The organism is Roseovarius roseus (assembly GCF_043355935.2).
In the GTDB taxonomy this organism is placed as follows: Bacteria; Pseudomonadota; Alphaproteobacteria; order Rhodobacterales; family Rhodobacteraceae; genus Roseovarius; species Roseovarius roseus.
Genome location: NZ_JBHFPE020000016.1, coordinates 1 through 54,725, shown reverse-complemented (window position 1 = coordinate 54,725; position 54,725 = coordinate 1). Strand labels below are relative to the sequence as shown.

General features: G+C 65.4%; 43 protein-coding genes. 23 read left to right on the top strand and 20 right to left on the bottom strand.

Annotation, left to right across the window (positions count from 1 at the left end; genetic code table 11):
• The coding region (gene cysC, locus ACEWPL_RS17080; RefSeq protein WP_420744366.1) for an adenylyl-sulfate kinase at positions 1 to 675 on the top strand (675 nt) is incomplete at its 5' end.
• A 32-nt stretch (positions 676 to 707) separates the two neighbouring features.
• On the top strand, positions 708 to 1,484 hold the full coding sequence (locus tag ACEWPL_RS17075) for an SDR family NAD(P)-dependent oxidoreductase (protein ID WP_393929604.1): 777 nt from the start codon (positions 708 to 710) through the stop codon (positions 1,482 to 1,484).
• An 18-nt stretch (positions 1,485 to 1,502) separates the two neighbouring features.
• On the opposite strand, the gene ACEWPL_RS17070 is transcribed toward ACEWPL_RS17075, so the two are convergent.
• The 4 genes from ACEWPL_RS17070 to ACEWPL_RS17055 are packed head-to-tail and all read right to left on the bottom strand — an operon-like array spanning position 1,503 to position 9,176.
• Complete coding sequence (locus ACEWPL_RS17070; protein WP_393929602.1) at positions 1,503 to 2,816, bottom strand: aspartate aminotransferase family protein; 1,314 nt, start codon at positions 2,814 to 2,816, stop codon at positions 1,503 to 1,505.
• Between the two features lie 3 nt (positions 2,817 to 2,819).
• Positions 2,820 to 5,225: a GcvT family protein gene (locus ACEWPL_RS17065; RefSeq protein WP_393929600.1), complete on the bottom strand. Its 2,406-nt coding sequence runs from the start codon at positions 5,223 to 5,225 to the stop codon at positions 2,820 to 2,822.
• Complete coding sequence (locus ACEWPL_RS17060; protein ID WP_393929598.1) at positions 5,222 to 7,621, bottom strand: GcvT family protein; 2,400 nt, start codon at positions 7,619 to 7,621, stop codon at positions 5,222 to 5,224. Before ACEWPL_RS17060 ends, ACEWPL_RS17065 begins: the two co-directional genes overlap by 4 nt.
• A 1-nt stretch (position 7,622) precedes the next feature.
• On the bottom strand, positions 7,623 to 9,176 hold the full coding sequence (locus ACEWPL_RS17055) for a trimethylamine methyltransferase family protein (protein ID WP_393929596.1): 1,554 nt from the start codon (positions 9,174 to 9,176) through the stop codon (positions 7,623 to 7,625).
• A 126-nt stretch (positions 9,177 to 9,302) separates the two neighbouring features.
• On the opposite strand from ACEWPL_RS17055, the gene ACEWPL_RS17050 reads away from it, so the two are divergent.
• Positions 9,303 to 10,265 (top strand): LysR family transcriptional regulator, encoded by a 963-nt coding sequence (locus tag ACEWPL_RS17050; protein WP_393929594.1) that lies wholly within the window; start codon positions 9,303 to 9,305, stop codon positions 10,263 to 10,265.
• A gap of 51 nt (positions 10,266 to 10,316) precedes the next feature.
• Here ACEWPL_RS17050 and ACEWPL_RS17045 read toward each other — a convergent pair whose 3' ends face one another.
• The gene (locus tag ACEWPL_RS17045) at positions 10,317 to 11,468 is read right to left on the bottom strand and encodes an amidohydrolase (RefSeq protein ID WP_393929592.1); all 1,152 of its coding nucleotides are present in this window, start codon (positions 11,466 to 11,468) and stop codon (positions 10,317 to 10,319) included.
• A gap of 160 nt (positions 11,469 to 11,628) precedes the next feature.
• On the opposite strand from ACEWPL_RS17045, the gene ACEWPL_RS17040 reads away from it, so the two are divergent.
• On the top strand, positions 11,629 to 11,943 hold the full coding sequence (locus ACEWPL_RS17040; protein ID WP_393929590.1) for an SH3 domain-containing protein: 315 nt from the start codon (positions 11,629 to 11,631) through the stop codon (positions 11,941 to 11,943).
• A 74-nt stretch (positions 11,944 to 12,017) separates the two neighbouring features.
• Here ACEWPL_RS17040 and ACEWPL_RS17035 read toward each other — a convergent pair whose 3' ends face one another.
• The gene (locus ACEWPL_RS17035; protein ID WP_393929588.1) at positions 12,018 to 12,593 is read right to left on the bottom strand and encodes an EF-hand domain-containing protein; all 576 of its coding nucleotides are present in this window, start codon (positions 12,591 to 12,593) and stop codon (positions 12,018 to 12,020) included.
• 210 nt (positions 12,594 to 12,803) lie between these two features.
• Here ACEWPL_RS17035 and ACEWPL_RS17030 point away from each other — a divergent pair, with 210 nt between their 5' ends.
• Positions 12,804 to 13,520 (top strand): response regulator, encoded by a 717-nt coding sequence (locus ACEWPL_RS17030; protein ID WP_393929586.1) that lies wholly within the window; start codon positions 12,804 to 12,806, stop codon positions 13,518 to 13,520.
• Positions 13,517 to 14,878: a sensor histidine kinase gene (locus ACEWPL_RS17025; RefSeq protein ID WP_393929584.1), complete on the top strand. Its 1,362-nt coding sequence runs from the start codon at positions 13,517 to 13,519 to the stop codon at positions 14,876 to 14,878. The genes ACEWPL_RS17030 and ACEWPL_RS17025 overlap by 4 nt, the downstream gene beginning before the upstream one ends.
• Here ACEWPL_RS17025 and ACEWPL_RS17020 read toward each other — a convergent pair.
• Positions 14,875 to 15,669: an AAC(3) family N-acetyltransferase gene (locus tag ACEWPL_RS17020; RefSeq protein ID WP_393929582.1), complete on the bottom strand. Its 795-nt coding sequence runs from the start codon at positions 15,667 to 15,669 to the stop codon at positions 14,875 to 14,877. The genes ACEWPL_RS17025 and ACEWPL_RS17020 overlap by 4 nt on opposite strands.
• 156 nt (positions 15,670 to 15,825) lie before the next feature.
• Here ACEWPL_RS17020 and ACEWPL_RS17015 point away from each other — a divergent pair, with 156 nt between their 5' ends.
• The 9 genes from ACEWPL_RS17015 (at position 15,826) to ACEWPL_RS16975 (ending at position 26,119) form a co-directional block, all read left to right on the top strand.
• Positions 15,826 to 16,743, top strand: a complete 918-nt coding sequence (locus ACEWPL_RS17015) for a LysR family transcriptional regulator (RefSeq protein WP_393929580.1) — start codon at positions 15,826 to 15,828, stop codon at positions 16,741 to 16,743.
• Between the two features lie 101 nt (positions 16,744 to 16,844).
• Complete coding sequence (locus tag ACEWPL_RS17010) at positions 16,845 to 18,425, top strand: ABC transporter substrate-binding protein (protein WP_393929578.1); 1,581 nt, start codon at positions 16,845 to 16,847, stop codon at positions 18,423 to 18,425.
• A gap of 69 nt (positions 18,426 to 18,494) precedes the next feature.
• The gene (locus tag ACEWPL_RS17005; RefSeq protein ID WP_393929576.1) at positions 18,495 to 19,463 is read left to right on the top strand and encodes an ABC transporter permease; all 969 of its coding nucleotides are present in this window, start codon (positions 18,495 to 18,497) and stop codon (positions 19,461 to 19,463) included.
• On the top strand, positions 19,463 to 20,365 hold the full coding sequence (locus tag ACEWPL_RS17000) for an ABC transporter permease (RefSeq protein ID WP_393929573.1): 903 nt from the start codon (positions 19,463 to 19,465) through the stop codon (positions 20,363 to 20,365). The genes ACEWPL_RS17005 and ACEWPL_RS17000 overlap by 1 nt, the downstream gene beginning before the upstream one ends.
• The gene (locus tag ACEWPL_RS16995) at positions 20,362 to 22,059 is read left to right on the top strand and encodes a dipeptide ABC transporter ATP-binding protein (protein ID WP_393929571.1); all 1,698 of its coding nucleotides are present in this window, start codon (positions 20,362 to 20,364) and stop codon (positions 22,057 to 22,059) included. The genes ACEWPL_RS17000 and ACEWPL_RS16995 overlap by 4 nt, the downstream gene beginning before the upstream one ends.
• A complete protein-coding gene (locus tag ACEWPL_RS16990) occupies positions 22,056 to 22,934 on the top strand; it encodes an NAD(P)-dependent oxidoreductase (protein ID WP_393929569.1) in 879 nt (292 codons plus the stop codon). Before ACEWPL_RS16995 ends, ACEWPL_RS16990 begins: the two co-directional genes overlap by 4 nt.
• Entirely contained in the window at positions 22,927 to 24,435 is a 1,509-nt protein-coding gene (locus tag ACEWPL_RS16985; protein WP_393929567.1) for an aldehyde dehydrogenase family protein, read from the top strand. Before ACEWPL_RS16990 ends, ACEWPL_RS16985 begins: the two co-directional genes overlap by 8 nt.
• Before the next feature lie 65 nt (positions 24,436 to 24,500).
• The gene (locus ACEWPL_RS16980) at positions 24,501 to 25,226 is read left to right on the top strand and encodes a serine O-acetyltransferase (protein WP_393929565.1); all 726 of its coding nucleotides are present in this window, start codon (positions 24,501 to 24,503) and stop codon (positions 25,224 to 25,226) included.
• A complete protein-coding gene (locus tag ACEWPL_RS16975) occupies positions 25,223 to 26,119 on the top strand; it encodes a VOC family protein (RefSeq protein ID WP_393929563.1) in 897 nt (298 codons plus the stop codon). The genes ACEWPL_RS16980 and ACEWPL_RS16975 overlap by 4 nt, the downstream gene beginning before the upstream one ends.
• Here the strand turns inward: ACEWPL_RS16975 and ACEWPL_RS16970 are convergent.
• From ACEWPL_RS16970 to ACEWPL_RS16940, 7 genes are all read right to left on the bottom strand, one after another.
• Positions 26,116 to 29,847 carry an AAA family ATPase gene (locus tag ACEWPL_RS16970; RefSeq protein WP_393929561.1) on the bottom strand — a complete coding sequence of 1,244 codons (3,732 nt, stop codon included), beginning with the start codon at positions 29,845 to 29,847 and terminating at the stop codon, positions 26,116 to 26,118. The genes ACEWPL_RS16975 and ACEWPL_RS16970 overlap by 4 nt on opposite strands.
• A gap of 4 nt (positions 29,848 to 29,851) precedes the next feature.
• On the bottom strand, positions 29,852 to 31,066 hold the full coding sequence (gene sbcD / locus ACEWPL_RS16965) for an exonuclease subunit SbcD (RefSeq protein WP_393929559.1): 1,215 nt from the start codon (positions 31,064 to 31,066) through the stop codon (positions 29,852 to 29,854).
• A 91-nt stretch (positions 31,067 to 31,157) separates the two neighbouring features.
• Positions 31,158 to 32,513, bottom strand: coding sequence for a serine hydrolase domain-containing protein (locus ACEWPL_RS16960; protein WP_393929557.1), 1,356 nt, complete (start codon positions 32,511 to 32,513; stop codon positions 31,158 to 31,160).
• Between the two features lie 80 nt (positions 32,514 to 32,593).
• Positions 32,594 to 33,628: an extracellular solute-binding protein gene (locus ACEWPL_RS16955; RefSeq protein ID WP_393929555.1), complete on the bottom strand. Its 1,035-nt coding sequence runs from the start codon at positions 33,626 to 33,628 to the stop codon at positions 32,594 to 32,596.
• A gap of 38 nt (positions 33,629 to 33,666) precedes the next feature.
• A complete protein-coding gene (locus tag ACEWPL_RS16950) occupies positions 33,667 to 34,461 on the bottom strand; it encodes an ABC transporter permease (protein WP_393929608.1) in 795 nt (264 codons plus the stop codon).
• Positions 34,462 to 34,522: 61 nt separating this feature from the next.
• Complete coding sequence (locus tag ACEWPL_RS16945) at positions 34,523 to 35,482, bottom strand: ABC transporter permease (protein ID WP_393929553.1); 960 nt, start codon at positions 35,480 to 35,482, stop codon at positions 34,523 to 34,525.
• Positions 35,482 to 36,534: an ABC transporter ATP-binding protein gene (locus tag ACEWPL_RS16940; protein WP_393929606.1), complete on the bottom strand. Its 1,053-nt coding sequence runs from the start codon at positions 36,532 to 36,534 to the stop codon at positions 35,482 to 35,484. Before ACEWPL_RS16940 ends, ACEWPL_RS16945 begins: the two co-directional genes overlap by 1 nt.
• A gap of 281 nt (positions 36,535 to 36,815) precedes the next feature.
• Between ACEWPL_RS16940 and ACEWPL_RS16935 the strand changes: the two genes are divergently transcribed.
• Positions 36,816 to 38,480: an amidohydrolase gene (locus tag ACEWPL_RS16935; protein ID WP_393929551.1), complete on the top strand. Its 1,665-nt coding sequence runs from the start codon at positions 36,816 to 36,818 to the stop codon at positions 38,478 to 38,480.
• A 3-nt stretch (positions 38,481 to 38,483) separates the two neighbouring features.
• On the opposite strand, the gene ACEWPL_RS16930 is transcribed toward ACEWPL_RS16935, so the two are convergent.
• On the bottom strand, positions 38,484 to 39,137 hold the full coding sequence (locus ACEWPL_RS16930) for a DUF938 domain-containing protein (RefSeq protein ID WP_393929549.1): 654 nt from the start codon (positions 39,135 to 39,137) through the stop codon (positions 38,484 to 38,486).
• 138 nt (positions 39,138 to 39,275) lie between these two features.
• Between ACEWPL_RS16930 and dnaE the strand changes: the two genes are divergently transcribed.
• Together dnaE and ACEWPL_RS16920 are read left to right on the top strand one after the other, a co-directional pair.
• The gene (gene dnaE, locus ACEWPL_RS16925; RefSeq protein WP_393929547.1) at positions 39,276 to 42,776 is read left to right on the top strand and encodes a DNA polymerase III subunit alpha; all 3,501 of its coding nucleotides are present in this window, start codon (positions 39,276 to 39,278) and stop codon (positions 42,774 to 42,776) included.
• 3 nt (positions 42,777 to 42,779) lie between these two features.
• Positions 42,780 to 43,571, top strand: coding sequence for an alpha/beta hydrolase (locus ACEWPL_RS16920; RefSeq protein WP_393929545.1), 792 nt, complete (start codon positions 42,780 to 42,782; stop codon positions 43,569 to 43,571).
• 27 nt (positions 43,572 to 43,598) lie between these two features.
• On the opposite strand, the gene ACEWPL_RS16915 is transcribed toward ACEWPL_RS16920, so the two are convergent.
• Positions 43,599 to 43,883: a SlyX family protein gene (locus ACEWPL_RS16915; RefSeq protein ID WP_393929543.1), complete on the bottom strand. Its 285-nt coding sequence runs from the start codon at positions 43,881 to 43,883 to the stop codon at positions 43,599 to 43,601.
• 82 nt (positions 43,884 to 43,965) lie between these two features.
• Between ACEWPL_RS16915 and hisS the strand changes: the two genes are divergently transcribed.
• Genes hisS through hisG form a run of 3 tightly spaced genes read left to right on the top strand, consistent with a single transcriptional unit; the run spans position 43,966 to position 47,257 of the window.
• Positions 43,966 to 45,453, top strand: coding sequence for a histidine--tRNA ligase (hisS, locus tag ACEWPL_RS16910; protein WP_393929541.1), 1,488 nt, complete (start codon positions 43,966 to 43,968; stop codon positions 45,451 to 45,453).
• Positions 45,450 to 46,565: an ATP phosphoribosyltransferase regulatory subunit gene (locus tag ACEWPL_RS16905; protein WP_393929539.1), complete on the top strand. Its 1,116-nt coding sequence runs from the start codon at positions 45,450 to 45,452 to the stop codon at positions 46,563 to 46,565. Before hisS ends, ACEWPL_RS16905 begins: the two co-directional genes overlap by 4 nt.
• On the top strand, positions 46,562 to 47,257 hold the full coding sequence (gene hisG / locus ACEWPL_RS16900; protein ID WP_393929537.1) for an ATP phosphoribosyltransferase: 696 nt from the start codon (positions 46,562 to 46,564) through the stop codon (positions 47,255 to 47,257). The genes ACEWPL_RS16905 and hisG overlap by 4 nt, the downstream gene beginning before the upstream one ends.
• A 119-nt stretch (positions 47,258 to 47,376) precedes the next feature.
• Here hisG and ACEWPL_RS16895 read toward each other — a convergent pair whose 3' ends face one another.
• Both ACEWPL_RS16895 and ACEWPL_RS16890 read right to left on the bottom strand, forming a co-directional pair.
• Entirely contained in the window at positions 47,377 to 47,967 is a 591-nt protein-coding gene (locus ACEWPL_RS16895; RefSeq protein WP_393929535.1) for an outer membrane protein, read from the bottom strand.
• A 301-nt stretch (positions 47,968 to 48,268) separates the two neighbouring features.
• Complete coding sequence (locus ACEWPL_RS16890) at positions 48,269 to 48,703, bottom strand: DUF1489 family protein (protein ID WP_393929533.1); 435 nt, start codon at positions 48,701 to 48,703, stop codon at positions 48,269 to 48,271.
• 254 nt (positions 48,704 to 48,957) lie between these two features.
• Here ACEWPL_RS16890 and ACEWPL_RS16885 point away from each other — a divergent pair, with 254 nt between their 5' ends.
• Positions 48,958 to 51,243, top strand: coding sequence for an adenosylcobalamin-dependent ribonucleoside-diphosphate reductase (locus tag ACEWPL_RS16885; protein WP_393929531.1), 2,286 nt, complete (start codon positions 48,958 to 48,960; stop codon positions 51,241 to 51,243).
• An 895-nt stretch (positions 51,244 to 52,138) separates the two neighbouring features.
• On the opposite strand, the gene ACEWPL_RS16880 is transcribed toward ACEWPL_RS16885, so the two are convergent.
• Together ACEWPL_RS16880 and ACEWPL_RS16875 are read right to left on the bottom strand one after the other, a co-directional pair.
• A complete protein-coding gene (locus ACEWPL_RS16880; RefSeq protein WP_393929527.1) occupies positions 52,139 to 52,489 on the bottom strand; it encodes a hypothetical protein in 351 nt (116 codons plus the stop codon).
• A gap of 259 nt (positions 52,490 to 52,748) precedes the next feature.
• On the bottom strand, positions 52,749 to 53,144 hold the full coding sequence (locus tag ACEWPL_RS16875) for a hypothetical protein (RefSeq protein ID WP_393929525.1): 396 nt from the start codon (positions 53,142 to 53,144) through the stop codon (positions 52,749 to 52,751).
• 400 nt (positions 53,145 to 53,544) lie between these two features.
• On the opposite strand from ACEWPL_RS16875, the gene ACEWPL_RS16870 reads away from it, so the two are divergent.
• Positions 53,545 to 54,564: an IS110 family RNA-guided transposase gene (locus ACEWPL_RS16870; protein WP_393929523.1), complete on the top strand. Its 1,020-nt coding sequence runs from the start codon at positions 53,545 to 53,547 to the stop codon at positions 54,562 to 54,564.
• Positions 54,565 to 54,725 lie beyond the last annotated feature (161 nt).

Below are 54,725 nucleotides of genomic sequence, written 5' to 3'. Positions count from 1 at the left end.
AAGGACGACGTGACGATCCTCAACATCTCGGGCACCGAGCTGCGCCGCCGCCTGCAGGAGGGGCTGGAGATCCCCGAATGGTTCAGCTTCCCCGAAGTGGTGGCCGAGCTGCGCCGCACCCGCCCACCGCGCGCGCAGCAGGGGTTCACCGTCTTCTTCACCGGCTTTTCCGGCAGCGGCAAGTCGACCATCGCCAACGCGCTGATGGTCAAGCTGATGGAGATGGGCGGGCGTCCGGTGACGCTGCTGGATGGCGATATCGTGCGGAAGAACCTCTCCTCCGAGCTGGGCTTTTCCAAGGAGCATCGCGATCTCAACATCCGCCGCATCGGCTATGTCGCCTCCGAGATCACCAAGAATGGCGGCATCGCCATCTGCGCCCCCATCGCGCCCTATAGCGCCACCCGCCGCGCCGTGCGCGAGGATGTCGAGGCCTTCGGCGCCTTCGTCGAGGTGCATGTCGCCACGAGCCTCGAGGAATGCGAGCGCCGCGACCGCAAGGGCCTCTACAAGCTGGCGCGCGAGGGCAAGATCAAGGAGTTCACCGGCATCTCCGACCCCTATGACGTGCCTCAGGATCCCGAACTCAGCGTCGAGACCGAAAATGTCGATGTCGACAACTGCGCCCACCAGGTCGTCCTCAAACTCGAACAGATGGGTTTGATCGCGGGATAACCTGCATATCGCTTGCAAAGGAGACGGCCCGGATGTCCGACACCCAGCCGCATGACATTTTCCTCACAGGGCGCACCGCTTTTGTCAGCGGTGGCCTTTCGGGCATGGGGCTGGCCATTGCGGCGCGGTTGGCGGCGCATGGTGCGCGCGTGGCCGTCGGCTCGCGCCGCGCGGCGTTGGATGAGGCGCGACCCTTCATGGCCGTGCCGCTTGACGTTCAGGACAGCGCGCAGGTAAGCCGCGCCATCGCCGCCGTCGAGGCGGACCTCGGCCCTGTCGATATCCTGATCAACGCGGCGGGCATCACCGCCGAGCAGGGGGTGGTCGGCCATTCGGACGATCTGTGGCGCCGGATCATCGACACCAACCTTACCGGTGCGTTTCTCCTGACGCGGGCCGTTCTGCCCGACATGATGGACCGCGGCTGGGGGCGCATCATCAATATCGGCTCTACCGCCGCGACGGTGGGCTGGGCGGATAACCCGGCCTATTGCGCGTCCAAGGCGGGGCTTCTGGGCCTGACGCGCTGCGTCGCGCTGGAAGGGGCGGCGCATGGGGTGGGCTGCACGATGATCAGCCCGACATGGGTCGAGACGGACATGCTGCATAGTGATACTGCCGAGATCGCCGCGCGCGAGGGCCAAGGCCGCAGCAGCGCCGATATCGTGCGGGAGATCCGCGAGGCCAACCCGCAAAAGCGCATCATCCAGCCGGACGAGGTGGCCGGGCTGGCCGCCTATCTCTGCCGCGACGAGGCGCTGGGGCTGACGATGGACAATATCCAGATCACCGGCGGCGCGCTCTGGTAGCTGCTGATCGGCCCACGCCTAGCGCTTCAGGCTGGCAAAGGCCGTGTCCAGCCCCTCGGCCACGGCCTCCACGTCCTCCATCCCCAGGCAGAGCGGCGGCACCATGCGCAGCACCGACTGGTGCGGCCCCGATTTTGACAGGATCAGCCCGGCATCGCGGCAGGCCTCGAAAACGGCCGCCGTCGTCTCGCGGTCCGGCTCCTTCGTCTTGCGATCCTTGACGATCTCGATCGCCATCATCAGGCCGCGCCCGCGCACATCGCCGATGGCCGTGTGCCGCTCTTTCAGATCGCGCAGCCGCTCCAGCAGGGCCGTGCCAACACGCTTGGCGTTTTCCTGCACCTTGTCCTCGGCGATCACCTCCAGCACGGCGCGCCCGGCGGCGCAGCAGGTGGGGTTCGCGCCGTAGGTGTGGAACATGAACTTCTCGGCCATCGGCGCCGCCACCTCGCGCCGCGCCACTACCGCGCCAAGCGGAAAGCCGTTGCCGATGCCCTTGGCCATGACCACGATATCGGGGATCACATCATCCGCCTCGAATCCCCACATGTGATCGCCTGTGCGGCCAAAGCCGGACTGTACCTCATCCGCGATATAAAGCCCGCACGCCGCGCGCACCCGCTCGGCCGCGCCCTTCAGATAGCCGGGGGGCATTTCGATGATGCCGCCATAGCCCTGGATGGATTCGATGAAGATGCCCGCGACCCGGCCCGTCGTGGCAGAGGCGATGGTGCGGTCAATCTCGTCCAGATAGGGCTGCGTGCCAGGGCCGAAGATGCCGCGATACTGGTTCGGCTCGGGCAGGAAGGCGACATTGCCGGGCATGCCGGGATGGCGCCAGCCCGCGATGCCGGTGATCGACTGCGCCGCCGCCGTCGGCCCGTGATAGGCCGTGCGCAGAGACAGAAGATCGAGATTGCCGGTATAGGTGCGCGCCATGGTCATCGCGAGGTCGATCGCCTCGGAGCCTGAATTGGTGAAATGCACCACCCACTCGATATCGCCTTTCGGCCCCTTGGGCAGAGTCGCCGCCAGTTCCTCGGCGAAATGGGCGGGAACGGGGTGGTAGAACATCGTCGTGCAGTGGGTCAGCTCTCGCGCCTGATCCATCGCGGCGGCGACGACGCGGGGATGAGAATGGCCTACGGAAATGCACAGATTCATGCCCAGAAGATCGGTGTATTTGCGCCCCTCGGTGTCCCACAGGTATTGCATCTGGCCCTTTTTGAAGACCAGCGGCTCGCGGAAAGAAATGAATTTCGTCAGCGAGGCCGCGTAATAGGTATCCCGGCGCGCGGCGGTGGCGCTTTGGCTCCAGTCGGTCTTGGTCATGGCTTAGCCTTTCAATCTGAGGTTGTCCGGGTCATAAGGCGCGCATTCCAGCACCTTGGCGGGGCAGGGGCGCCCCAGAATTTCGACGCTGAGGCCGTCGCGCAGACCACGCTCGCGCAGATAGGCCAGCGCCAGAGTGTGGCGCGTGCGGTGACCATACGCGCCCGAGGTCACGATACCGACGACGCGGCCATCGCAATGTACGGAATGGGCGTAGAAGGGAACGATGCCTTGCGTGTCGATATCCAGCAGCACCATCTCCCAGCGGGCGGGATCGGCGCTGCGCCGGGCCAGCGCGGCGTCGCCAGTGAAATCGTGACCGGGTTTTATCATTGTGGCAAGGCCGCTCTCGGCAGGTGTGCGCTCGGTGGTCAGGTCGCTGCCCCAGCCGCGATAGCCCTTTTCCAGCCGCATGGAGTTGGCGGCAAAGGCGCCGTAATAGCCGATGCCGTGGGGCTCGCCCGCCTCTTCCAGCGCGAGGAAGACGGCGCGGGTATCTGCGGCGGCGAGATGAAGCTCCCACCCAAGCTCGCCGATATAGGAGACACGCAGGGCGCGGGCGGGTTTGCCCGCGACCAGAATGCTCTGCGCGCTGAGCCAGGGGAAGGCGCCGAGGTCCGCATCTGTCACCTTGGCCAGGATTTCGCGCGCTTTCGGACCCATCAGGCCGATCACGCCGAAGTTTTCGGTGACGTTGGTCACTGTCACGTCATGGCCCGCCGCATGGGCGCGCAGCAGGTCCAGATCCATCTGCTCGGCGGCAGCGGCCGAGGTGAGATAGGCGTGATTTTCGGCCAGCATCGTGACGGTGAATTCCGCCTGCGTGCCACCCGCCGGGGTCAGCGCCTGGGTCAGCGCGATGCGGCCCAGCTTCGGCGCGCGGTTGGCGCCCAGCGTGTCGACAAAGGCGCGCGTGTCCGGCCCGGTTACGTCGAATTTCGAGAAGACAGACAGATCGGACAGCGCCGCGCGGGTGCTGGCCGCCTCGACCTCGGCCGCGACGGCGGGAAACCAGTTGGGGCGGCGAAAGCTGTGCGTCGTCACGTCGCCGGGCCTGTCCGAGAACCAATTGGGCCGCTCCCACCCGTAGGCCGCGCCCATGACCGCGCCGCGCGCCAACATGTCGTCATGCAGGGGTGACAAACGCTTGCCGCGGGCAGCGGGACGTTCCTCGTAGGGGTAGTGCACGCCGAATTGCAGGCCAAAGCATTCGACCGCCTTTTCAACGCGGTAGGCGCGGTCGGCCCAGGCGCCGAAGCGGCGGCTGTCTATCGCCAGCGCATCCATCGGCGGCGCGCCATGCGTCATCCAATGCGCCAGGAACCAGCCCGCGCCACCGCCTTCCATCACCCCCATGGAAGAGCCTGTCAGCAGCCATGCATTTGCCAGCCCATGCGCCGGGCCGACCAGCGGGTTTGCATCCGGTGTAAACGTGATGGGCCCATTCACCACGGATTTGATCCCGCCGGTGCCGAGGGCCGGGACGCGCGCCATCGCGGCCTCAATGATATGCTCGACCCGGTCCACATCGGGGGGCATGAGATCGGCGCCAAATTCGGGCGGCACGCCGTCGATGGACCAAGGCTGTGCCGCCGCCTCATAGGGGCCAAGGATCAGCCCGTCCCGCTCCTGCCGGACATACCAGCTTTCCTCGGGGTCGCGGATGATGGGCAGCTCGGGCAGGCCGGCGGCGATGCGGGCGGCGACATCCGGGATCGTGTCCGTCACCAGATACTGGTGCAGCATCGGCACGGAGGGGATGTTCAGCCCCATCATATGCCCGATCTCCCAGCCCCATGTGCCCGCGGCGTTCACGATATGGCGGGCGCGGATGGTATCCTTGGAGGTCTCGACGATCCACGTCTCGCCCTCGCGGCGAATCGCTCGCACCGGCTCATACCGGCGGAAGGTGGCTCCGCCTTTCGCGGCCACCTGCGCCATCGCATGCGTCGCCATCGTGGGGTCGACATGGCCGTCATCCGGCTCGTAGATGCCGCCCAGAAGGCCATCGAGCCGGGCCAGCGGATGCAATTCGGCAATGCGCTCGGGCGTCATGATCTCGAGCGGATAGCCGGTGAATTTCGACAGGCCCGCGACATGGGCAAACTCGTCCATCCGGTCGGGATTGCGCGTGATACGCATCGCGCCCGAGGCGTGAAAGCCCACGTCTCGCCCAGTTTCGGCAGGCAGGATATCGCGGTAGAGCCGCACCGAGGTCGCGCGCAACTCCTGCACAGTGGCGTTATGCGCGAAATGCGTGCAAAGCCCCGCCGCATGCCAGGTGGAGCCATGGGTGAGATCGTTTTTCTCGACCAGCACGACGTCACTCCAGCCCGCCTTGGTCAGATGGTAGGCCAGCGACACGCCCATCACGCCGCCGCCGATGATCAGAACCTCGGCCTCGCTCATCCGCGCATCCTTTCGCCTTTGGGATCGAAGGGCGGCGCGGTCAGCACCTTCGCGGGATACATGACGCCCGCCACCTCGATCTGAAATTCCCGTGCCGCCGTCTCGCGCAGCGGCTCGCCCGGCACTGTGCCTATCTTCGCGAAGCCCAGCGTCAGCCCTGTGCGCGCGCCGACGCCGCCTGATGTGGTCAGGCCGATGACGCGGCCCGCCTCCCAGACCGGCTCGTCATGCAGGATCAGGGGCGCGCCTGCCGCCTCCATCAGCACAAGGCGCCGGGCCGTGCCTGCGCTGCGCTGCGCCTTGAGCGCGGGTTTGCCGAGGAAATCCTTGCCCCAGTCGATGGCAAAGCCGAGGCCCGCCTCCAGTGACGTCACCTCGGGGCCCAGATCATGGCCCCAATGCTTGAACCCCTTTTCGATGCGGCAGCCGTCCAGCGCATAGTGGCCCATCGGGCGTGCGCCCGCAGAATAGAGCGCATCCCAGACCGGGCCGCCGCCCTTTGCCGGAATGCTCAGCTCCCAGCCCAATTCGCCCACGAAGCTGACGCGCGTGGCGCGGCAAGTTTGGCCCGCAACGGTGACGGCGCGCGCGGCCGCGTAAGGGAAACCCTCGAAATCATCGGGCGAAAGCGCGGCCAGCAGCGCGCGGCTGCCTGCGCCCATGACGCCGATGACAACCTCCTCCTCGGTCCGGTCGGTGATTGTGACGTCGCGCCCCGCCGCGTGGCGGCGCAGATAGGCGCCGTCGCGCGTGCGGGTTGCGGCGCCCGAGGTCAGGCGAAACGCCTTGGCGCCGAGGCGCGTGACGGTGACGTCCCCCTCGATCCCGCCCCTGGCGTTCATCAGCGGTGTGTAGACGGCGCGGCCCAAAGGCACGTCCATCTGCGCGGCAGCGATATGGTTCAGGAAGGCCAGCGCCTCCGGCCCTTCGATGTCGAACTTGCCGAAGGGCGACAGGTCGAGGAGCGCCGTTCCCGCGGCCATGATCGCGGCTTCGCGCGCGGCGATCGGCTGCCATGGTTGGGCGCCGATGGAATAGGGCAGGGCGCGCTCGGCCTCGGTCTGGGCATACCACAGCCCGCGCTCCCACCCCGCGGTAAGGCCGAAGACAGCGCCGGCTCCGGCCCAGCGGTCATGCAGCGGCGAGATGCGCAAACCGCGCCCTGCTTTGGGCTGTTTATATGGCCAGTGCAGGGTAAAAAGATCGGCCACCGCCTCGGCCATGCGGGCCTGCATATGGGCGCTGTCCGCGGTGGCTGGATCGACGCGGGCGATATCGACCTCCCAGAGATCCATCGGCGCTTTGCCCTCCACCATCCAGTCGGCCAGCGCGCGGCCCACCCCGGCCGAGGACATGATCCCGACCGAATTCATGCCCGCCGCAACGAAAAGGCCATCCACCTGCGGCGTCTGCCCGATCAGGGGGCGCGTGTCGGCGGTGAAGCTCTCGGGGCCGTTCATGAAATGCGCGATGCCTGCCGTCTCGAGCGCCGGGACCAGCGATAGCGCGGCCTCCATGAAGGGGGTGAACTGCTCCCAATCCTCGGCCATCTCCAGGAACGGGCGGTCGCCCTCGGGGCCGTAGGCGTCCCAGCATTTGGCGTCCGGCTCAAACCCGCCGATCACCAGCTTGCCCGCGTCGCCCTTGATATAGATGCCGCGATCGAGGTCGCGCACCACGGGAAAGGGCTGGGCAAGGCCCGGCATCGGCTCGGTCACGACGTACATATGCTCGACCGGCTGGAGGGGCAGGGGCACGCCCGCTGTCTCGGCCAACCCTTTGGACCACGCCCCAGCGCAGAGCGCGACGCGGTCTGACGCGATCTCGGTCCCATCCGTCAGACTTACTCCGGTGATGCGGGGGGCGTCCGTCAGCAGTGCGGCAACGCCGGTATTCTCACGAATCTCGACGCCCTTGGCCTTGGCGCCCCGCGCATAGGCCATGCACAGATCGACCGGATTCACGCTGGCATCCTCGGCCACGGACATTGCGCCGGCGATACCGTGCGTGTCGAGATCGGGCATCAGCGCGGCCAGCGCGGCGGGGGTGATGATCTCGGGCGTGAGGCCGAAATGACGGCCAAGCGCGGCGATGCGGTAGAGTTCGTCCATCCGCTCGGGCGCGCGGGCCAGCCAGTAGCCCCCCGTGCGGCGATAGCCGGTATCCTGCCCCGTCAGCCCCTCCAGCGCGGGAAACAGCTCGCCCGCATACATCGCCAGCCGCGTCATGTTGGGCGTCGCGCGCAGCGGTCCGACGATGCCTGCCGCGTGCCAACTGGTGCCGGAAGTCAGCGTGTTGCGCTCCAGCAGGAGGATATCGCGCTCACCCCGCTGGGCCAGATGATAGGCCAGGCTGAGGCCGATGGCGCCCCCGCCGATGATGATCGTCCGGCTCATGTCAGAAGAACGCCATGTCGGGCTTTTCCGCCTTGCGCCGAGCGATATAGGCCCGGAGTTCCTCGTCAATCGCCGGATCCAAACCGGGATCCTCGTAGTGCTCCAGCCGGTCCTTCCACAGCCCATTTGCACGCTGCGCGGCGTCAAGGCCGCCATCGGCGCTCCATTGCTCGTAGGAATTGTTGTCTGGCGTGTCGGGACGAAAGAAGGCGGTCATGAAATTGGCCTGCGTGTGGTCGGAGCCCAGGAAATGCTTGCCCGGCCCGGTCTGCGCGATGGCGTCCATCGCCTGCGCATTCTGGCTGAGGTCGATCCCGTCAAAGAACCGCGCGACCTTGCCGCAGACATCGGCGTCCAGTATCGTCTTTTCGAACCCGGTAACCAGACCGCCCTCCAGCCAGCCGGTGGCGTGGTTGATCACGTTCGCGCCCGCGAACATCGACATCATCAGCCCCCATGTGCCCTCCTGCTGGCTTTGCGCATCGGGCAGCTTGCTGGCCGAGAGGGTGCCGACCGTGTGCAAGGGCACGCAAAGGCGCCGCGCCAGTTGTCCCGCCGCCAGCACCATCTGCCCGGCCTCGGGCGTGCCGAAGGTGGGCGCGCCATTCTGCATCGAGAGGGTCGAGGCAAAGCTGCCCATGAGGCAGGGCGCACCGGGCGCAACCAGCTGCACCAGAGTCAGCGTCGCCAGCGCCTCGGCCAGAACCTGCGCCATGGTGCCGGCAACGGTGCAAGGGCTCATAGCGCCGGACAGAACCCAAGGGGTGCAGGCCACCGGCTGACCCGCGCGGGCATAGGTTTTCAGCGCACCCGACATGTGGCTGTCCATCACCAGCGGCGCGTTGGTGTTGGACACGCAATAGAGAACGGCGTTGTCCGCGACGAACTCGGCGCCAAAGAGGATGCGGACGATGTCGATGGAATGGCCCGCCCGCTCGGCCCCGATGAAGGCACCCATGAAGGGGCGGTCAGACCAGCGGATATGGGTGTAGAGCATGTCAAGATGCCGCTTGTTCGCGGGCAGATCGACCGGCTCGCACACCACACCGCCGGAATGGTGCAGATGCGGGATCATCTGGTGCAGCTTCACCAGCCGGGTGAAATCATCGAGTGTGGCGTAGCGGCGGCCAAGGTCCAGATCATGCACGAAGGGCGGGCCCCATGACGGGCAAAGGACGGTATGGCGCCCGCCGATGCGCACCGAATTGGCGGGGTTGCGCGCGTGTTGCGTGAATTCCGCCGGGGCGCTGGCCTGAATGGTGCGGCGGCAAAATCCCGGCGCGAACCGCACGCGGGTGCCCTGCACATCGCAGCCTGCCTCGCGGAAAATCTGCAGGATCTCGGGGTCGTCATGGAATTCCATGCCGGTGGTCTGCAGGATCGTATCCGCGTTATGCTCGATCAGCTCCAGCCCCTCCTGGCTGAGGATCTCCATGCAGCCGATGCGGCGCGTGATATAGGGACTGCGCGGCGTGGCCTCATCGCCCCGGCGGGCGCTGCGGCCCTCCCGGCCACCGGTGCGGCGGCGACGATCCGAATGTGTCAGGGCAACCATTTGCGCGCTCTCCTTTGCAGGAACATGAGCTGCGCTGCGCCGCGCCATTGCAAATAAATTCGACCAGTATCAAGATAACTAATAGAAGCCTGCATTTTATCTCAGTCAAGCTACCAAGGCCCACCGATGTCATTCGACAGCAACATCATCAAATCGATCGAGGTTTTCGTGGCCCTGGTCGAAACCGGCAAGACCACTGTGGCCGCCGATGTCATGGGCCTCAGCCAGTCGGCAGTCTCGCAGCATCTGGCGCTGCTGGAGCGGACGTTCGATGTGACGATCTTCGACCGCAGCACGAGGCCGCTGCAACTGACGCAGGCGGGTACGCTCTTTCACCGCCATGCGCTGCGCATTCTTGGCGGGGTTGAGGATCTGGTGGCGGACATGCGCCATCAGGGCGCGCGCCCCATCAGCAACCTGCGCGTGGGCATTCAGGCGTCGATGGCAACGACGCTGACGCCCGATCTGGTCACGCTGGCCAAGGCCGAATTCGGGGTCGAGGACATGACCATCCTTGCCGGGCAGAGCAAGGATCACGAAGGGCTTTTGCGCACCCGCAAGGCCGATCTGGTGATCACCTCGGACCCGCTTTATGACCTTGATGGGTTGGAACGCCATGCCATCATGACCGAATCCTTCCTGCTGGTCCTGCCGCAAAGCTATCGCGGCCCGGCGGGCAGTATCGGTGAATTGCTCCAGCATCTGCCGCTGATCCGCTTTGCCGCGACCACCGCCGTGGGCCGCCTGACCGAGCAGCATCTGCGCCGCCTGAAGGTCAGCACGCCCCGCGTCATTCAAGCCGACCGCTCCAGCATGGTGACGGCCTGCGTCGCGCGCGGCATGGGGTTCACCTTTCTCACGCCCAGCCTGCTGATCGACGGGTTTGTAGAGAAGATGCCGCTGAACATCCGGCCCCTGCCGATCACCGGCTTTTCGCGCAGCATCACCTTGCTGGCCCGCGACCGGGAGCTGGGCGCGCTGCCCAAGGCATTTGCGCGGACCACCAAGACGCTGATCGCGCGGCAGGTGTCGCTGCAGATGGGGCCGACGGGCACCCATGCCATCCAGTTTGCGGCGGATGAGGAATAGGGCCGGAGCCGCCGGCCTTTATGCGAAATCCTGATACTGGCGGGATGGCGCTCAGGCGGTGTCCAGAATATCCCGCGCGATGCGCTCGAAAACCGTGGCGCCGATGGGGATCAGGTCATCGGGAAAGTCGTAGTCGGGATTGTGCAAGGCGGCATGTGCTTCGCCCGCGCCCAGCAGCAGCATGGCGGCCTTGGCGCTCCAGCCGAACACACCGAAATCCTCCGACGCGCGCATCGGCTGGCCTTGGGTATCCACATCCGCGCCCACGGCCTCCATCGCGGCGATGGCGATGCGGGCGGCCTCTGGATCATTCACCGAGGCGGCGAAGGCGTCATGCACGGCGAAATGCGCGCCCAGCCCGACCTTCTCCGCCGCCGCGCTGGCCAAATGCCGCGCCTGCGCGACAAGCGCGTCCATCGCGGCATCATTCGCGGTGCGCAGCGTGACGTAAAGCGAGGCTTCGCCCGGCGAGATGCCGAAGGTCGGCTCACCCATGCGGATATGCGTGATGGTCACCAGCCGAAACGCGTCGTCCAGTGCCCCGCCATGGCCCAGCGCATCCAGCGCAGGGATCAGCCGGCTAAGCGCGCTTGCGGGCGATACGCCATCCTCGGGGCTGGCGGCATGGGCCGTCTTGCCCGTCAGCGTGATCTCGAGACCCTGCGACGCGCAGTTCATCAGGCCGGGCCACACCCCGAACTGGCCCAGCTTGCGCCCCGGCAGATTGTGAATTGCAAAGGCCCAATCGGGCGCAATCTCCTGAAAGGCCGGGTCCGAGGTGACGGCGCGCGCGCCGCTGCCATCCTCTTCGGCGGGCTGGAACATCAGGATCACGCGGCCCGATGCGACGGGCCTGCGCGCAATCAGGCGGCCCAGGGCCAGAAGCGTGGTCATATGCCCGTCATGGCCGCAGAGGTGGCCCTTGCCCGGATGCTGCGAGACCCAAGGGGCATCCGACAGCTCGTGAATGGGCAGCGCGTCAAGCTCGGCCCGGAACAGCACCGTTGGCCCCTCTGCCGCGCCATTGAGCACCGCCGCGACGCCGTGCCCGCCGAGGCCCGTCAGAACCCGGTCCGGGGACAGTTGCCGAAGCGCCGATGCGATCCGGCGCGCGGTGCCCTCCTCATCGCCCGAAACCTCGGGGCGCTTGTGAAGCTCGCGGCGGAACTCTGTCAGCTCGATCAGGTCGGAATTCGTCAGCATGTGTGCCCTCCAGTCCCATCTTGGCGCGGCGTGATGCCGGGGTTAGACACGCAGGCTTTAACTGATGCAAGCCTCGGCGCGCCAAAGGGGCCGCTGGCGGGTTGCCCGTGGCAGGCGGCGCGGCCTAAACTGGATGCGAGGCAGATAACAGGAGACACCAATGCGCAACGCCATATTCGCCGCGCTGGGCGCGCTCGCCATGGGCGCGCTTGCGGGCTGTGATGCAAGGGGCCTATCCGGTCATGACGGCCCGCCGGGATATTACGAGGTCGCCGGGGTCGAGACAGGCGACATGCTGAAATTGAGGGCAGGGCCGGGGACCGGCTTTGACGTGATCGTTGGCGTTCCGAATGGCAGCGTGCTGTGGATTTCGGGTTGCGAGCGGACGGGCGGCACCCGCTGGTGCAAGGCGACGATGAAGGAAGGCCGCAGCCTCAACGGCTATGTCTCGTGGGCGTATCTGCGCCCGCTGTGACGCGGCCCCACAGCGCGCATCGTTGAGGCGGCCCCGTGCGGGGGCCGCCTGTCAGTACCGCGCAAGCGCCGGGCTTAATTCTTGCGGTCGCGATCCTCTGCCGAGAGCACGCCGTCATCGTTGCGGTCCATCCGCTCGACCATGCGGCCCACGCGGCTGTCCATTTCCTCGGACGAGATCACGCCGTCGCCGTCTGCGTCCAGTTTTTGGAACATATCGACCATCCGCGAACGGGTCATCTCGCGGTAGAGCGTGTCGAACTCCTCAATGCTGAGTGCACCGTCGCCGGATGCGTCGATTTCGGCCAGCTTGGCGGCGCGGAAGGTGTCGATTTCCTCCATGGTGACCGTGCCATCTTTGTCGGCGTCGATCTGGCCCATGACGGTGCGCATCATCTCGCCATGGCGGCCGCCATGCTTGCCGTGGCGCTTGCCTTGCTTGCCGTCACGCTTGCCGACTTTGTCGCCCTTGCCGTCCTGTTTGCCTTGGCGATCCTGCTTGTTCTTGCCCATGCCCTGGCTGTCTTGGGCTGCGGCTGCGGTGGGTTGATCGGTGGCGGTGGCATCGCTCTGGGCGTAGGCGGTGACGCCGCCGGCGGCGATGAGTGACAGGGCGCAAGCCGTGGTGGTGAGGAATGTCGAACGTTTCATGTCTGGCTCCTTGAGCTGGGTTATTTGCGAAAGTGTCGTCCTCCGCTGGCTTCAATCTGCACCTTCCCGCGCGCGAATGTGTGTCACGCAGAGGGGCGTTTTGTCGCCAACTGTCGCGCGGCGCCGTCCTGACACATTTTGCGACAAGTTTCCTTGGACATCGCGCTGCGCCAAGGTGGTAAGACGGGTTTCAGACAGCACGGAGTTCCCATGACAGCCCCCGCCGAGCCACAGATCCTCATCGTCGACGATGCGCGCGATATCCGCGAGCCCTTGGGCCAGTACCTGCGCAAGCAGGGCTACCGCGCGCGGCTGGCCGCCAATGCGGGCGAGGCGCGGCGCGTGCTGGCCGAGACGCGGCCCGATCTGGTGGTGCTCGACATCATGATGCCAGGCGAGGACGGTCTGAGCCTTTGCCGCTGGCTGGTGGCGAATGACGGCCCGCCCGTGATCTTGCTGACCGCCATGTCCGATGAGACCGACCGGATTGTCGGGCTGGAGCTGGGCGCCGACGACTACCTGGTCAAGCCGTTCAATCCGCGCGAATTGCTGGCCCGCATCCGCGCCGTGCTGCGCCGCGTGCCCGAGCCCGAGCAGGTCGTGCCCTCGGGCAAGCGCCAATTTGCGGGTTGGGTGCATGACCCGGGCGCGCAGACGCTGAGCGCGGAGGGCGCCGAGCCGGTCAAGCTGACCTCGGGCGAGAGCCGCCTTCTGGGCGCGCTTCTGGATCATCCGCGCACGGTGCTGGGGCGCGACCGGCTGCTGGACCTGACTGCCGGGCGCGATGCCAAGGCCTATGATCGCGCCATCGACAACACGGTAAGCCGCCTGCGCCGCAAGATCGAGGAAGACCCCAAGGCGCCGCAGATCATCGTCACCGAATGGGGCGGCGGCTATATGCTGGCCGCAGATGTGGACGCGCTGTGAGCCGGCTGCGCGCCCTCATGCCCGACGGTCTGGCCGGGCGCTTTGCCGTGCTGCTGACCTGCGCGCTACTGGCGGCCAACCTGGTTGCACTTGGCCTGCTGACAATCGAGCGGGGGCGGTTGGACCGCGCCGCCTGGACCGAGCGCGAGATCGGGCGCATCACCTCGATCCTTCCGGCGGTCGAGGCGGCGGCGCCGGAGGCGCGGGCGTCGGTCGCGCGCGGGGCCTCGTCACGTGGCGCGCGCCTGAGAGTGGCCCCCGAGCCGATGGTGCGCGAGAGGCGGATCCCGCCGGGATACCAGGATTTCGCCCGGGATCTTGCCGATGCGCTGGAGGGGCGCGAAGTGCGCGCGGCGATTATCAGGCGTCCGGGCGGCGAGGGCGGCGACGATGCGGACCGCCGCGAGGCGATGGCCGTCTCTGTGCGGTTGGTCACGCCCGAGGGCGCGGCGGCGCAATGGCTGAACGTGTTGTCGCGCAATGGCCGCCCGCAGATGCGCGGCTTTCCCGAAGAGGTGTTCCTCATCGTGCTGGGCGTCTCGCTTGCCTCGGTTCTGGGTATTGGCCTTGTCTTCGTGCGCCGCCTGACCCGCCCGTTGGGCGCGCTGGCCGTCGCGGCGCGCGCCGCGGGGCAGGGCGACCGCAGCGCCCGTGTGCCCGAAACCGGCGCGCGCGAGATGCGCGAGGCGGCGGCGGCCTTCAACGATATGCAGGCGCGCATTGCGCGGTTCGATGCCGAGCGGATGCGCACCTTGGCCGCCGTGGGGCATGACCTGCGCACGCCCATCACCAGCTTGCGCATCCGCGCCGAGATGCTGGAGCCCGAGGACGGCACCCCCATGGTGCGCACGCTGGACGAGATGACGGTAATGGCCGACGGTCTTGTCGCCTATGCAAAGGGCGCGGCGGATAGCGAGCCGATGCAGATCGTCCCGCTTGGCCCGCTTCTGACGCGGCTCTGCGACGAGAGGGGCGGTCAAGCGACCATCCGGCAGGAGGCCAGCGTAAAGGGTCGTCCCGTGGCGCTGGGCCGCGTCTTTGGCAATCTGATCGATAACGCGCTGCGTTATGGTGGCAGCGCGGAGGTCACGCTGGACGTGGACGAGGATGAGGCGGTCGTGACCGTTGCCGACACCGGCCCCGGCATTCCCCCCGAGCGTCTGGAGACGGTGTTCGAGCCTTTTGTGCGGGGCGAGGACAGCCGCAGCCTTGACACCGGTGGTGCGGGGTTGGGCCTGTCGATCGCGCGCAACATCGCGCTGGCCCATGGCGGTCGGATCACGCTGGACAACCGCACGGGCGGCGGACTGATTGCTCAACTGCGCCTGCCACTGGCGAGTGAGGCACCGCGCGGCTAGTGGCGATCCCCGCTGGCGCGGTTGGCGGCGCTGATCCAGGGGGCCGCGAAGGCGACCAGATCGGCAAGCCCGCAAACGCGCGCCTTCGCCGCGCCGAAACTGCCGCGCGTGACGGCGCCGGTCTGCTCGAACCCCGCGCCGACATCAGGGAAAAGCCGGTTCAGATCATCGGCCACATCCTCCATCTCGGCCCACCGCCCCGGCGCCATTTTCACCCGGCGCGTTTTGGTGCGCCGCGTCTGGGCCAGCGTCTCGGCGGTATGGAGCGCCGAGCATCTGTTCCATCCCACCCCGATCAGCGCGACCTTGGCGCAGGGCATTTCGCAAAGCGCGCCCATGGGCGTGCCTGCGCCTAGCGCCCAGTCGAGGCTGTGCCGCGCGATCAGATCCGCCGCGCCGCGCCCGTTGAAGCAAAGCGAGACAGCGGGATGATCGCTGCGATGCGTGCCGGGCCAGGTGCGAAAAAGCTCGGCGAGCACCCCCATGCCGTCGGTCGGCGATCTCTGCAGGTCGAACCCGGGCACGGCGTCTTCGATCCGGCGTCGCTGGGCCTCGCTCACCTCGACGTCGATATCGTCCGGGAAATACGCGTCCGAAGAAAATCCGGGCATCCCGAGCAACCCGGCGGGGCCAAGAACGCCCTGCAGCGCCTGGATCACCATGCGCGGGCCGCCGATCACGGGGCCAACTGCGCGAAGGGAGGCATGCACGAACAGGCGGTCGCCCGGACAGATCCCCAGGGCGGCCAGATCGCGCATCAGATCGTCTTGAGTGTGGAATGCGGTCGTCATTCGGCCAGCCTAGGGCGCGGTCAAAAGATTCGCAGCACCTCTTTGCCACGCCCGCTTGCGCCGCACCGTCAGCGAATTGCGGACATGCGTGCCGATTTGGCGTAGACAGATATCACAGCGGCCCCCGGGCCGCGCCCTAGAATGACGGAGCGCCGCTTGCTCAAGATCGACACCGCCCAATCCGCCTCCTTCATGGTCGCCTGCGAGGAAGGCTCGATGCGTGCGGCCTCCGAGAGGCTGGGGCTTGAGCCTTCGACCATCAGCCGCCAGATCAAGGCGCTGGAAACCGGCCTTGGCACCGATCTGATCGAGAGGGGCCGCAAGGGCGTGCGCCCGACTGAGGCAGGCACCATCCTTCTGACCTATCTCAAACGCCAGCAGGGCGATCAGGAGGCGCTGCTGTCGGAATTCGACGCGCTCAAGGGGATGCGGCGCGGCGAGCTGGTGATTGCCGTGGGCGACGGGTTCATCAGTGATTTCATCGGCAACGCGGTCAAATCCTACCGGGCGGCCTATCCCGGCTTTACCTATGATCTGCTCACCGGCTCGACCGAGCAGGTGCTGCATGCGGTGCGCACCGACCGCGCGCATCTCGGCCTTGCTTATAACGCCGGGAAAGAGCGCGCGATCCGGCGTGCGGCGCAGGCGCGTCAACCGCTGGAGTTGTTGATCAGCCCGGCGTCGCAATGGGCCGACCTGCCGCAGCAAGTCACGATGCGGCAGTTGGAGGCGTTGCCGGCTGCACTGCTGAAATCCGGCTCCGGCGTCGGCGACATGATCAAGCTGGCCGAGGGCGCGCACGGTATGCGCCTGAACGCAGTCATCCGCTCCAACTCGCTTGCCGTGCTGCGCAATTTCGTGCGCGAGGGGCTGGGCGTGACCGTGCTGCCGGCCTTCGTCGTCACCCGCGAGATCGCGGATGGCACGATCACCACAAAGAAGCTCGACATTCCCGAGCTAAACCGGGGCGAGGCATCAGTGTTTACCCGGCAGGGGCGGCGCCTGCCTGAAGGGGCCACCCGGCTGATCAGCCATATCACGCGAGGCATGGCCGCTTTTCGCCAGATCGGATAGCGTTGCGAGAAACGCAACGATAAATTACAGACGCTGCAATTACCGCAAGATTATGTGGGCTGTATCCTGCTGGGAATCAACAATCTCAACAGGGTGAAAACATGTCGAAAACCTATCTTGCGTCTTGGGCAGCGGCCATGGCGGTATCGACCGCGCTGATCGCACCGGCACAGGCTGACACGCTGCGCATGGCCTCGCAGGGCGACGCCACCAGCCTCGACCCGCACAGCCATAATGAGAGCTTTACCAACTACTTCCTGGCCAATGTCTATGAGGGCCTCGTCGCGCGCGACAAGAATTTCGAGATCGCTGGACAGCTGGCGACAAGCTGGGAGCAGGTGGACGACACCACCTGGCGCTTCAAGCTGCGCGAGGGCGTGACATTTCATGATGGCGCGGCTTTTACGGCCGATGATGTGATCTTCAGCATGGACCGCGCCCGCAGCGAGGCGTCGAATTTCAAGCATGTTCTGGCCTCTGTGGGCAGCTATTCCGCTATCGACGACATGACGGTCGAGATCGTCACGACCGCGCCCAACCCGATTCTGCTGAACGACCTGCTGGATCTGATGATCCTCGACCGCGAATGGGCCGAGGCCAATGGCGCCGAAGAGCCGATCAACCTCCAGCAGGAGGAAAAGTCCTTCAGCGCGACCAATGCCAACGGCACCGGTCCCTACAAGGTGACGTCCCGCGCGCAGGGCGAAAAGACGACGCTCGAGGCTTATGACGGCTATTGGGGCGAGATGGGCAACATCACCGAGGTGGTCTTCACCCCCATCGACAACGCCGCAACGCTGGTCTCGGCGCTGCTGTCGGGCGAGGTCGATCTGGTGATGCCCCTGCCATTGCAGGACATTCCCCGCGTCGAACAGGGCGAAGGCGTCAAGGTCGTCTCCTCCCCCGAGGCGCGCACGATGTATATCGGCATGGACCAGGCGCGCGATCAGATCCTTGAAAGCCCGGTCGAAGGCAATCCGTTCAAGGATATCCGCGTGCGCCAGGCCTTTGCCCATGCGGTGGACGCGCAGGCGATCATCGACCGAGTGATGCAGGGTCAGGCGACGCTCGCCACGCAATACATCATGGACAAGGTGAACGGCTACAACCCGGGTCTCACCCGCCTCGAATACGATGTGGAAAAGGCCAAGTCCCTGCTGGCCGAGGCCGGCTACCCGGACGGTTTCGAGCTGAGCATGGATTGCTCGACCGACCGCTATGTGAATGACGGGCAGATCTGTCAGGCGGTGGTCAGCCTGCTGGCGCGCGCCGACATCAGGGTGAACCTGATTGCCCAGCCCAAGGCGCAATTCTTTCCCAAGGTGGTCGCGCCCGAGTTCGGCACGTCCTTCTTCCTGCTCAGTTGGACACCCTCGACGATGGATGCGCTCAACGTCTTCCAGAACGTGCTGGGCACGCGCGACCTGGAGAACGGCAAGGGCGCGTGGAACATCTCGGGCTGCTCGGTGCCCGAGGCCGATGCGCTGGCCGCCGAGGCCGCGGTCGCGATGGACGCCGCCGCGCGCACGAAGATGCTGCAGGACGCGATGGCGCTGATGGTCGAGGAGGTATGTCTCGTGCCGCTCCATGTCCAGCAGCTGGTCTGGGGCGCGGCCGAGAATGTCGACGTGGTTCAGCACCCGACATTCGAGTTCCCGCTGGAATATTTCAACGTCAACTAAGCCGGTGATCTGCGGCCCGGCACCCCGCCGGGCCTGCGGGCCATGCCCTCTTCCAAACGGACTTTTGATATGTATTTCCTGCTGGCCCGCATCCTACAGGCCACGATCGTCATGCTGTGCGTCGCGCTTGTCGGGTTTCTGGTCTTCCAGTATGTCGGCGACCCGGTGCTGGCGATGGTCGGGCAGGAAACCACCATCGAAGACCGAGAGGCGCTGCGCGAGAGCCTTGGTCTGAACGATCCGATCCTGATCCAATACGTCCGCTACGTCACGAACGCCGTGCAGGGCGATTTCGGCATCTCCTACAGCTTTAACCGCGACGTGAGCGAAATGATCGCCGACCGCCTGCCCGCCACTGTCGAGCTGGTGCTGCTCTCAGGCGTGCTGTCGCTGATCCTCGCCATCCCGGCGGGCATCTATACAGGCATCCGCCGCAAGGGTGGGCTGGCGCAGACCATCATGGCGCTGTCGGTGTTCGGCGTGTCGATCCCGTCCTTCCTCTTGGGTATTCTGATGATCCTCGTCTTTTCCGTCTGGCTGAATTGGCTGCCCTCCTTCGGGCGGGGTGATACCGTCACTTGGCTGGGCATCCGGTCGAGCCTTTTCACATGGGACGGGCTGACCCATGCGCTCATGCCCGCCGCCGTCCTCTGCCTCTTTCAGCTGGGCGTGATTTTGCGCCTCATCCGGGCCGAGATGCTGGAGGTGCTGCGCACCGATTACATCCGCTTCGCCTTCGCCCGCGGCATTCCCGGCCAGCGCATCTATTTTCGCCACGCGCTGAAGAACACGATGGTGCCCGTGGTCACCGCCATCGGGTTGCAGCTCAGCTCGCTCTTCGCGTTTTCCATCATCACCGAGCGGGTGTTCCAGTGGCCGGGCATGGGCTCGCTGCTCCTGCATGCCATCGGGCAGAGCGATATTCCCCTTCTGGCCGCCTATCTCATCTTCGTCGGGCTGGTCTTCACCCTCTCGAACCTCGTGATCGACGCCATTTATGTGCTGATCGATCCGCGCATCCGGCATGGGGCGGCCTGATGTTCGAGCGTATTCGGTCCGATTTCTGGTACGAGCTGCTGAACGCGCCGGTGACGGTCGTCTCGGCGCTCATCATTCTGGCGATGATCCTTGGCTGTACATTTGCGCCCATCGTGGCGCCGCATACGCCCTTCGATCCCGGCACGATCTCGATCCTTGACAACAACCTACCGCCCAGCTGGCTGCCGGGCGGCGATGCGCGCTACCTGCTGGGCACCGACCTGCAGGGACGCGACGTGCTGTCGGCGATGCTCTATGGCGGGCGCATTTCGCTGCTGGTGGGGGTGGGCGCGGTGGCGCTGTCGGTGGTGGTCGGGATGACGGTCGGCCTGCTGGCGGGTTACTTCGGCGGGATCACCGACGCCATCCTGATGCGCGTGGCCGAGATTCAGTTCGCCTTTCCGCCCATACTGATCGCGCTTCTCTTCAACGGTATCCTCAAGGCATCGCTGCCCGCCGATGTCTTTGCCCGTGCCGCCGTGCCCATCATGATCCTCGCCATCGGGCTTGCGGGCTGGGTGCAATTCGCGCGGATCGTGCGCGCCTCGGTCATGGTGCAGCGGGGGCAGGATTACGTCACCGCCTGCCACGCCATCGGCCTGCCGACGGCGCGCATCATCCTGCGCCACATCACGCCCAATATCCTTGGGCCGGTCCTCGTGATGGCCATGCTGCAGATCGCGGTGGCCATCGTGACCGAGGCGACACTTTCCTTCCTCGGCCTCGGCACGCCGCTGACCGAACCGTCGCTGGGCGCGCTGATCCAGGTGGGCAGTCTCTACCTCTTCTCCGGCATCTGGTGGGTGGTGATCTTTCCGGGCGTCATGCTGCTGGTGATGGTGGTGGCCTTCAACCTCGTGGCCGACTGGGTGCGCGACTATCTGAACCCGAGGCTGCGATGACCGGATTTCTGTGCCAGACCAAGTGGCTTCAGATCACCTTTCCGCACCGTTTCGGCGATTTTTCCGCCGTTCAATGCTTTGATATGGAGGTGAAGCGCGGCGAAATTGTGGGGCTGATCGGCGAGAGCGGCGCGGGTAAATCCACCATCGGCAATGCGATCATGGGCCTTCTGTCCCATCCGGGCCGCATCACCGGCGGTAGCATCACGCTGGACGGGGAGGAGCTGACCACCCTTGCCCCCGCCGCCATGGCGCGGCTGCGCGGGCGGCGCATCGGCATGATCTTTCAGGACCCGATGACCTCGCTGAACCCGCTGATGACAATCGGCGCGCAACTGGCCGAGTCGATTTCGCTGCTGCAGAGCATTCCGCTGGCCGAGGCCCGCCGCATGGCCGCCGAGCGGCTGGATGCGGTCGGCATTCCCGACGCGGCAGGGCGCATGTCGCAATATCCGCATGAATTTTCGGGCGGAATGCGTCAGCGCGTGGTGATCGCGCTGGCCATGGCAGGCGATCCGGACCTTCTGATCGCGGACGAGCCGACGACGGCGCTTGACGTGTCGGTGCAAAAGCAGGTGCTCGACCTCATCCGCAGCCTCTGCCGAGAGCGCGATCTGGGCGTGATCCTTGTCACCCATGACATGGGCGTTATCGCCGAGACCACGGACCGCGTCTATGTCATGCGCTACGGCAAGCTGGTCGAGACGGGACCGACCGCCCAGGTGATCCATGCACCCACCGCGCGCTATACCCAAGACCTGATCGCCGCCATCCCCTCGATCGAGCACCGAGAAGAGCGGTTTCGCAACCCCGCCAGGAAGACCGGCGAGATCGACAACTGGCTACTTGAGGGGCATCAGGGGACTGGCGACGGCGCGTATGTCAGCGCCGAACACCTGACCAAGGATTTCGCCACCAAAAAAACCACTTTCTGGGGCAAGTCCGGCAGTTTCCGCGCCGTCGACGTGCCGCAGATCGAGGTGCAGCGCGGCGAGGTTCTGGGCCTCGTGGGCGAGAGCGGATCGGGCAAATCGACACTTGGGCGCATCCTGACCGGCCTGATCGCACCCAGCGCGGGAAACGTCACCTATGGAGATCATGGGTCGTTGACCGAAATCCGCAGCGCTGCGGCCAAGAAGGCGTTGCGCCGCGACGTGCAGGTGGTTTTCCAGGACCCTTATTCGTCGCTCAACAGCCGGATGCGCGTCGATCAGATCCTGGCCGAACCGATCCTGTTCCACGGCCTCGCCACCCGCCGCGATACCCCGCGCCTCGTGGCCGCCCTGCTGGAACGCGTGGGCCTGCCCGGTGATGCGGGCCGCAAGTTTCCGCATCAATTCTCGGGCGGGCAGCGCCAGCGCATCTGCATCGCGCGCGCCCTGTCACTGCGCCCGCGGTTCTTGCTCTGCGACGAGCCGACATCGGCGCTGGACGTGTCGATCCAGGCCGACATGCTGGCACTCCTTATGGAACTGCGCCGGTCATTGGGCCTGACCATGCTCTTCGTCAGTCACGATCTGGCGGTGGTGCGGCAAGTATCCGACCGCGTCGCGGTGATGCAGCGCGGCCGCATCGTGGAATGCCGCGCGGCCGAGGCGCTCTTTGATGCGCCCGAGAGCGATTACACACGGATGCTGCTCGAGACCGCGCCCCGCGCGACGGGCCATCACAACGAGGAAAGGCAAAGACCATGAGCGACGACGAAGACCGAAGCATGATCGGCATTGTGGGATGCGGCGCGATGGGCGGCGCGATGATCGCCCGGCTGGTCGAGACGGGGCACGCCCCGCGCTGCTACGACACGCTGCCCGAGGCGCGGGCGCGGGGCGCGGCGGCGGGCGGGACACCTTGCGAGAGCCTTTCCGCGCTGGCGCAGGACTGCTCCCGCATCATCCTGTCCCTGCCGCGCGCCGAGATCGTGCGCGAGGTGATGGCGGACCTGACCCCGCATCTGCGCCCGGGCGCGATCATTCTGGATACCTCGACATCCGAGCCCGAGACGACCAAGGCGCTGGCCGTAGAGGCGGGTGACTACACATTCCTTGACGGTCCCGTCAGCGGCGGGCCGGGCGGCGCGCGCGCGGGCACAATGACCATGGTTCTCGGCGGTCCGGCCGAGGCTATCGAGGCGCTGGGCCCGGTGCTGAAGGATCTGACCGCCAAGACCGTGCATGTCGGTCCTGCGGGTGCGGGACATGCCGCCAAGATCGCCAACAACCTGCTTTGCGCCGCCAATCTGGTGCTGGTCAGCGAGATGGCCCGTCTGGCCGAGGCGGGTGGCATCCCACTTGAGAGCCTTCTGCAAGGGGTCAATGCCGGCTCGGGCCGCAGCGGCGTGAGCGAGGTGAATTTCCCGAAATGGATCCTCAGCGGTGCGTATGATTCCGGCTTTACCATGGGCTTGATGCGCAAGGATGTCGGCCTCGCCACCAAGCTGGCGAACGCGGCGCATCTGGATCTGCCTGCCACCCGCGCCATCGCCGCGATCTGGGAGGCCAGCCGCGACAGCCTGCCCGACAGTGCCGACTTCAACGAAATCTACACATACGGAGCCACCGAAAATGTCTGACCGCGAACAGCTTTTGCACGACCTCATGCGCGATCTGAACCTCGGGGCGGAGGTGCAAAGCCTGATCGGTGGCGCGCTGCGCGGCGGCGCGGGCGATGCGATCACGCTGGAGGATCCTTTTGCGCAGCAAACGCTCGCCACCTATCCCGATTGCGGCGCCGCCCTGGCTGCCGAGGCTTGCGACGCGGCGGCGGAGGCGCAGAAAACCTGGGTGCAGGATTTTTCCGCCGCAGCGCGCGGCGACGTGATGCAGGATATCGCCCGCGCCGTTTCGGACCGTGCCGCACCGCTGGCGCAGCTTGAGGCGCTGGTCGCGGGCAAGCCGATCCGCGATTGCCGCGTCGAGGTTGCCAAGGTGGCCGAGATGTTTCGCTATTATGCCGGCTGGGCCGACAAGCTGCATGGCGAGGTGATCCCGGTGCCCAGCGGCCATCTGAACTACACGCTGCGCGAGCCTTTGGGCGTGGTCTTCCAGATCACGCCGTGGAACGCTCCCATCTTTACCGCAGGCTGGCAGATCGCCCCGGCCATCGCCACCGGCAATGGCGTGGTCATCAAACCCAGCGAGCTGACACCCCTGACCACCGTCGCGCTGGTGCGCATCGCCGAAGGGGCGGGGCTGCCGCGCGGCCTTGTCAACGTGCTCTGCGGGCTGGGTCCGACCACCGGGCAGGCGGCCATTCAGCATCCCGCCGTGCGCAAGGTGATCTTTGTCGGCTCACCCGAAACCGGGCGGCGCGTGGCCGTAGCCGCCGCTGAGGCGCTGAAGCCCGCGGTGCTGGAGCTGGGCGGTAAATCAGCCAATATCGTCTTTGATGACGCCAATCTGGAACATGCCTGCCTTGGAGCGCAGGCGGCCATATTCTCGGGCGCGGGCCAAAGCTGCGTGGCCGGATCGCGCCTGTTGGTCCAACGCGCGGTCCATGTCGAGCTGACGCAGATGATCGCCGATGGGATGAACCGGATCGCGCTGGGCGATCCGCTGGACGACGCGACCGAGCTGGGCCCGATCAGCAATGCCCGCCAGTTTTCCCATATCGGCGCGATGATCGCGGCCGCGAAGCGCGAAGGCGCAAATGTGCACAGCCGCGCGAAAACGCCCGCGACGGGCTATTTCGTGCCGCCCACCTTGCTGGCAGGTCTGGGCAATGGGGCCGAGGCAGCCCAGCGCGAGATTTTCGGCCCCGTCGTCACCGCCATCCCCTTCGAAGATGAGGCCGAGGCGATCGCCATCGCCAATGACACCGAGTTTGGGTTGGCCGGGGCGGTCTGGACCTCCGATGTGGGGCGGGCGCACCGTGTTGCGGACGCGGTGCGCGCGGGCACGTTCTGGATCAACAGCTACAAGGCGATTCATGTCTCGTCGCCCTTTGGCGGATCGCTGAATTCGGGTTTCGGCCGCTCCAGCGGGACGGACGCGCTGATGGAATATACCAGCCCCAAATCCGTCTGGCTCGACAGCGGCGAGACTCCCAAGATCGCCTTCGGCTATGTTTCCTGAACGGCGCCGCGCGCCATTTGCGGCAGTTGAATAGCGGAGGGGTAACCCATGCAGAATAGACGGCCATGACGCTGGTCCGCGAAGTCGAGGCGCTGCTGGAAGGCGCGGGCGAGGCCGCTGCGCTGATCGGCTTCGCGCCCCGTCGGTTCGAGGGTTTCGCCGATCTGGCGGGCGCGGTTCTGGGGGCCGTAGCCGATGTGCCGGGCGATCTGGTGCAGCGCATCTATGCCGCGCATCCCGATCTGGCCGAGATCAGCCAGCATGATATCTGCGAGACGGCGCGGCGCAACTTCGAGCCGGGCGGGCGCGCCGCCACCCTCCTGTTTGCGCGGGGCGTGCATGCGGTCATGGCGCACCGCGTCGCCCATCGGATCTGGCAAGACGGTGATCCGGTGCTGGCGCTGGCGCTCAAGGCGCGTGTCGGGCGCGCCTTTGCCACGGATATCCATCCCGCCGCGCGGATCGGGCCGGGGCTGTGGCTGGATCACGGGCTGGGCTTTGTAGCGGGCGAGACGTCGGTGATTGGGCAGGATGTGTCCATCTGGCACAATGTGACGCTGGGCAGCACCCTGACCGATAGCAGGCCGCAGCGGCACCCGGTGATCGGCGATGGCGCAGTGATTGGCGCGGGGGCCATCCTTCTGGGCAATATCACGGTCGGGGCAGGGGCCAACGTCGCGGCGGGCGCGATCGTGATCGAGGATGTCGCGCCTGGCACCGTCGTCGTGGGGGCCAAGGCCCGGCAGGCGGGCGCGGCCAAGGTTTCGTTTCTGGATCGGAGCAAGGCATGAACGCCGCGTTCGGGCTGGACCACCCGCTGATCGCGGTGCGCGATATCGACGCCTTGCGCGCGCGTCTGATCTCGATCGGATTCAACATGACCCCGGTGGGCAGGCATCCCTGGGGCACCAGCACCAGCCTTGCCATGTTCTCGGGCTGCCTTTTGGAGATCATGGGGATCCATGACGCGGCGCTGATTGACGAGATACCGGCGGGCGATTTCCGCTTTGGCCGTCACATCCACGCGCATCTGCAGGGGCGGGAGGGCATCGCGCTGACCGCGCTGCACAGCACCGATGCGGCGTCGGAGGCCGCCTATGCGGCCAAGGCGGGCTTCGACGTGGCCGGACAGCTCGAGTTTGGGCGCGACGTCACCCTGCCGGATGGCCGCGCGGGCCGCACCCGAACGACGTTGGCCCTGATGCCGGACCGGAAATGGCCGCGCATGTCGTTTTTTCTCTGCCAGCAGCATCGACCGGATCTGATTTATGTCCCCGCCTGGCAGGATCACCCGAATTCCGTGTGCGGCTATGCCGGCGTCACTGTACTGGCGCGCCCCGGAGATATTGCCCCGCTGGCGGCCAAGCTCTCTGGCCTCTACGGCGCAGTGCAAGAATGTGATGGCGGCGCGGTTCTGAGGACCGCCAATGGCGTGATCCGTATTCTGGCCCGCGATGCGGTCGAGGCGCGCTACGGCCCGGTTTCCCCTGAGTTGGCCTCTGCCGATCAGCCGGGCATCGTGGCGCTGGACCTGACTTACCAGAATGCCGCGCGGCTAGAGGCGTGCCTGAAGAATGGCGATCTGCCTTATCTCCGCGACGGGCAGACCTATCGGCTGACCGATCCGTCCCTGACCGGCAACACTTTCCTCAGCTTCGAGCTCATTCCGCCCGAGCGCGCCTAATCCGCGCTCAGCATGACCTCGCTGGCGCCCGCACCGCGCGCGCGGATGCGGATCTGCACCGGGATGCGGTCCTGCATCGCCTGCACGTGGCTGATCACGCCGATCATCCGGCCCTGCGCCTGCAGCGCCTCCAGCGCGTCGATGGCCATGTCGAGGCTGCCCGCATCCAGAGTGCCGAACCCCTCGTCGATGAAGAGCGTGCCAGAGATCGTGCCGGTGCCGCCGACGGTTGACAGCGCCAGCGCCAGGGCCAGCGACACTAGAAACCGCTCGCCCCCCGAAAGGCTGCGGGTCGAGCGGATTTCGCCCGCCATATCCTCATCCACCACATGCAGCGAAAGCTTGCCAAGGCCGCGCGCAAGGCGGTAGCGCGGCTTGATATCGGCCAGATGATGGTTCGCCTGCTCGACCAGAATGGCGAGCGTGACCTCCTGCGCAATGGTTGAAAAGCGGTCGCCGGTGGACGAGCCGACGGTATCGTTCACCGCGGCCAGCGTGTCGCGATGCGCCTTGGCCTTGGAGATCTCGGCAACCAGCGCGGCCATACGGGCGCGCGTCTCGCGGTCGGCCTCTAGCCGGTGCTGGATCGTGGCGCGCTCATCCCGGCGCGCGTCGTCCTCGGCCTCCTGCTGCCCGAGCTTCTGGGTCAGCTCGGGCAGGGGCGTTTCGGGCACACCCGCCTTTTGCAACTCGGCCAGATCGGCCTGCCGGGTCTCTTGGTCCCTCTCGGAGCGCAGCAGGGCATCCTTGGCGGCGCCGATGGCAGCCTCCAGCGCCGCGATGCGCGCGTCGTCCCAGTCCAGCAGGTCGCGTGCTTCCTCTTCGTTCAGGCCAATGCGGTCCAGCGCGGCGCTGAGCGCTTTTTCTGCCTCGCTGACCCGCAGGCTGGCCGCATCCCCGCTCCGCCGGGCCGAAGCGCTGGCGGCCTGCGCCGACGCAAAGGCGGCGGCGGCGGTGCCATGCGCCTCGGAGGCTGCCTCCTTGGTGGTCTGGAGCTCCTTGCGGCGCTGGTTGAAGGCGGTGCGATGCGCAGCGGTCTCTTCGCCGCCAAGAAGCGTGGCGCGCTCGACGCGCAGCGTCTCGGCCTTGGCGCGCCGGTCCTGCCATGCGTCCTTCAGCGCCTCGGCGGCTTCTGCTTCGCCCTTGTGCTGTGCCTCAGCTTTCTCGATCGCGCGCTGTGCGTCCTCACTGCGTGACGTCAGGGATTGCAGCGCCGAATGGGTCTGCGCATGCGCCGTCTTGCGCTCTTCGAGCGCTTGCAGATGCGGGGCGCCTTCCGCATCGAACTCCTTCCAGTCCAGCCCCAGATCGCCAAAGTCCTGCGCAAGGCGCGCGTCCAGATCGCGCTGGGCGGCCCCTTGCGCTTCCGCCTCGGATTGCGCCGCGTCCCGCTGGCGCTGCATCGGGCCGGTTTGCCGGTCGATTTCGGCCTCCTCGCCGCGCAGGGCGCGCAGGTCGCGGCCAAGCGTTGCCAGCTGCGCCTCATCCGTCTGCGCCTGCCGGTCCAGCGCCTCAAGCTCGGCCAGTTCGGCCTCGAGGCTGATTTTCCAATCGGCCAGAACCGTGGCCAAAGTATCCAGCGCAGGCATAGCGCCTGCGGGATCAGCCGGCAGGCGGTCCGCGATAGGGCCGCCCGCCTCGCCCTCATGCGCGCTGCGGTAGTCAGCCTCGATCCGCCTGAGCAGGGCGCTAGCCTCGGCGTGGCGGCGGGCCAGCGCCTCATGGTCCTGACGGGCCTGCGCGATGCGGGCGCGGCTGGCCTCCTGCGCGGTGACGGCGGCGCGGCTGGCAGCGCGGGCGGCCTCCAGCCTGGCGCGCAGATCCTCCGCCAGCGCACGCGCCGCGCCGTCCGCGTGCACGGGATGATGAAGCGCGTGGCAGACGGGGCAGGGCTGCCCCTCTTCGAGATGCAGGCGCAGGCTGCGCGCCTCGGGCGATAGGGCCGCCTCGGCCAGCCCCGCGGGCGCCTCGAGCGCCTCGATCTGCGCCTCGGCGCGGGCCTGATCGCTGCGCGCCTCTGCAAGCGCCGCCTCGCTTTGGGCGATGCTCTGGCGGGCGTCTTCCTGACCGCGCAGATGATCCTCTGCGTGTCCGGTCTCGGCACTGTGCTGGGCGGCCAGCGCGGCAAGAACCTGCAACGAGGCGGCGCTGCGGGCGAGCCGGTTCAGCCGCTCCGCAGGCGATCTGCCCCGCAATGCCTCGCGGCGCGGTGCGCGCTCGGCCACGGCACTCTCGATCTTGGCGCTTTGCGCGGTGGCCTTGGCGATGGCCTCTGCGATCTCGGCTTTGCGGCGCTCCGCCCCTTGCAACTCCTGCGTAAGCCGCGCCGCGCGCCCCTCTGCCTCCGCTGCGGCGGCAGAGGCGGCGATGCGTCGCTCCAGCCGGTCGCTCAGCACCGGCCAGCCTGCAACCAGCGCGTCGCCCTGCGGCTCCTCGGCCAGCGCTTCGGTCAGGGGCTGCGCCTCCTGCTCTAGCCCGGCCAGATCCGCCTTCGCCTTAGTCCATGCCGCCTCGGCCTGCTCGGCCTTGGCGCGGCGGGCCTCATAGGCAGCTTGCGCCGCGCTTTCCTCGCGGGATGCATCGATGATCTGGGCATCCAGCGTGGTGGCGTGGGTCCAGACGGGGCCCAGATCGGCAAAGCGCGCCTCGGCCTCGTCATGAGCCTTGCGATGGGTGGCAAGGTCTTGCGCCGCTGCGCTCAGCGCTGCCTCTGCGGCAGTTTCGGCCTCGGCGCAGCGGATGATCTCGGTCCGCGCGCTGGCCTCGGCCGCCTTGGCGTTCTGCAATTCGCGGTGGTCGGGGCGGATCTGGGCGGCCTTGCGCAGGCGCCCAAGCTGCGCGGCATCCTCCTGCCGCTTGGCCCAGTGCGCCTTGGCTTGCGAGAGGGTCTGCGCTGCCTGTGTGCAGCGGGCCGTTGCGGCCTCGATCGCCTCATGGCGCTTGATGTCGCGGCGCGTGGCGGCAAGGGCCGTGCCTGCCACGGCGCGCAGCTTGTCCAGCTCGGCAATGCGCGCGGTGGCGGCGGCGGTCTCCTCGGGGGTGAGCACGCTATGCTCACCCAGCTTCATGTCCAGGTCCTGCACCGCGCGCTCGGCGCTGGCATGGGCGGCAAAGACGCGGCGCGAGATATCCCGGTAAAGTCCCGTGCCGGTGACCTTTTCCAGGATCGCCGCACGCTCGGCGGTCTTGGCGCCGAGGAAGCTGTCGAAATCGCCCTGCGCCAGAAGGACCGAGCGGCGAAATTCGTCATACGTGAGGCCCGTCAGCGCCACGATGCGGTCATTCACCGCGCGGATCTGGTTCTCCAGCACGGTGCCGTCGCTCAGCCGCGTGATGCTGCGATCCACGTTCTGCAGCTTGGCCGATGCCTTGCCATAGGCGCGGCGCACAGACCAGCGGGCCTCGTATTCCGCGCCGTCGCGGCCGCGAAACCGCACGGTCGCATGGCCTTGGGCGGCGCCGCGCCGCAGGATTGTGCGCGCGTCCGAGGATTGCAGCATCTCGCCGCTGACATCGGGCACGGTATCGTTGACGCCCGCACTGCCAAGGCGTGGGCAATCGCCGTAAAGTGCGAGGCACATGGCGTCCAGCAGGCTGGATTTGCCCGATCCGGTCTGGCCGGTGATCGCAAACAGGCCAGCGCCCGAAAGGGGCGGCGCGTCGAGGTGGATGTCGAAAGGCTTGGCAAGGCTGGCGATATTCTCGCCCCGGATCTGCAGGATATCCATCGCGCTATTCCCCGGCCAGGATATCGCGGAAGGCGCTGAGATGGCGCGCCTCGGGGGGGATGCCGTTGCGGTCCTCATAGGCCTGCGCAAAGAGCGTCTCGGGGTCCGTCTCGCGCAGGCTGGAGACCGGGGGCGGCGCGGGCGCGTCCGCCCCTTCTTTGCGCCGCACCCGCGCCCCGCCAAGGCGCAGGCCCCGCTCGGAGATGAGGCGCGCGGCCTCGGTCATCAGGACAGAGGCCGCGTCGGTCGGCTCGATCTCGAGGTAGATGATGGGGCGCAGGCCCATCGGCAGATCGGCGTCGCAGGAGATGTCCGCCAGCGTGGCGGGCAGATCGTCGATCGTGATGGTGCCGCTTTGCGGAATGCGCAGCACCTCTGCGGGGCGGGCGATGGGGATATGGCGGTGAGTGGCGGTGCCGCCCTCCATTTCGATCAGCGTGACGCCGTGGGAATGGCGGATCTCGGAGGACGAGAGCGGAAAACATGCGCCGGAATAGCGCACGCGTCCACCCTTGAGCGTCTGCTGGCCGTGCAAATGGCCCAGCGCGACATAGATCAGGCAGTCCGGAAACACGCTGGGAGGCAGGGCGTGCGCGCCGCCGATCAGGATCCGCCGCTCAGCGCCCTCGCTCTCCAGCCCGCCGGCGCAATGGAGGTGACTGGTGGCGATGATCGGCACGTCGCCTGCAACCTCCTGAGCCTGCGCCGCGATCTCGGCGTAAAAGCGGCTGGCGGCATCCACCACGGGATCGGCGCCCTCGGCATGCAGCCCGGTCAGGTCCGAGGCGCGCAGAAACGGGATGGCGAGAATGTAGAGCGCCGGGGTGCCATCCGGCCCTTTTATGGGGACAAGGTGGCGCGCGATGTCGATCCGCCCCTCCCGGCGTTGCACCGTGGCGACGACATGCACATCGAGGGCGCGCAGCACCGGCATGGGCGCCTCCAGCCGCTGGGCCGGGTCGTGGTTGCCGCCGCTGATGACGGTGATCAGGTCGGGGCGGCGGCGCTTGAACGCGGCCAGCGCGTCATAGAGCAGCCTTTGCACCTCGCCCGAGGGGTTCGAGCTGTCAAAGACATCACCCGCGACCAGAAGCACATCGGCTTCCTCGCGCTCGATCACATCGGCAAGCCGCTGGAAATAGAGGCGATGCTCATCCTCGCGGCCCCAGCCGTTGAGGCTGTGCCCGAGATGCCAGTCGGCAGTGTGGATGATGCGCATAAGTCCGGTCCGGGATGGCGCGCGCCGCTCGCGCGCCCGGCGCATACTGTCAGGGCGCGCGGGGGGCTGCAATCGCGTCAGGTCATCGAGCTCAGGCCGGGGCCAGCGCATCGCGGATGGCGGTCACGGCGTGCAGCATGTCGACGGTGTAGCTGTGGATCAGGAAATCCGGCCAAGTGGACAGCTTGACGGCCAGGAACTCGGTTTTGGGGTCCAGATAGATCAACTGGCCAAAGACGCCGCGCGCCATGAAATCGCCGCGGCTGGCATCGTGGATCCACCATTGGCGGCTATAGGCGCCCTTGGGCGAGGTGGCGGTGTAGGGCTCGCCAAAGGCGGCGCGGTCGCCGCTGGCGCTGGCGCGGATCCACTCCTCGGGCACGATCTGATTGCCGTTCCATGCGCCGCCTTCCAGCAGCATCAGGCCAAAGCGCGCGTAGTCGCGCATTGTGGCGTTGAAGCCGCCATCGGCCAGCGCGGTGCCCGCGCCATCGACGGTGAAATAGGCGTCCCGCTCGGCCCCGATGCGCGACCAGATATGCGTGGACAGAAGGTCCGACAGGGCCGCGCCACCCGCCCGCTCAAGCGCCCAGGCGACGACATCCGTCTCGATCGAGCGATAGCGGAAGGCTTCGCCATGGCCGCGCTCTTGCGGCAGGCTGAGAATCACGTCGCGGATCGTGGCGGGGGGCGCGGCATCCTCGGACGGGCGCCAGCCGCTGGCGATGTCGATGCGCGTCATGTCCGAGCCGGGCGTGCCGTAATCCTCGTTGAAGCGCACGCCCGAGCGCATGTCGAGCACATGGCGCAAAGTCGCGTCCGCATAGCCCGAATGGGCCAGTTCGGGCACCAGCGTCGGCATGGCCGCGTCGAGGTCCAGCGCCCCCTCGCCATGCAGCACGCCTGCCAGCGCGCCGACGACCGATTTGGCCACGGATTGCGACAAATGCGGCGTCAGGGCGCCCATGTCGTTGTGATAGCTTTCATGCACCACGCGGCCACGGCTCATCACCATGAAGCCGTCGGTATAGCTGGCGTCGAGCCAGCTGCCGACGCTTTGCTGAGTGCCGGCGAGGGTGGGAAAGCGGATGGCGCGCAGTTCCTGCTGTGCGGCGGGCAGGGCGCGCACCGGGCCCGCGCCGCGCGGCACGTCGGCGGTGGGAAAAAGGTTGCGCATGTTCATGAAGGACCAGCGATTGAACGGCGGCAGGTCCCAGTTGCTGGGGCCGGGGATCCGCTCGGGCGCAGGCGGAAAACCTTGCATGATGCCATGATCGCGCGCGGTGGGCGCGGGATGCGTGGGCGAGGCGTGATGCGCCGGGGCCTTGTGCGGCGCTGCATGCACCGGCACGGCATGGGCGGCGGGATGCGCCGGATGCGCCGGAGCCCCATGGGCGGCGGCATGTGCCTCGGGGCTTTTGAGGGGGCCGGCATTGGGGGGCGTCATCGGGATATCCTTGGGGTTGGGAGGTTCAGGCACGAAAAAGGGCGGGGCGCCGGTATGCGCCCCGCCCCCGCTGCAGTGCCTTATTGCTTCAGCTTCGTCCAGATGCGGTTGTAAAGATCCGTCACTTCCTGCGGGCAGGGCTTGACGAAATCGGGCGCTGGCGCATCCTCCGGCATGACGATTTCGGGCGCGCTTTTCATATCCTCGACCAAGAACTCCTCGCTGCCGGAAATGCCGTTGGCATAGCGGGCAAAGTTCGAGATCAGGGCCGCGTTTTCAGGGTCCATGATGAAGTTCATGAAAAGCTTGGCGTTTTCCATGTTGGGCGCTTCGGCCAGAACGGCCGCGTTGTCCATCCAGCCGGTAAAGCCCTCGACGGGATAGGCGTAGGCCAGTGTCGGGCGCTGTTCGCGGGCGCGCATGGCGGCACCGTTCCATGTCTGGCTGAGGTCCACATCACCCGAAGTCAATTTTTCGATAGTGGCGTAGTCCATCGTGCGCCAATGCTCTTTGGCGGACATGAGCAGCTCGGTGACGTCGCGCAATTCCTCGGTGTTGCTGTTGCAGCGGTCATAGCCGCGATATCGCAGGGCGGCGTTGATCACCTCGGGCATGTCGTTGAGCATGTTGATGCGGCCCTTCAACTCTTCCGGGGGCTCGAAGAGCAGCGACAGCGTGTCGATATCACCGTCATAAACTTCCTTGTCGACGGTGAAGGCGGTTGTGCCCCACTGCCACGGCACGGTGTAGTTGCGGCCCGGATCCCAATAGACATCGACCCATTTGGGATCCATGTTCGAGAAATTCTCCATCTCGTTGGGCTTCACTTCGGCCAGCAGGCCCTGCTCGATCATGATGGCGGCGGTGGAATCGCTGGGCACGACGATATCGTAGCCGGTATTGCCTTCGCGGACCTTGGCCAGCATGATTTCGTTGCTGTCATAGGCGTCTAGACTGACATCGACATCGAATTCCTTCTCGAATTTCTCGATCAACTCGGGATTGGTGTAGTTGCCCCAGTTGTAGATGTTCAGCTCGCCCTCGGCCCATGCGGGCCCGGCGAGGGCCACGGCGGCGGCAAGCGTCGCGGCCATGTGCTTGGTGGGTTTCGTCATTTTGGATATCCTCCGGTTGGTTGATTTGTCGCGGACCTTCATGTCCGCTTCTTGTTCCCGATCAGAAAGAAGATCGAGACCAGCACCACCGACAGCCCCAGAAGGACCGTCGAGACAGCGTTGATTTCAGGGGTGATGCCGCGCCGGATCTGGCCAAGGATATAGACCGGCAGCGTCGTCTCGCCCGGTCCGGCCACCAGCAGCGTGATGATCACGTCGTCGAGCGACACCACGAACGCCAGCATCGCCCCCGCCACGATGCCGGGCGCCATCAGCGGCATGGTGACCCGGCGAAAGACCTGGAAAGGTGTCGCGTAGAGGTCCGCCGCCGCCTGTTCCAGAGTCAGGTTCATATCCTCAAGCCGCGCGCGGATGGGCATATAGGCAAAGGGAATGCAGAACACCGTATGCGCCAGCATCAGGTATCCGATGCCGTTGACGCCCGTTGCCTGCTTGATGATGCCAAAAAGGGCCAGCGTGGCGACGGCGGTGACGATCTCGGGGACCATGAGGGGCTGGTTGATGACCGCATAGGCCAGCGTCTGGCCCTTGAAAGGGCGCACGCGCGTGGTGGCCAGCGCCGCCATCGTGGCAAAGGTGGTGGAAAAGACCATGGCCACCAGCGCCACCTGCAGGGAAATCATCGTGGCCTCGCGGACGCCGTCATTCTCGAATGCGGCCTTGTACCAGCGCAGGCTGAACTCGGTCCATTTCACGACCGAACGGTTGTCGTTGAACGAAAAGACGATCAGCACGACAATCGGCGCATAGAGAAAGAAGAGGCAGATCCAGGCCAGCGTGTCGAAGCCGGGCTGCTTGCGCAGATCCTTCATTCGGCGCTTTTTCGGCGCCACCGGATCGGGGCTGGCCACGGTTGCGGGGGTTTGCGCCTTATCAGCCATGTCCCTGTGCCTCCTTGCCCGAGTAGCGCACATAGATGATGAGCGAGACCATGACGACGACCATCAGGATCAGCGCCGCCGCCGAGCCGAAGGGCCAGTTCCGCGAGCCGGAGAATTGCAGCTCGATGAGATTGCCGATCATCAACTCCTTGCCGCCGCCTAGCAGGGTGGGGGTGATGTAGGCCCCGAGGCCGGGGATGAAGACCAGGATGCAGCCCGCCACGATGCCGGGTTTTGCCATCGGGATGATGACATGGCGCAGTACCTGGAACCGGCTGGCGTAAAGGTCATAGGCGGCCTCGACCAGCTTGAAATCCAGCTTTTCCAGCGATGCGTAGAGGGGCAGCACCATGAAGGGCAGGTAGCTGTAGATCAGGCCCGCGAAGATCGCGTAATCGGTATAGAGCATGCCGATGGGCCGGTCGGTGATGCCGGTCCACATGAGGCCCAGATTGATGAACCCCTCGTCCCGGATGATCAGCAGGATCGCGTAGGTGCGGATCAAGAGGTTGACCCAGAAGGGCAGCGTGATGAGGAATAGCCAGAAATTGCGTTGCTCCAGCGGCTTTGACGCGATGAAATACGCGGTCGGAAATCCGATGACGAGCGCGCCCACTGTCGCGCCGAAGGCCAGCCCGATGGAGCGGCCATAGATGCTGAGGTAAGTGCCCGAAAACTGCAGCGTGTCGTCAAAGATGTCGCGGTCGAACAGGAACTGCACATAGGCGTCGGTCGAGAATTCCCAAGTGACGCCGCCATAGGTGCCGGGGCTGAGAAACGAATAGATCAGCGTGATCGACAACGGGAAGATGCCGAAGCATCCGATGGCGATCAGGGCGGGCGCCAGAAGTTGCCAGCGGCGACGGCGCGCTGCGCCTTCTAGCTGCGCGCGCGCCTCGGCAAGGCGGGCATCGGTTTGGGCCGTGGTTTGCGTGGATGCGATATCGGCCATCAGTCCACCAGAACCTGAACGGCGTCCGGCACCGTCAGGCCCACATTCGCGCCGATCTCGGCATCTGTCTGGGCGCGCCGCACCATGACCTCGCCGCCGCCCTCAAGCTCCACATGCAGGTTATGGCCCGCGCCGAAATAGACGATATTGCTGACGCGGCCCTTCAGCGCCGCATCGGGGGAATCGGGTGCTGTCAGCCCCATATTCTCGGGGCGGATGGCGACCGAAACCTGCCCTTCGCGGGCCGCGCCCTCGGCCAGCAGCGCGCCCACCTGTTTGCCGCCGGGTAGGGTAACCTTGGCGCCGTTCTCGGCAAGATCGCCCTCCAGTATGTTGATGTCGCCGATGAAATCCGCGACGAAGCGACGGGCCGGATTGTTGTAGATCTCTTTCGGCGCGCCGACCTGCAGGATGGCACCGGACTTCATTACCGCGATGCGGTCCGACATGGTCAGCGCCTCTTCCTGGTCATGCGTGACAAAGACGAAGGTAATGCCCGTCTCGCTTTGCAGGCGCTTGAGTTCGATCTGCATTTCCTTGCGCAGCTTGAGGTCCAGCGCCGACAAAGGCTCGTCCAGAAGCAGAACCTTGGGGCGCGGCGCAAGCGCGCGGGCCAGCGCCACGCGCTGCTGTTGCCCGCCCGAGAGCTGATCGGTGCGGCGGCCGGCCAGATGCTCCATCTGGACCAGCGCCAGCATGCGGTCGGTCGCCTCCTTGATCTCGGATTTGGGGCGGCCCTGCATTTCGAGGCCAAAGCCGATATTGCGCGCCACGCTCATATGCGGAAAGAGCGCGTAGGACTGGAAAACGGTGTTCACCGGGCGCTTGTAGGGCGGCAAATGCCCGATTTCCTGCCCGTCCAGCAGGATCTGGCCACCATCCGGCAACTCGAACCCCGCGATGAGGCGCAAGAGCGTGGTCTTGCCGCAGCCCGAGGGGCCCAGCAGCGTGAAGAACTCGTTCTTGCGGATATCGACCGAGACATCGTCAAGCGCGGTGATTTTCCCGGCGCCCTGACCGAAGGTCTTGGTCACGTGCTCGGCGTGAATCATCACGTCGTCTGCGTCTCTTTGCGTATTGCCCCCGGCTGGTGCCTGCTGTCCCATGCGGCGTCTTTCCCTTTATTTATTGGCCCGCAGCACGATTCCATGCCGCCAGCGTTTTCCAAGACTAGGACCGCGCAGGTCAAAAGGTAAAGGCCCCTTGTGGCGGCAATGCCGCCCCGCGGCACGCTGGGACGCGCGGCGAGGGGTATTTACCCCGGCGCGGTCATGGCACAGATTGGCCGCAGGACGGTGGGCGCGGCCCGCCTGGTGGCGAAAAGGGGACCGACATGGCGCAGCAAGCGGATCTGATAATCCTGAATGGCAAGGTTCTGACAATGAACTCAAAGCATCCCCGCGCCGAGGCAGTGGCGCTGTCGGGCGGTGCGATTCTGGCGGTGGGCAGCACCGAGGATATCCGCCAGATGGCCACCCCCGGCGCGCAGGTGATTGATGCGGGCGGGGGCACGGTGATGCCCGGCTTCATCGACAGCCATGTGCATCTGTTTCAGGGCTCTGCCGCGCTGGAATTCATGGCGATGGAGGGGGTGACGACGGCCGAGAATGCCGCCCGCACCATCCGCGCCTATGCCGAGGCCAACCCGGACGAGCCGATGATCCTGGGCACCAGCACGATCTACGGGCTGATGGATGGCCGCAACCCGACGCGCCATGATCTGGATGCCATCCTGCCGGATCGCCCGCTGGCGCTGCTGGCGCCCGATATTCACACACTTTGGGCGAACACGATGGCGCTGCGGCAGGCGGGCCTTTTGCATGGGGGGCGCGTGCCCGAGGGCAGCGTGATCGTGATGGAGGCAGGCGGCAATGCCACGGGCGAGTTGCAGGAAACGGGTGCCTTTGGCCCGGTGCTGAAGCTGAGCCGCACGGGCGGGCGCGACATGCTGGGCTATGTCACCGGCGCCGAGCCCGAGCCGCCCGCGACGGAGGCCGAGCGCGCCGCCGACCGCCGCCTGATCGCCAAGGGCCTCGCCCATGCGGCCAGCCACGGCATCACGACGATGCATAACATGGACGGCAACTTCTACCAGTTGGAACTGCTTAGCGATCTGGAGGCGTCGGGCGATCTGAAATGCCGGATGCAGGTGCCGTTCCACCTGAAGAATTACGATCCGCTAGAGCGGCTGGAGGAGGCGGCCGAGATGCACCGCCGCTGGACCGGCGACTGGGTCTGGTCCGGGCGGGTCAAGATGTTCATGGACGGGGTGATCGACACGCGCACCGCCCTGATGACGCGGCCCTATCCGGGCACGGATACGGTCGGCGAGCCTGTGTTCGAGCCCGAGCATTTCAACGAGGCGTGCCGGCGCATTGACGCCATGGGGTTGCAGATCAGCGTGCATTCCATCGGTGATTTGGCAACGCGCCGGACGCTCGATGGCTATGCCGCGGCGCGCCGCGCCAACGGCCGGCGCGATGCGCGCCACCGGATCGAGCATATCGAGGTGATTCATCCCGATGATCTGCCCCGCCTCAAGGAGCTCGAGGTCGTCGCCTCGCTCCAGCCGCGCCATTCGGCGCTGGGCGATTATTTCCCACTGATCCCGCAGGGCACGATCCTGCATGATGACCAATATCCCTACGCCTTCGCGTGGCAGCGCATCCGCGATACCGGCACGCCGGTCATCTTCTCGACCGACTGGCCGGTCATCCCGGTGGATCCGATGCGCAACATTCAATGCGCCGTGGCGCCCCTGCAGCCGGGCAAGCCGTGGGACGTGCGCCCGCAAAGCCTGATGGACACGCTCCTGTCCTATACGAGGGCGAATGCCTGGGTGGAATTCAACGAGGGCCGAAAGGGTCAGCTGATCCCCGGCCAGATGGGCGACGTGGTGGTTATGGACCGCGATCTTGAGGCCCTCGCACCCGAGGAGATCCACAGCGCCCGGGCGGCGGTCACGATCTGCGGCGGCGCGATCACTTATCGCGCCTGACCGTCAGTGCAGCGGTTGATGGGCGAGGATCATCAGGTTGTTCGCCGGCATCGGCAGTGGCGTCATTGGGTGCAGGCCCACATCGCGCATCCAGTGCAGGACCGCGGCCGAATCCTTGTAGCCGATTTCGGGGTCGCTGGCGCGCAGGCTGGCGTCGAAGTCCGCATCGTTGGTCGAGACGGCACGCCCCTCGCGTAGGAAGGGGCCGTATAGGGCGAAAAGGCCGCCGGGCCGCAGCGCCTTGGCGACTTCGTGCAGCAGGATATGCGCCTCGGCCTCGCTGATGAGGTGCAGAAGATTGACCAGCACGATCATGTCCTGCCCCTTGTGCTGCGCCCCCCATCCGGTTGCAGTGGCGTCCAGTTCGATCGCGGGGCGGATATTCGACGTGGTAGCCCAGGCGTCGATGCTGGCCCGGCGGTCCGGGTCGATATCGCTGGGCTGCCATTCGATATGGGGCAGGTGGGCGGCAAAGGCGATGACATGCTGCCCGGTGCCACTGGCCAGCTCCAGCGCGCGGCCCTCATGCGGGCCATGCACCGCCAGCATTTCGGCGATCACCGGCGCGTTGCGCATGGCCGAAGGGGCGGTCAGGCGCGCACCGGTATCGGGCTCGGCAATCGAGGCGGTCGGGGGCAGCTGGGTGCGGTGGGGCATGGTCATATCCTTCGGCTCACGCGCGCAGAGTGACAAGAAAACGCGCCCGTGTCACGCAGAGGATGACGCCGGATCAGACGGCGCTCATCCGCAGCAAGTCCTCTGGCGGTGCGCGCGGCGCTCGCCTAAGGTACGGCCATGACCAGTCCCCACCGATTCATCCACCTGCGCGTTCACAGCGAATATTCCCTGCTCGAAGGCGCCATTCGCCTCAAGAAGCTGCCGGGCCTTTGCATCGATGCGGGGATGCCCGCCGTGGCCGTGACGGACACGAACAACATGTTCGCCGCGCTCGAATTCGCCGTCTCGGCGGCCGGGGCGGGCATCCAGCCGATCATGGGCTGCCAGATCGACGTCGAATACGTCGAGACCGCGCCGGGCGAGCGGACCGCCGCGCCCGCGCCCATCGTTCTGCTGGCCCAGAACGAGGAGGGGTATGAGCATCTGATGAAGCTCAACTCCTGCCTCTACCTGCGCGGCGACGGATCGCTGCCGCATGTGACGCGCATGGAGCTGGCCGAGAATTCGGGCGGCCTGATTTGCCTCACTGGCGGGCCGGATGGCCCAATCGGGCGGCTGCTGCGCGCCGGGCAGCGCGACGCTGCCGAGGCGATGATGCGCCAGCTGGCCGAGATCTATGGCGACCGCCTCTATGTTGAGTTGCAGCGCCATCCGGGCGAGGACGGCCTGCCCGAGGCCGAAGCGCTGAGCGAGCGCGGCCATGTGGAAATGGCCTATGTGATGGAGTTGCCGCTGGTCGCGACCAATGATGTCTATTTCCCCAAATCCGAGATGTATGAGGCGCATGACGCCATGCTCTGCGTGGCGGAAGGCAGCTATGTGGACCAGTCCGCGCCGCGCCGCCGCCTGACACCCCAGCATAATTTCAAGACCCCGGGGGAGATGGCGACCCTTTTCGCCGATCTGCCCGAGGCGATTGAGAATACGGTGGAAATTGCCCGCCGCTGCGCCTTTGCCGCGTATCGCCGCGATCCGATCCTGCCCAGATTCGCCGATGACGAGGTGGACGAGCTGCGACGCCAGGCCAAGGAAGGGCTGGCCGCGCGGCTGGCCGTGATCCCCCATGCGGTGAGCGTCGAGGAATATGAAAAGCGGCTGGAATTCGAGCTGGGCATCATCGAGGGCATGGGGTTCCCCGGCTACTTCCTGATCGTTGCCGACTTCATCAAATGGGGCAAGGACCGCGACATTCCTGTGGGGCCGGGCCGTGGCTCGGGTGCGGGCAGCCTCGTCGCCTACGCGCTGACCATCACCGACCTCGATCCACTGCGGTATAGCCTCCTGTTCGAGCGGTTCCTGAACCCCGAGCGGGTCAGCATGCCCGATTTCGACATCGACTTCTGCATGGATCGCCGCGAGGAAGTGATCCAGTACGTGCAGGAGAAATACGGCCGCGACCGCGTGGGTCAGATCATCACCTTCGGCGCCCTTCTGTCCAAGGCCGCGGTGCGCGATATCGGCCGCGTCTTGCAGATGCCCTACGGGCAGGTGGACCGCCTGTCCAAGATGATCCCCGTCGAGGGCGTGAAGCCCGTCAGCATCGAACAGGCGCTGATCCAGGAGGAGCGCCTGCGCGAGGAGGCCCGCAACGAGGAGGTCGTGGACCGGCTGCTGAAATACGGCATGCAGGTTGAAGGCCTCTTGCGCAACGCATCAACCCACGCGGCGGGCGTTGTGATCGGGGATCGGCCGCTGGACGAGCTGGTGCCGCTCTATCAGGACCCCCGCTCGGACATGCCAGCGACCCAGTTTAACATGAAATGGGTCGAGCAGGCGGGTCTGGTCAAATTCGACTTTCTGGGCCTGAAAACCCTGACGGTCATCCAGAACGCCATTCAGCAGATTCACGGCGAGGGCCGCGATCTGCATGTCGCCGCAGATGGCAGCGCGATTTACGAGCCGTTCGAGGGCGCCGAAAACGATATCGGGCAGATCCCGCTGGATGATGCCAAGACCTACGCGCTTTATGCCCGCGCCAAGACGGTCGCGGTGTTCCAGGTGGAAAGCTCGGGTATGATGGACGCGCTCAAGCGCATGAAGCCGGACTGCATCGAGGATATCATCGCGCTCGTCGCGCTCTACCGGCCTGGCCCGATGGAGAACATCCCGAAATTCTGCGAGGTCAAGAACGGTCTCAGCGAGCGGGATACGCTGCACAAATCCATCGACCACATCCTGGACGAGACGCAGGGCATCATCGTCTACCAGGAACAGGTGATGCAGATCGCGCAGGAGATGGCGGGATACAGCCTTGGCGGTGCCGATCTTTTGCGCCGCGCGATGGGCAAGAAGATCCAGGCCGCGATGGACGAGGAGCGCCCAAAATTCATCAAGGGCGCCAAGGAGAACGGCGTCGATGACGCCAAGGCGCTGGAGGTCTGGAACCTTCTGGATAAATTCGCCAATTACGGTTTCAACAAATCGCATGCGGCGGCCTATGCTGTGGTCAGCTACCAGACCGCGTGGCTCAAGGCGAACCACCCGACCGAGTTCATGGCCGGGGTGATGAATTGCGATATCCACCTCACGGACAAGCTGGCCGTCTATTTCGAGGAAGTGAAAAAGGGGCTGGAGCTCAACTGGGCGCCGCCTTGCGTCAACCGCTCGGACGCGCAATTCGTGGTCCGGGAGGGCGTGCTACATTATGGCCTCGGCGCGCTGAAGAATGTGGGCGTCGAGGCGATGAAGCTGATCGTCGAAGGGCGCGAGCAGAAGCCCTTTGCCACGCTCTACGATTTCGCCCGCCGCGTGGACATCAAGCGGATCGGCAAGCGGCCCTTGGAAATGCTGGCCCGCTCAGGCGCTTTTGATGAGATCGACCGCAACCGCCGCCGCGTCTTCGACGCGATCGAGCCGCTGATGAATTACTCGGCTGCGATCCACGATCAGAAGAATTCCGCGCAGGTCTCGCTTTTCGGTGAGGCGGGCGAGGACCTGCCCGAGCCGCGCCTGCCCCCGGTCGATGACTGGCTGCCCGCCGAGCGGCTTACCGAGGAATTCAAGGCCGTCGGCTTCTACCTTTCGGGCCATCCGCTGGACGACTACATGGCGGCCCTCAAGCGCAAGCAGGTCAGGACACTTGACGAGGTGATGGTTCAGGCCGCCCGCGCGCCTTGCGTGGTCAAGATGGCCGGTGTCGTCGCGGGCCGGCAGGAGCGGAAATCAGCGCGCGGCAACCGCTTTGCCTTTGTCCAGCTGAGCGATACGACGGGCGGTTATGAGGTCACCATGTTCTCGGAAACGCTGGAGAAATCCCGCGAGCATATCGAGACGGGCGCGCAGGTCGTCATCACCGCCGAGGCGACGATGGAGGCTGAGCAGCTGAAACTTCTGGCGCGATCGGTCGCGCCCATCGACGGCGTTGTCGCGGATGCGGGTAGCCTTGGGCTGATGATCTTTGTCGAGGAGCCGGGGGCCGTCGCGTCGGTCGCGCGGGTGCTGGACGGCGCGGCGCAGGCCGCCAAGGCGGCGCGCCCGGGCCCGATCCGCTTCTGCCTCATGGCCGACGGCCTGCCCGGCGAGGTCGAATTGTCTGCCGGACGTGACTACCCGGTGACGCCCCAGATCAAGGGCGCGATCAAGAGCCTCGACGGCGTGATGGATGTGCAGGACCTTTGAGGCGTGGGACAGGCCATGGAGATGACGCGGCATGACGTGATCTATGGCCGCGCCTCGCTGGGCGGCGTGAAGGTGGATCTGCCGGCCACCCTCTTTCTCCCGAACAACGGCACGTCAGAGGCGCCGCCGCTTTTTGTCTGGTTTCATGCCGGCGCGTTCAAATTCGGCAGCCACGACATGAAAATCGCACGGAGGCTGGGCCGCCGCCTGACGAAGGCGGGGATTGCCGTTGCGTCCGTCGGGTATCGGCTGCGCGCGACCGAGGCGGATCTTTCGGACCAGGTGCGCGCACATCTGGAGGCTTTGCAGGCGGAGCGGGCAAATCTGATCCGCCCCGGCCTCTGCGAGGCGCGCTCGCTCGCGGCATTGGAAGATGGTCTGATGTTCCTCGACTGGGCCTCGGCTGAGGGCGTCCGCTATGGCTGGGGACCGGCGCTCGTAGCTGGCGGCGCGTCGGCGGGCGGGCTGACGGCCTTCAATCTGGCCTTTTCGCCACCTGCGCTGGGCCTTCCGGCGGCGCGGCTGAACGGGGTGTTCGCCAGTTCGGGCGGGTACAACTACCCCGCGTTAGTGGCTGGAAATGATCGGATGATCGCGCTTGCCCAGCACGATCCGGGGGATTCGCGTGTTTCGGTCAAGGGCGTGCGCATGCTCAAGCGCAAGATGGGCGATCGCATGACATTGCTCGAGAGGCCGGGAATGCTGCATGGTCATCTGGAACTTCATCCGGATGAGAAACCCGCCGCCACCTTCGAACGCCTCGCCGACTTCATCCACAAAGCTGCGCGCGTCTGAGCAACGTGCCAAACGCCTGCCCAAGCATCACCAATGAGGGGGCGGCCTGTCCTGAAAGGTCGCTTGGCCGCCGCCATCCGTCTCGCGCTCGGCCTCGCGGCGCATCAGCATCTCGACCCGGCGGGTGAGAACGGCGATTTCGGCATCCTGCCGCGCGACCGTATCCGACAGATCGTCGACGGCGCGGGTGAGGTGGGCGATCTGTTCTTCGAGCTGTTCCATGAGGCCGGTTTGGCCCGCGCCGCGCGCCGCGTCAAGCGCTGCGCCCGGTGCGGAGGCATCGCCAGTGAGTATTTCGCCAAGGTGAAGCATGGGCGGAGGCGCGTCCCTTGCCGCCGTTCGGTGCTTGGGCTAGACCGCGCGGCAAGTCATGCGACCTCCGGGAGACGATGAGATGGCCAAGCAGAAAAAGACGCCGCGCCCCAAGGCGCAGACGCCGAAGGGCTTTCGCGATTACTTCGGCGCAGAGGTGACGCGCCGCGCCGCCATGCTGGAGGCCATCGCGCGTGTCTATCATCACTACGGCTTTGATGCGCTGGACAGCTCGGCCGTCGAGACGGTCGAGGCGCTGGGCAAGTTCCTGCCCGATGTGGAGCGCCCCAATGCGGGTGTTTTCGCGTGGCAGGAGGATGACGGCGAGAAGCCGGGCGACTGGCTGGCGCTGCGTTACGACCTGACGGCGCCGCTGGCGCGGGTCTATGCCCAGCACAAGGAGGATCTGCCGACGCCCTATCGCCGCTATGCGATGGGGCCGGTCTGGCGCAACGAAAAGCCCGGTCCGGGGCGGTTTCGCCAGTTTTATCAGTGCGATGCGGATACGGTGGGCGCGCCTTCGGTTGCCGCGGATGCCGAGATCTGCGCCATGCTGGCCGATTGCCTCGAGACCGTCGGGATCGCGCGCGGCGACTATGTGGTGCGGGTGAATAACCGCAAGGTTCTGAACGGCGTGCTCGAGGTGATGGGGCTGGATGATCAGCATCAGCGCGATGCGGTTTTGCGCACGATCGACAAATTCGACAAGGTCGGCAGCGACGGCGTGCGCCAGCTATTGGGCAAGGGGCGGCTGGATGCATCGGGCGCGTATATCGACGGCGTGGGGCTGAGCGAGGCGCAGGCCGAGCCGGTGATCGCGTTTCTGACCTCGAAAGGGGCGGATGCGGCGGCGACCTTGGCAAATCTGCGGGCGGCTGTCGAAGGATCGGCCATCGGGGCCGAGGGTGTGGACGAACTGGAGGAGATCGCGGCGCTGGTTGGCGCGCAGGGGTATGGGCCGGACCGGATCGAGATTGATCCCAGCGTTGTGCGCGGTCTTGGCTACTATACCGGCCCGGTCTACGAGGCCGAGCTGACCTTCGATATCCTCGACGAGGATGGCAACAAGCGCCAGTTCGGCAGTGTGGCCGGGGGCGGGCGGTATGATGACCTCGTCAAGCGTTTCACCGGGCAGGCGGTGCCTGCGACTGGCGTCAGCATCGGAGTGGACCGGCTCTTGGCGGCGCTGGCTGCGCGCGGGCAGGATTCGGGCGAGGCCGCCGGCCCTGTCGTCGTCACCGTGATGGACCGCGCCCGCATGGCCGATTACCAAGCCATGGTCGGTGAATTGCGCGCCGCGGGCATCCGCGCCGAGGTCTATCTGGGCAATCCCAAGAATTTCGGCAACCAGCTGAAATACGCGGACAAACGCCATAGCCCCGTTGCCATCATCGAGGGCGCGGACGAGCAGGCGGCAGGCGTGGTGCAAATCAAGGACCTGGTGCTGGGCGCGCAGATCGCCGAGAGCGCGACGCTGGAAGAGTGGAAAGAGCGGCCCAGCCAGTTTGAGGTGCCGCGCTCTGACATGGTGGCCAAGGTGCGCGAAATCCTCGAAGGGCCCGGCTCGTGAGCGATCTGGCCGAGCAGCCAAGCCGCGCCGCGATCCGCGCCGAGGCGGCACGCCTGCGCGCCATCTTCGAAGCGGCTGGGGCCGAGGTGGTCGAAACCTCGATCCTGCAGCCCGCCGAGGTTCTGCTGGACCTCTACGGCGAAGACATCCGCGCGCGCGCCTACGTCACTTCCGATCCGCTGAAGGGCGAGCAGATGCTGCGCCCGGACTTCACCGTTCCCGTCGTCCAGATGCATATGGAGAGCGGGGCCGAGCCGGCGCGCTATACCTATTCGGGCGAGGTTTTTCGCCGGCAGGAGGATGATCCGCGCCGCGCCAGTGAGTATTTCCAGGTGGGCTACGAGGTCATGGGCGCCGCCGCCCCGGCCGAGGCGGATGCCGAGGTGTTCGCACTGATGCAGGGTATGCTGGCGCCGCTGGGCCTGACGCCTGCGACGGGCGATATCGGTATCTTGATGGCTGCGATCGAGGGCCTTGGAACGACCGAGGCGCGCAAGGCCGCGCTGCGCCGCCATGTCTGGCGACCGCGCCGGTTTCGCGCATTGATCGACCGTTTTTCGGGCCGCGCGCCTGTGCCGGCCAGCCGGGCGGCGCTGTTGGCCGCCGACGATCCGATGGCCAATGCGGGCCCGCTGATCGGGCTGCGCAGCGAGGCCGAGATTGCGGCGCGCATCGAGGCCTTGCGCGCGGATGCTGAGGCAGAGCCCATCGCCGAGGGGGAGGTTGAGCTCTTGTCCGCCATGCTGGCGGTGCGCGAGACATGCCCCAATGCGCTGGAGCGGTTGCGGGACCTGGCAGTCGACATGCCGTCGATCAGCGGGGCCGTCGCCGCGCTGGCCGCCCGGCTCGAGGCGCTGGACGCACGGGGCATCGACGTGGCGACCCTGCCGTTCGAGACGTCGTATGGCCGCACGCAGATGGAGTATTACGACGGGTTCGTCTTTGGCTTTACCAGCGAGGCGCATCCCGACCTGCCGCCTGTCGCCTCGGGCGGGCGCTATGATGCGCTGACCCGGCGACTGGGCAAGGGGCGCCAGATGCCGGCAGTGGGCGGCGTGATCCGCCCCGGCCTGGTGGCGCGGCTGGCGCAATTTGGGGGAGGTGCGGCATGAGCGTGCGTCTGGGCGTGCCGTCCAAGGGGCGGCTGATGGAAAAGACCTTTGACTGGTTCGGCGCGCGCGGTGTGACGCTGGGCCGGACCGGGTCCGAGCGCGAATATGCGGGCGTGGTCGAAGGGGCGGGCGATGTCGAGCTGGTCCTGCTTTCGGCGGGCGAGATCCCGCGCGAACTGGCCGCCGGGCGCATCCATCTGGGCGTGACGGGCACCGATCTGGTGCGCGAGAACCTGGCCCAGTGGGAAACCCGCGTCGAGCCGTTGGCCGAGCTGGGGTTTGGCCATGCTGATCTGGTGCTGGCGGTTCCGCAGGCCTGGGTCGATGTGGGCACGCTGGATGATCTGGACGCGGTCGCTTCGGCCTTTCGCGCGGCGCACGGGCACCGCCTGCGCATCGCGACCAAGTATCACCGCCTGATCCGTGATTTCCTGCGCGAGCATGGCGTGGCCGATTACCGGCTGGTCGACAGCCAGGGCGCGACCGAGGGCACCGTCAAGAACGAGACCGCCGAGGCGATTGCCGATATCACCTCGACCGGCGACACGCTGCGCGCCAACCATCTGAAAATGCTGGAGGATGGGGTGGTTCTGCGCAGTCAGGCCACGCTGTTCCGGGCGCGCCGCGCCGAGCTGAGCGACGAGGAGCGCCGGACGATGGCCACGCTGCTGGCCAAGCTGGGCGTTGATTGATCCGCTAAGAGGCTCGGGCAGGAGCGGACTTCAATGCCGCAAATGAAAACGCGCGACCCGGATAGGGCCGCGCGTTTCTTTGTGCACCGGAGTGCCGGGCCATTGGCCCGGCAGCCAGATCAGAAGCGGAACGTCGCGCGGACCTGCGCGGTGGTTGCTTCGGCATCGGTGTTCGGAACGGTGTTGAAGCCGTCGAACTCGTGGTACAGAACTTCGCCACCGACCGAGATGTTCTCGGTCACGAGATGCTCGTAGCCGGCGCCGACAAAGTAGCCGTCTTCGTCGCCAATGGTCTGGATGTCAGCGTTTGCATAACCACCGGTTGCATAAAGCAGACCGTTGCCCAGCTTGTAACCGCCGCGCAGCTTGGCGCGCCAGATGCGGTCGACGTCCGAGTTTGCAACGCCCAAGTCGATATCGGTCCAGTCGTAGTCGAGGCCGGCGCCGATGACCCAGTCGCCCAGATCGTAGTCGTAACCAGCGGTCAGACCGCCGATGAGGCCGTCGCCGTCAACACCAGCAACGTTGGTGTCGATGTCTGCGTAGCCCAGCTGGCCACCAGCGTAGAAGCCGGTCCAGTTGGGCGACGTGAAAACAGGCGCCGGTGCCGGTGCGATGACGGGCTCCATGGGTGCGGGCTCGATGTTGCCTGCGAATGCGGTACCAGCCAGCAGGGCCGACGCTGCAGCTGCGGAGAGCAGATATTTCATAATGTAATCCTTTCGTTGTTCGGACGCACCGACCCTGTGCCGGTTACGCGCCTCATAAGCCCCTATTTAGGATTGGCTTACCGGATGCAACGGCGCGCTGCGGTGGATGGTTTCAAGAAAATGTGATTTTGATCGGCGGTAAACGGCCCAGTTCAATTCGTCTCGAGTCGCACGGTGATTCAAAAGGGCAATTTATTGAGAAAAAAAGCGGGTTAAGCCCTGTTTTCGTTAGGCGAAACCGCGCCAGTTTCCGTGATCGGGCTTGAGATTTCGCACATGCGGATTGTCGCGACTGTTGCTGTTACAGCACACCGATGTCCGACAGCGCGGCGCTCAGGGCAGGCGGAAGAGTGTCTTCGCCGAGGCGCGAGTCGGTCAGATCGGCGGGCGCGTCGGCACCCGGCAAATACCGCCAGCCCTGAAACGGACGCTTCAACGCGGTGCCGGTGCGCACGATCTGTGGGTCAAGCACGATGGCACAGCGGCGAATGCCGTCTGCGCCGATCACCTCGTCGAGGCGCAGGATTCTTTGGCGGCATTGCAGCACGCCCTGGATGACCCAGTAGATCGAGCCGCCATCCAGCAACTCCGCCTCCCGCTTGGGCCACATGCGGGTGATGTGGCGCGGCAGACCGTCCTCGCCGCGCGCACGGCGCGAGGTTTGCCAGGTGCTCAGGCTCTCGACACTTTCGGTGCCGACGCTGAGCTTGATCAGGTTGAGGGAGGTGGGTTTCATGGAGTGAAGTTTAGGGCGCGGTCCGCGAGCATTCAATGCCAATGGCGTTCCTATGAAGGCGCATCACCCGAAGAGAGACAAGCAGGGGCTGCGCTGCTCCAACACGCAGGCCCAAGCTCTTGCGTCGGATTCGGTTACTGCCCCAAGGACAGGTAGTCTCACATGGTGAGGAGCGTTGACCGGACATACCCTCGCGCCTATTGTGGCGGTCCGCATCCCGACCCCTTTTCGCCGACCTGCCGGAGTTCATCGCCATGAGCCGTTTTGCCGCCCCTATTTCTGAACAGATCTGGAACATGAAGTACCGCTTCGTTCCCGAGGAGGGAGAGGGCGATGGTTGTGTCGAGGAAAGCTGGCGCCGTGTCGCGCGCGCCTTGGCCGCGCCCGAGGCAAAGCCGGATCTGTGGGAAGAGAAGTTCTACGCCGCGCTGGAGGATTTCAAGTTCCTGCCTGCCGGGCGGATCGCGGCGGGGGCAGGGACCGGGCGCAAGGTGACGCTGTTCAACTGCTTTGTGATGGGCACCGTGCCCGACGATATGGGCGGCATTTTCGACGCGCTGCGCGAGGCGGCGCTGACCATGCAGCAGGGCGGCGGGATCGGATACGATTTCTCGACCATTCGCCCGCGCGGCGCCGTGGTCAAGGGCGTGGGCGCCGATGCCAGCGGGCCGCTGAGCTTCATGGATGTGTGGGATGCGATGTGCCGCACCATCATGAGCGCCGGCTCGCGCCGGGGCGCGATGATGGCGACGATGCGCTGCGATCACCCCGATATCGAGGATTTCATCGCCGCCAAGAGCGACTCGGCTCGGCTGCGCAACTTCAACCTCAGCGTTCTGGTCACCGATCCCTTCATGGCCGCGGTAGAGGCCGATGCCGCGTGGGATCTGGAATTCGGCGGCCGCGTCTACCACACCATTCCCGCGCGCGATCTGTGGAACCGGATCATGCAGGCAACCTATGACTATGCCGAGCCGGGCGTGATCTTCATCGATCGGATCAATCAGGCCAATAACCTCGCCTATTGCGAGACGATCGCCGCGACCAACCCCTGCGGCGAGCAGCCCCTGCCGCCCTATGGCGCCTGCCTGTTGGGCAGCATCAACATGGCGCGGCTGGTCAGCGATCCCTTCGGCGACGGCGCTGGGCTGGACGAGGCCGCGCTGTCGGAGCTTGTGGCCGTCGCCGTGCGCATGATGGACAATGTCGTCGATGCCAGCCAGTTCCCGCTGGAGCAGCAGGCGGCCGAAGCGCAGGCGAAACGCCGGATCGGCCTTGGCGTGACCGGGCTGGCCGATGCGCTGCTGATGGTCGGGCTGCGCTACGGCTCGGAAGAGGCGGCAGCGCAAACCGAGGCGTGGCTGAAGGCCATCGCGCGGGCGGCCTACCTTGCATCGGTCGATCTGGCCAAGGAAAAGGGTGCCTTTCCGCTCTTCGACAAGGACGCCTACCTTGCCAGCGGCACGATGCAGGGCATGGACCCGGATGTGCGCGACGCCGTGGCCAAGCATGGCATCCGCAACGCCCTGCTGACCTCCATCGCGCCCACCGGCACGATCAGCCTCTATGCCGGGAATGTCAGCAGCGGGATCGAGCCGGTCTTTGCCTATAGCTATACCCGCAAGGTGCTGCAGAAGGACGGCACGCGGACCGAAGAAGAGGTGGTCGATTACGCCGTGCAGATGTGGCGTGACCGCTTTGGCGATGCCGAACTGCCCGACTATTTCGTCAACGCCCAGACGCTGGCGCCCGCAGACCATGTGCGCATGCAGGCCGCGGCGCAGAAATGGGTCGACAGCAGCATCTCCAAGACGATCAACTGCCCCGAGGACATCAGTTTCGACGCGTTCAAGGATGTCTACATGCAGGCGTGGGAAAGCGGCTGCAAAGGTTGCACCACCTACCGGCCCAATGATGTGACCGGCTCGGTCCTCAGCGTCAGCGAAACCGCCGATGTCGCCCCGGGCGAGGCGCCCGGACAGGCCCAGTCGCAATCGGGGGACGGGGCCGAGGTGGTCTACATGTCCGATCCGCTGGACCGCCCGACCGAGCTGGAGGGCATGACCTACAAGCTGAAATGGCCCGATAGCAGCCATGCCATCTACATCACGGTCAACGATGTCCTTCTGGGCGGGCATCGCCGCCCGTTCGAAGTCTTCATCAACTCCAAGAACATGGAGCATTACGCCTGGACGGTGGCCCTGACGCGCATGATCTCGGCCGTGTTCCGGCGCGGCGGCGACGTGTCCTTCGTCGTGGAAGAGCTGAAGGCGGTGTTCGACCCGCGGGGCGGCGCCTGGATGCAGGGCAAATACGTGCCGTCGATCCTCGCGGCCATCGGTGGCATCCTCGAGCAGCATATGGTTCGTACCGGCTTCATGGCGGGCGAGGGGTTGGGCCTCAAATCAGACCCGACTGCCCAGGTCGTCAATCTCGGCAATGGCCGCGGCGGCGCCTGCCCCAGCTGCGGCGACTTCGCGATGCGTATGGTCGAAGGCTGCATGACCTGCGCCAGCTGCGGTTATTCCAAGTGCGGGTGAGGCTCTAGCGGCTTCGACTATTCTGACTACCGATTAATGGCCATCGGCCGGGTTGAAATGGCCATCTCGCAAGCAAAAAGGGTCAATCGGGCGGAAGCGTCCGATTTTCCCGTTTTTCGACCCCATTTCAGGCGTGCGAAGGTTCGAAGCAGTCTTGAGGGATATGGGGCGGGAAACAGCATGGTCCAAACCATTTCTTGGATTTTCCCAGTGGTGGCCAGTTTCGGCTCTTGGCAGCGTGAGAAACAGATAGGCCGGAATTACGTTGCGATAAAAAGAATTCGCCAGCGGCATAAGGCTGCTGTGGTGTAGAGGTAGGAGCCCCGATCGGGTTTTGCACCACCTTTTGGCCGATAAGAGGCTCTTCGATGTGTCGCATACGGAGCCTGCTGTCGGATGTGCTTCACGGATAGGTTCAAATTCTAAGGCCGAGACTGCGCGCAGGCGCTCGGGGGAAAACAAAAAAAGGGCGGCAGATGCCGCCCTTCCGGATAGTTGATTTTGGTGACTTCATTCAGACAACGCGGGCCTGCCAGGCTCGACTTAGACCCGGGCATAGGATTGTAGAGTCTCGTGTCTGGTATGAATGTGCCTGCAATTTGGAAAACCGAAAACTGCGGCGCCACTATCGCGGATTTCATCGCTCAGGGCGCGGAAAGCCTCCTGAGCCAGCGGCGTCAATTCCATCTGGGTGCTTGTCGGACAGCATCGCCGCATGTCGGCGATCCGCCTGTCGCTCTGACCGTGATGGCGGCCGAACAAAAGAAACAACGGTCTTACGAATACCCGACAAAGCCAGAGCCTGACGTGAATGATAGCTTTTAGCAGACTTATGTGGTGTTCGTCATCTGGTTAGAGGCCGCGCCCCCGGTCAGGGACGCAGCGAATGCAAATGTCAGCCGGTATTCCGGAACCGAGCAACAAGCTCACTCAGCCGCGCGCCATGCCAACGTGCGGCCTCGGCCGCGTAGAAATTCCACTCGCGGCCGAGGAGGTCGAGCTCCGATGGCGCCTGTCTTGCGAGAAACCGCTCGATCTCGCGCAGTGGCGCTTCGACTTTCGCGGCGTCGGGGGAAGCGGTATCGAGGGCCGCATAGAGATCGCAGAGCGCATCGATACCGCTTGGCTCATCAATGATGTCGAGCAGATTGCACAAACTGCTTCCGTGCTGGCGGAGGTGCTTCTGCGTATCGCTCATCAATGCATTGACTGGCGCAGTCGGGTTGGTCGGGATCGTGTAAAGCATGTCTGTCTCCTCTGCATGCTGGGTCAGTTGCGGGATTCGCCGTTTCAGTCGGCGTCAAAATCCATGCATGCGGAGAGTTGGCAGGTGTGTGGTTCAGGCTCCTTTTACGGGGTGGGGCGTTAATGGGTTATGTGTGCTGGTATTCGGGACATTGGTCGATCGCCAAGATCAAGAAGGAAAAAGTTGCGGATTGATGAACTTTATCTTCAAGGGCGTTGCCTGCACCGTCATGAAGAGCCACAACGGTGCAGGCGCTTTCTCATGCCTCCTGATTTTCTTTCTCGCCGATCAGCTGAGCATTGCGCAGTGCCTCTTGTAAGCTATCGGCCAGGAGGCAGACCTCTGAAACGGCAGAATCTTCTGGATCCAGCAGGGCGAAACATGCAGCCTCTTCACGATCGTCGTCATGCACATGTTCGAGAAAAAGAACACCGCGCAAGTCGAGCAAAAGCCGCCGCATCCGGCGCGTGAGTGGGCCGGGCTGGTCCAGGCCGTCGCTCAGGGCATTGATGAGCCTCGCGCCTCGGCGACCGGCCAGCAGAACCGCTGCATGGCCAAGCGCATCGCTGTTTTCCTTGAGGAATTCGCGCAACTTCGTTTCGCGGTCGCTACTGGTGCCAGTAGCCGCATTGAGAATGGTCCGATCTTGAAACATAGTACCTCCGTTGGGTGCTTGGGTGATCCGGGCTTCGTCCCAGGGTCAAAAGATTCGGAGGTTCTTGTCGTTGCCAGCCGCTGTGTTTCGCGCCTCCTTGAGAGGGCGCGAAGATCAGTGGGTGGGAACGGCTTTTTACGTGTCCTTTCGTACTATGCGTGTCTCGCATGTTTTGCTTGTCAAAGAAGACATTGGCCAAATCGCGCAAAGGCGAAATAATTTCTGAAATTTTTTAAGAAGGCATCTTAACGGCTCAAAATTGCGATCGATGCGTCAGCAGTGTTGCCACACGATCGATGCAATCGGCCCATAACGGATGAGGTGGGTGGCTCCTGCTCCACCGGCATCGAATGTGTGCCAAAGTGCAGTTGTTGTTGACTGCTAGGAAAGGAGCCACCCAATGACAGTTAAGACAATCGGCCTGGATTTGGCCAAGGATGTTTTTGAAGTTCACGGTATTTCTGAGAACGGACGCGTGATCTTCAACAAGGCAATCAAGCGGGCGAAGCTTTTGGCGTTCTTTGAAACCTTGCCGCCTTGCACTGTCGGGATGGAAGCTTGCGGATCAGCTCACCATTGGGGTCGCACGTTACGCAGGCTCGGCCACGATGTCAGGCTGATGCCTGCGAACTACGTGAAGCCCTACGTCAAACGTGGAAAGACAGATGCGGTTGATGCTGAAGCGATTTGCGAGGCAGTCAGGCGTCCGACGATGCGATTTGTCGAGATCAAAACTGAGGATCAACAGGCGGTCCTGTCGATCCATCGCACCCGCGATCTGGCTGTCCGGCAGCGCACCCAAATGGCCAACATGATACGCAGCTTACTACGCGAGTTTGGGCATATTCTGCCGATTGGGATTGAGGCGGTCACAGCGTTCGCCAAGCGCCATCTGGATGGAGATCACCCGGACATGCCGGATATCGCAAACGGCATGCTCGGCATGCAGTGCTATCAGTTCATTGGCTTGAACGAGCGTATTGCGGGTTACACGAAGATGATCGAGCAGCATGCGATGCTGAGCACAGACGCACGCCGACTGATGCGCATGCCTGGCATCGGACCGATCACAGCCTCAGCGATTGTCGCCACGATCGGGGACGCAAAACAGTTCCGCACAGGGCGCGATCTGGCGGCCTGGCTCGGACTGACTCCTCTCAACAAATCCAGCGGCGGCAAGGAACGTCTGGGCAAGATCACGAAGCAGGGTGATCGCTACATTCGCAAACTGCTGGTCGTGGGCATGACGTCTCGCGCTGTCATGGCGAAACGTTCGCCAGAGAAAGTCGATCTCTGGACGGCGAAGATCATCGCAGACAAACCATTCAGATTGGCAACAACCGCCATGGCCAACAAGGCCGCTCGGGCCATCTGGGCGATGCTCACGAAGAAACAGGAATACCGGCAGCCTGCGTTCTAACCGCGCCGACTGCCCACGAGATGCAAGACGTTGAAGTGATGATGCGGAAATAAGTCAACCAAGAGCAAGGACACTCCGGGAATGGGGAGTGTCATGAACTTTGTGTATCTGGCCCGGTCCATGCGGTTTCAGATATTCAAGCGTCGAAGCGCTCGCTAAAC

Coding starts and splice junctions, on each gene's coding strand:
- ACEWPL_RS16980 (WP_393929565.1), top strand. CDS start 24,501: ATGACGCTGGTCCGCGAAGTCGAGGCGCTGCTGGAAGGCGCGGGCGAG.
- ACEWPL_RS16970 (WP_393929561.1), bottom strand. CDS start 29,847: ATGGATATCCTGCAGATCCGGGGCGAGAATATCGCCAGCCTTGCCAAG.
- ACEWPL_RS16895 (WP_393929535.1), bottom strand. CDS start 47,967: ATGAAATATCTGCTCTCCGCAGCTGCAGCGTCGGCCCTGCTGGCTGGT.
- ACEWPL_RS17065 (WP_393929600.1), bottom strand. CDS start 5,225: ATGAGCGAGGCCGAGGTTCTGATCATCGGCGGCGGCGTGATGGGCGTG.
- ACEWPL_RS17060 (WP_393929598.1), bottom strand. CDS start 7,621: ATGAGCCGGACGATCATCATCGGCGGGGGCGCCATCGGCCTCAGCCTG.
- ACEWPL_RS16875 (WP_393929525.1), bottom strand. CDS start 53,144: ATGTTTCAAGATCGGACCATTCTCAATGCGGCTACTGGCACCAGTAGC.
- ACEWPL_RS16950 (WP_393929608.1), bottom strand. CDS start 34,461: ATGAAGGATCTGCGCAAGCAGCCCGGCTTCGACACGCTGGCCTGGATC.
- ACEWPL_RS16870 (WP_393929523.1), top strand. CDS start 53,545: ATGACAGTTAAGACAATCGGCCTGGATTTGGCCAAGGATGTTTTTGAA.
- ACEWPL_RS16930 (WP_393929549.1), bottom strand. CDS start 39,137: ATGCCCCACCGCACCCAGCTGCCCCCGACCGCCTCGATTGCCGAGCCC.
- ACEWPL_RS17040 (WP_393929590.1), top strand. CDS start 11,629: ATGCGCAACGCCATATTCGCCGCGCTGGGCGCGCTCGCCATGGGCGCG.
- ACEWPL_RS17010 (WP_393929578.1), top strand. CDS start 16,845: ATGTCGAAAACCTATCTTGCGTCTTGGGCAGCGGCCATGGCGGTATCG.
- ACEWPL_RS17045 (WP_393929592.1), bottom strand. CDS start 11,468: ATGCTGACGAATTCCGACCTGATCGAGCTGACAGAGTTCCGCCGCGAG.
- ACEWPL_RS17075 (WP_393929604.1), top strand. CDS start 708: ATGTCCGACACCCAGCCGCATGACATTTTCCTCACAGGGCGCACCGCT.
- ACEWPL_RS17035 (WP_393929588.1), bottom strand. CDS start 12,593: ATGAAACGTTCGACATTCCTCACCACCACGGCTTGCGCCCTGTCACTC.
- ACEWPL_RS17030 (WP_393929586.1), top strand. CDS start 12,804: ATGACAGCCCCCGCCGAGCCACAGATCCTCATCGTCGACGATGCGCGC.
- ACEWPL_RS16995 (WP_393929571.1), top strand. CDS start 20,362: ATGACCGGATTTCTGTGCCAGACCAAGTGGCTTCAGATCACCTTTCCG.
- ACEWPL_RS17050 (WP_393929594.1), top strand. CDS start 9,303: ATGTCATTCGACAGCAACATCATCAAATCGATCGAGGTTTTCGTGGCC.
- ACEWPL_RS16890 (WP_393929533.1), bottom strand. CDS start 48,703: ATGAAACCCACCTCCCTCAACCTGATCAAGCTCAGCGTCGGCACCGAA.
- ACEWPL_RS16955 (WP_393929555.1), bottom strand. CDS start 33,628: ATGACGAAACCCACCAAGCACATGGCCGCGACGCTTGCCGCCGCCGTG.
- ACEWPL_RS16990 (WP_393929569.1), top strand. CDS start 22,056: ATGAGCGACGACGAAGACCGAAGCATGATCGGCATTGTGGGATGCGGC.
- ACEWPL_RS17070 (WP_393929602.1), bottom strand. CDS start 2,816: ATGACCAAGACCGACTGGAGCCAAAGCGCCACCGCCGCGCGCCGGGAT.
- ACEWPL_RS17005 (WP_393929576.1), top strand. CDS start 18,495: ATGTATTTCCTGCTGGCCCGCATCCTACAGGCCACGATCGTCATGCTG.
- ACEWPL_RS16915 (WP_393929543.1), bottom strand. CDS start 43,883: ATGCTTCACCTTGGCGAAATACTCACTGGCGATGCCTCCGCACCGGGC.
- ACEWPL_RS17055 (WP_393929596.1), bottom strand. CDS start 9,176: ATGGTTGCCCTGACACATTCGGATCGTCGCCGCCGCACCGGTGGCCGG.
- ACEWPL_RS16940 (WP_393929606.1), bottom strand. CDS start 36,534: ATGATTCACGCCGAGCACGTGACCAAGACCTTCGGTCAGGGCGCCGGG.
- ACEWPL_RS17020 (WP_393929582.1), bottom strand. CDS start 15,669: ATGACGACCGCATTCCACACTCAAGACGATCTGATGCGCGATCTGGCC.
- sbcD (WP_393929559.1), bottom strand. CDS start 31,066: ATGCGCATCATCCACACTGCCGACTGGCATCTCGGGCACAGCCTCAAC.
- dnaE (WP_393929547.1), top strand. CDS start 39,276: ATGACCAGTCCCCACCGATTCATCCACCTGCGCGTTCACAGCGAATAT.
- ACEWPL_RS17000 (WP_393929573.1), top strand. CDS start 19,463: ATGTTCGAGCGTATTCGGTCCGATTTCTGGTACGAGCTGCTGAACGCG.
- ACEWPL_RS16985 (WP_393929567.1), top strand. CDS start 22,927: ATGTCTGACCGCGAACAGCTTTTGCACGACCTCATGCGCGATCTGAAC.
- hisS (WP_393929541.1), top strand. CDS start 43,966: ATGGCCAAGCAGAAAAAGACGCCGCGCCCCAAGGCGCAGACGCCGAAG.
- ACEWPL_RS16880 (WP_393929527.1), bottom strand. CDS start 52,489: ATGCTTTACACGATCCCGACCAACCCGACTGCGCCAGTCAATGCATTG.
- hisG (WP_393929537.1), top strand. CDS start 46,562: ATGAGCGTGCGTCTGGGCGTGCCGTCCAAGGGGCGGCTGATGGAAAAG.
- ACEWPL_RS16935 (WP_393929551.1), top strand. CDS start 36,816: ATGGCGCAGCAAGCGGATCTGATAATCCTGAATGGCAAGGTTCTGACA.
- ACEWPL_RS16975 (WP_393929563.1), top strand. CDS start 25,223: ATGAACGCCGCGTTCGGGCTGGACCACCCGCTGATCGCGGTGCGCGAT.
- ACEWPL_RS16945 (WP_393929553.1), bottom strand. CDS start 35,482: ATGGCCGATATCGCATCCACGCAAACCACGGCCCAAACCGATGCCCGC.
- ACEWPL_RS16960 (WP_393929557.1), bottom strand. CDS start 32,513: ATGACGCCCCCCAATGCCGGCCCCCTCAAAAGCCCCGAGGCACATGCC.
- ACEWPL_RS16885 (WP_393929531.1), top strand. CDS start 48,958: ATGAGCCGTTTTGCCGCCCCTATTTCTGAACAGATCTGGAACATGAAG.